The sequence below is a fragment of the Chryseobacterium sp. 2987 genome (assembly GCF_031456375.1).
Classification (GTDB): Bacteria; Bacteroidota; Bacteroidia; order Flavobacteriales; family Weeksellaceae; genus Chryseobacterium; species Chryseobacterium vaccae.
Window position 1 is genome coordinate 403699 of the sequence record NZ_JAVDUN010000005.1, and the last position, 57671, is coordinate 461369.

Genomic DNA, 57671 nt, shown 5'->3' on the forward strand with positions numbered 1-57671 from the left:
ATTTTCCCGATCAGCAACTGGACCGAACTTGACATCTGGAACTATATCCGCAGAGAAAAAATCGCATTGCCTTCTATATATTTTTCGCATGAACGGGAAGTCGTAGACTTTAACGGACAATGGCTGGCTAATTCGGAACATGTTTTTTTAGAATCCGATGATATTGTCACTACCAAAAAAATACGCTACAGAACAGTAGGAGACATGACCTGTACCGCGGCAGTAGAATCAAATGCAGAAACGATAGACGCTGTAATAGAAGAAATTGCGGCCACAAGAATCTCAGAACGCGGAGAAACCCGTATTGATGACAGAGTAACTGAAGCAGCAATGGAAGACCGCAAAAAAGGAGGCTACTTTTAATAAGCAGTCAGCAATGAATAATAAGTAATGGAATGGGCAGCTTTTACTTATTCTCACCGCAATATTACCCATTGCCCATTACTCATTACTTATAATTACAACCCATGGACATATTAAGATTTATAACAGCAGGAAGTGTAGATGACGGGAAAAGTACCCTTATCGGCAGACTGCTTTACGATAGCAAAAGTATTTTACAGGATCAGCTGGAAGTGCTTGAAAAACATTCTAAAAACAAAAATGAAGACGGGGTAGACCTTGCACTGTTAACAGACGGACTGCGGGCAGAAAGAGAGCAGGGCATCACGATAGATGTGGCGTACCGCTATTTTTCAACTCCAAAAAGAAAATTTATCATTGCAGACGCTCCGGGACATGTGCAATATACCCGAAATATGATTACCGGAGCATCCAATTCCGAGCTGATGGTGATCCTGATCGATGCCAGAAAAGGAGTTATCGAACAGACAAGAAGACACTCTATCATCGCCTCATTATTACAGTTGAAAAAAGTAGCCGTAGCTATTAATAAAATGGATATGGTAGATTATTCAGAAGAGGTTTTTGAAACCATAAAATCAGATTATTCTACTATTGCAGAAAACCTGGGATTGAATGACGTCACCTATTTTCCGATTTCAGCGTTGAAAGGAGATAATATTGTTTCAAAATCATCAAGAACAGACTGGTATGAAGGAAGTTCCCTTTTAGAATATCTGGAACAGGTAACATTGAATGAGAAAAATAATACCGGAAGTCGTTTTCAGGTTCAGTATGTGATCCGTCCCCAGACAGAAGAGCTGCATGATTACAGAGGATATGCCGGGCAGATACTCAGCGGGAAATTTAAAAAAGGAGATACGATGGTAGTTCTTCCGGCAGGTTTAACGACTGAAATTTCTAAAATTGAAATCAACGGAGTAGAAAAAGAGGAAGCATTTGAAGGCCAGCCTGCCGTTATTCATACGGTTCATGATCTGGATATCAGCAGAGGAGATCTGTTTGCTGTAGGAGAACATCTTCCGGAAGTTGAAAAGGATGTGGAAGTTCTCTTATGCTGGCTTGACCAAAAACCGCTGCAACCCGGCAATAAATACCTGTTACAACAGAATAGCAGACTCGTAAAAGCTATTGTGAAAAATGTGGATTATAAGATGGATGTGAATACGCTTAACCGGGAGCAGGCCGAAGATGAAATTAAACTTAATGAAATTGTAAAAGTGACCTTGCGAACGGCACAACCTTTGGTTTATGACAGCTTTATCCATAATAAAACAACAGGGTCTGCAATTTTGGTAGATGAAACTTCTAATTCAACTGTTGCAGCCTGTATAATTCAATAGAAACAATGGCAATTTCCAATCATTTAATGACAAGAATTCATCAGGCTAAACAAAATAACATGCATGGATTCTTTGATAAAATAAGAACGAAAAGATGGGTTAAAGATCTTTATGAAGCTCTTTTTCTTCCCCAAAAAGACAATTCTGAAGATCAGCTGAAAAGAAATTTTGAGGCATTGCAGGAAACACTTTTTGATTTAATTCATTCGGTAACAGAGAGTAAAGACGATACTGAAGTCCACATTCATCAATTTTTTGAAGCGTTGCCTGAATTGTATAATCAGTTGGTTCTGGATGCAAAATCTATTTTGGAATTTGATCCTGCGGCAGATTCTCTGGAAGAAGTATACCTGGCGTATCCCGGCTTTTTTGCCACTTATGTCTATCGTATTTCGCACCAGCTTTGGAGCCAGGATGTAAAAATAGTACCTCGTGTGATTTCAGAATATGCCCATAGCAAAACAGGAATTGATATTCACCCCGGAGCCATAATCGGAAAGTCGTTTTTCATTGATCACGGAACCGGAATTGTTATAGGAGAAACTACAGTGATTGGAAACAATGTCAAAATCTATCAGGGAGTAACCCTGGGAGCGTTGAATGTCTCCAAAGAAAAAGCCAACCAGAAAAGGCATCCCAATATTGAAGATGGTGTGATTATTTATTCAGGAGCAACCATTTTAGGAGGAAATACAACCATAGGCAGAGAGAGTATCATCGGAGGAAATGTTTGGGTTACCCAGGATGTACCGGCCAACTCTCTGGTCTATCATAAAAGTGAAATAAAAATAAAGGATAACAGTTCATTACCGGAATCATTAACCTTTGTGATCTAAAACAAAAAAGATAAAAATTATATTGATATGAAATTTCAGAATACCTTAGAAACGATTGGAGACACACCTGTCGTAAAAATCAATAAATTATTCAGTTCAGACCATGAAATCTGGATCAAATTAGAAAAAAACAACCCGGGCGGAAGCATTAAAGACAGAATTGCATTGGCAATGATTGAAGACGCAGAAGCCAGAGGGTTATTAAATAAAGACAGCACCATTATAGAGCCTACAAGCGGAAATACAGGAATAGGCCTGGCATTGGTTGCTGCTGTAAAAGGATACAAGCTTATTCTGGTAATGCCGGAAAGCATGAGCATAGAACGCCGTAAAATTATGGAAGCATATGGGGCTGAATTCGTGTTAACTCCAAGAGAAAAAGGAATGAAAGGGGCTATTGAAAAAGCAAATGAATTATCAGAAGAAACACCCAATTCATGGATTCCGAGACAGTTTGACAACCCTGCCAACGTAAAAGTACACACCGAAACTACTGCACAGGAAATCTTAAATGATTTTCCGGACGGCCTTGATTATATTATCACAGGCGTAGGAACCGGAGGGCATATCACCGGAATCGCAAAAGTGGTCAAAGAAAAATTTCCGAATGTTAAAGTATTGGCTGTAGAACCGGAATTATCTCCAGTATTAAGCGGAGGAAGCCCCGCACCCCATCCATTACAGGGCTTGGGAGCAGGATTTGTACCTTCCATTCTGGATATCACTCTTTTGGACGGAGTCATTACAGTAGGCAAGGACGAAGCTTATGAATATGCTATCAATGCAGCAAAAAAAGAAGGTCTGTTTGTAGGCGTTTCTACAGGAGCAGCTTTGGCAGCCATTGCAAAACATTTACCGGAAATACCATCTAACGCTAAAATTCTTACCATCAACTACGATACCGGAGAAAGATATCTGTCAGTAGAAGGGCTCTTCTAAATCCTTAATAAACATCGACTTCAATGAAAACAATCATAAAATCACCAAAGGTTTACCTTATCGGTGCAGGCCCCGGCAACCCTGAACTCATCACCGTAAAAGCAGTAAAAGCCATTACGAAAGCAGACGTTATTCTATGTGACCGCCTTGTAAGCCCTGAAATTATGGAAACGTATGTCAGCCAAAGCACAGAAGTAATCTATGTAGGCAAAGAGTGCAGTAAAAATGCCTCTACCCCTCAATCTCATATCAATACTTTAATGGTGGAGTATGCCCGGCAGAATAAAACCGTTGTCAGGCTTAAAGGGGGAGATGTTTCCATATTTTCCAATATTCTGGATGAATTGCAGGCCTTAAAACAAAACCATATTCCTTATGAGATTATCCCCGGAATTACAGCGGCTTTAGGTGCAGCAGCCTTTGCAGGAATGCCCTTAACCGCACGGGGATACTCAACATCAGTCCGTTTTCTGACGTATTATAAATCTGAGATTCTCAATGAAGAATATTGGAAAGAACTGGCGGCTACCAACGATACGCTTGTCTTTTATATGTCTAAAGGAAACCTTACCCGGCTTGTAGAAAAATTCAGACAGCTTGAAATTTCCGGTGAGAAAAAAATTGCGGTCATTGAGCAGGCTACAACCCCTTTTCAAAAGGTGTATACCTCCTCATTCGAGGATTTTAATACCCATTTTGGAAACAAAAACTTTGCATCTCCTTCTTTGGTGATCATCGGTAAAGTTGTGAACCTGCATGAAGAGTTTTCCTGGCTGGACAACGCAGAACAAGAAGGCCTGTATTTTAAATCCGTTGAAAACGGAAGTCTTATATCCAACCCTCAAAATTTCTTTGAATATGCTGTCTGAAACCAAATTAAATGTTCTCAAACAAATCTCCGGTGATTTTTCAAGAGATGAAGCCATCTGGGCAAGCGGATACCTGGCAGGCCTAGCCGGAGGAACATTAACTACCGCTGTACTGCCTCCTCAGCACACTGAAATTACAGCCCCGAATGCTGTGAAAAAAATTACCCTGGCTTACGGTACCGAAACCGGAAACAGTAAAAAACTGGCAACAGGTTTAGCTTCGGTTATTAAGAAAAAAGGAATTCAGGTTAAACTGGCCGATTTATCCCAATACAAGCCTAAAGATTTATCCAAAGAAGAATTCTTTTTTGTGGTGATCAGTACCCAGGGAGAAGGTGAACCACCTGCACTCGCCAGGAAATTCTATGATTATATTTATGAAAATGAAATAAACCTCAGTCATCTAAAATTCGGAGTTTTAGCTTTGGGAGACAGCAGCTATCCGCTGTTTTGTAAGACAGGAGAAGATGTAGATTTCCGTTTTGAAACTTTGGGAGCCCAGCGAATTATTCCTTTAAAAAAATGTGATACAGACTATGAACAAGAGGCTGCTCAATGGATAGAACATGTATTCGAAACAGTGAATAAAAATGCTGATAACAGGACGAAAAATAGCTCAGCTTCAAAAGCTTCAACAGGCAGAAAAAAATATCTGGGTAAAGTTTCATCCATTATCAATCTAAATGATATTACTTCTGAAAAAGAAACCTATCACATCGAAATAGAAACAGAAGAAGCTCTGGTCTATCAGCCTGGTGCTGCTTTGGGAATTGTCCCGTTGAATTCAAAATCAGTAGTGGATGAAATTATCAGCCTGACAGGAATTGATCCCAAAAAGCAAATTGAAACCTCAAAAGTTACAGACAGTGCAGCAGAGCTTTTGTATAAACATCTTAACATCAGCTATCTGCTTAAATCCGTTGTTGCCCAATATGCAAAGATCACGGGACATTCTATTCCGGAAGTCCGTTTAAGCCTTCTTGATCTTTTACGAATTTATCCAGTGAAAAATGCTGAAGAATTTGAAGAAGTCATTCAGGTATTAACAGGTCAGGCTCCCCGTCTGTACTCCATATCCTCATCTTTGGAAGCTCATGGTGAGAATGAAATTCATATTACAGTTGCCAAATCAGAATTCTTTATTGACCATGAGAAACACAATGGTCTTTGCAGTGGGTTTCTCAGCGGATTTAATGAAGGAGAAGATGTTGAGTTCTATATTCAGGAGGCAGGACATTTCAAGCTTCCAGAGGCAGGTAAAGATATCATTATGATTGGTCCGGGAACAGGAATTGCTCCCTTCAGATCTTTTCTTTGGGAACGTGATGCAATAGGCGCAGAAGGAAGAAACTGGCTTTTTTTTGGAGATAGAAATTTTGTATCAGATTTTCTTTATCAGGCTGAAATCCAGGATTTCCTTAAAACAGGAAGCTTAACCCGTTTAGATCTGGCTTTTTCCAGAGATACGGCAGAAAAAACATATGTTCAGCATAAACTGGAACAAAAAGCTCAGGAAGTTTTTTACTGGCTTGAAGGAGGCGCATCGGTTTATGTATGTGGGGCCAAAGAACCCATGAGCCGTGACGTAGAGCAAACCCTTCTGAATATCATTCAAAACGAAGGAAAACGCAGTAAAGAAGAAGCACATCAATACCTTAAAGACATGGAGCTTAACGGCAGATATGCTAAAGATGTTTATTAGACTCCAACAGAAAACCCATAAAATTAAAAGAAATAAGTATGAGCAACAATAAAGATAATCTTTCACCGGTAGAAAGAATAAAAACGAGCAGTAACGGGCTTAGAGGTACATTAAAGGACAGTCTCTCCGATGATTTTACAGGAGCTATCAGAGAAGATGATCAAACTCTGATCAAATTCCACGGAATGTATCAGCAGGATGACAGAGACCGAAGGGAAGAACGCGTTTCCAAAAAGCTGGAATGGTTGTATTCCTATATGATCCGGCTGCGGTTACCCGGCGGTTTTTTAACTCCGGAACAATGGCTAGGATTGAATGAAACCGCAGAAGATCATTCAACGGGAACCATAAAAATCACCACAAGACAGACCATTCAGCTGCATGGTATTTTGAAATCCCATTTAAAGCCAACCATTCAGAGTTTTAATCTTCAGCGTCTTGATTCTATTGCAGCTTGTGGAGATGTTAACAGAAACGTGACCTGTACCGCCAATCCTTCAGAATCACCTTTACATCAGCAATCTTACGAACTGGCAGGAAAAATCAGTGAAATGTGCCTTCCTAAAACCCAGTCTTATTATGATATATGGATTGATGACGAATTAATTGTTAACAGAAAAGCGGAAGAAGATCCTCTTTATCAGGACCGCTATCTTCCAAGAAAATTAAAGATAGGAATTGCAGTTCCTCCCAATAATGATGTGGATGTATTCATTAATGATATTGCCCTGATTGCCATTATTGAAAACAACAGAATCGTTGGTTACAATATTGCGGCAGGAGGCGGATTGGGAGCTACCCACGGAAATGAAGCAACGTATGCCCGCCTGGCCTCTGTGCTTGGATTTATAGATACGGAAGAAAAAGTATTGAAGGCGGTCTATGAAATTATTACCGTACAAAGAGACTTCGGAAACAGAAGTGACAGAAAGCTGTCAAGGTTAAAATATACGATTGACAAACTCGGAATTGATCAGTACAGATCCGAAGTGGAAAAGAGAGCAGGATTCCGCTTTGAACCGGCCAGGGAATTTAAATTTGAACAAAGAAAAGACCGTTACGGATGGATACAAAACCATGAAGGAAAATGGTTTTATACCCTGTTTGTTGAACACGGAAGAGTTCTCGATACCAAAGAATACCCATTGAAATCAGGGTTATTAAAGATTGCTCAGACCGGAAAAGCTAATTTCCGTTTTACCTGTAACCAGAATCTTATTCTCGCAGATATTAATGAAGCAGACAAAGCAGAAGTTGACCATATTCTGCAGGAGTACGGCATTTCAGAATACACAGAAAAAGCCAGTGCGCTTCGTAAGAATTCTGTTGCCTGTGTTGCTTTAAATACCTGCTCCCTTGCTTTAGCGGAAGCACAGCGGTATTTGCCATCTCTGGTAACCAAAATAGAACCGGTTCTTGAAAAATATGGTCTTTTAGAGGAAGACATCACAATCCGTATGACCGGCTGTCCCAATGGCTGCGGAAGATCTCCTAATGCTGAAATCGGATTTGTAGGTACGGCATACGGTAAATATAACCTTCATATCGGTGGCGACAGACTCGGAATGAGACTTAATACAAAATTTAAAGAAAATATAGGCGAAGAAGAAATTCTTACCACACTGGATGAACTTTTCGGAATTTATGTACAGAAAAGGCTCGCAGAAGAAACATTTGGTGATTTTTCATACCGTTATTTACAAACCTTAAATTAAAGATATGGCCAATTTTCAATATAATCTGAACAAAAACAAAAACCAATCTCTTTTTTCAGGCCAGCGAATGTGCATGTGTTGTTGATTCTCCAATAACAATACATCAAAGCTGTTTCAACTTTTCTATTTAACCTCAAACCAAAGTCCGACGAATTTTAAACACTTAAGTATTTTTTAAGTGACAGGCTTTGTGCATATGAAGTACACTTTAGTTTTATGAAAATCAAAGGTTTTCATCTTATGTGAACTTTTATGCGGTACTATTTTAAACTTTCTTAAGTGAACTAAAGTGTTTTAAATAGTAAACTTTAGTGTCTTATTGTAGTTAAAAAAGTTCAGACAGCTTCATTCTCAACCTAAAAAATGAAGAAAATGAAAAACAAAAAACAGGGAAAATTTCTACCAAAAGCCAGTATTATTGCCTTTACCTTTTTATCTTTTAACCTGGCAGAAGCACAGCAGCAGCTCATAGAATTAAGCGGAAGCATCAAAAATACAGGCACACACAAAGGCCTCGATTCTGTAAAAGTACAGATCGAAAACACAGAAGATACCGCATTAACAGACCCGCTCGGAAACTTTAAGATAAGAACCAGAGTCACCATTCCATTCCGTGTGGTTATTAATAAAGAGGGCTTTACCAGCCAAACCGTGGAAGTTCTTTCTCCATCCAATAAAATAACCGTAAGTCTTAATCCTCAGAATACCATTATTGATGCTGTGGTTATTTCAGCATCAAGAATTCCTGAGAAAATATTGAGATCACCGATAGCTATTGAAAAAATTGATATCAAAACCATCAGGGAAAGTCCGGCAGCCTCTTTTTATGAAACACTGGAAAATGTAAAAGGGCTGCAGCTCTTAACCTCCAGTCTGACGTTGAAAATTCCCAACTCCAGAGGATTCAATTCACCAAATAATTTCAGATTTATGCAGCTGGTGGATGGCGTAGATGTACAATCTGCAACATTGGGTGTGCCGCTTGGAAATGCTATCGGGCCTACAGAACTGGACATCCAGTCTATGGAAGTGACGCCCGGTGCCGCCTCCGCATTATACGGGATGAATGCCATCAACGGATTGGCGAGTCTACAAACGAAAGACCCTTTTACTTCCGAAGGATTAAGCGTTTATTTCCGTGGTGGAGTTAACCATGTGGACAATGTCAATCATAAAATAAGTACTTTGGGAGAAAGTGCACTGCGGTTTGCTAAAGTGATTCATAAAAATTTTGCCGTAAAAATCAATGCGTCTTATTTCACCGGAACAGATTGGATTTCCAACAACCTCACAGATCAGAATCCTAATTCATTCATTACAGCTAATCCTAATTTCCCTTTAGCTAATAATCCCGCTGAAGATCTCTGGAATAAATATGGTGATGAAAGAAACAACAGAGTCGCTGTAAAAGTAGATTATAACGGAAAACCAACCACATTCAATGTTTCCAGAACAGGATATCTGGAAAAGGACCTTGTGAGCCCGGAAGTAAAAAATATAAAATTTGATGCAGGGTTATATTATCGTTTCGGAGATCAATGGAAAGCATCGTATGTATATCGCTACGGATTGCTGGACGGGACTTTCCAAAGAGGGAATAAGATTCGTTTACAAAACGCTACCGTTCAGAACCATAAAGTAGAGCTAACAGGTAAAGAATTTACCTTTAGAACCTATGTATCTATTGAAAACACGGGGGATTCCTACAATTTAAAGCCATTGGCAGATAATCTGGATCTAACCAACCTTTCCAATAACAACTGGAAAAATATCTTTCAGACCACATTACAGAATAACCTCAATGCAGGCGTGAATCTTAATGATGCTTTTATTCTCGCACGCAAAGAAGCCGACAAAAACAGAGCAGTACCCGGCACTCCTGCTTTTGAGCAGTTAAAAAATACCATTATCGGAATTAATAATTGGGATTCTGCCAATGGAGGAATAGCAGGTGCTCCCGCAACGGGAGGAGCTAAACTCGAACAAAAATCCAGATTTTATCAGAGTGAGGCTACCTATGATTTCAGCAGACTGGTGAAAATATTTAACCTTCTGGCTGGTGTTGACTACCGTCTGTACAGCATCACTCCCGACGGAAATAACTTTGTTGATTTTAACAGGCCTGTTAATGAAAGAAATATTCCTTTAGCTGACGGAACATTCGGGAAAGACGTTATTTATCAGAAATATGGAGCTTTTGCGCAGATTACTAAAGTATTTTTTAATGACAAATTAAAGCTGAACGCCGCTTTACGCATTGACAGAAACCCGGAATTTGAAGCCAAGCTGAATCCCAGAATAAGCGTAGTTTACTCTCCGGTTAATCAGCATAATTTCAGAGCATCTTTTCAGAACGGATATCGTTTTCCGTCATTGTTTGAGGCCCTTTCATTCGTTAACAACGGAAATGTAAGAAGAGTAGGAGGTCTTTCAAAAGTGAATGAAGGATTAGGGTATCTGGAAAACTCATATACATTAGCCTCTATCGACAAATTAACTTCTGCCGTTAATGCTGATATAGACGGAGGAAAAAGCCAAAGCCAGGCAGCCCAGGATAACAAACAGCTTTTAACCGTTGCCAGCCTTCAAAAATTACAGCCAGAAAAAATCAACTCATTTGAAGTAGGGTATAAATCTGTTTTTTTTAATAGCAAACTGGTTCTGGACTGGGATTTCTATTATAATATCTACGAAGGATTTCTTGGGCAGGTGGAAGTTGCTGTTCCCAAAAACAGTCAGGTAGGAAGTAATACCGCTATTCTTGCCATGCTTGACCGAAGTAAGCAGGACCGTTACAGGGTATATACCAACAGTAACAGTACGTACAAAAGCTACGGTTCTTCATTAGGAATCCGCTATAATATAACGGGAAATTATAATATCAATACCAATGTTTCTTATAATGATCTTGCTTCCAACAATACATCGGATCTGTTTATCACCGCTTTCAATACTCCGAAATGGATGGTAAATGTAAGCGTAGGAAACAGAGAAATAGTAAAAAACATTGGATTTACGGTCGTAGCAAGATGGCAGAACAGTTTTATGTGGGAAAGCCCCTTAGCTTCGGGGAAAATTCCGGCTTATTATACGATTGATGCACAGGCTACCTGGAAAATTCCGGAAATCAATGCTCATGTGAAAATAGGAGCAACGAACTTACTGAACCACCGATATTTTCAGTATGCAGCAGGTCCTGAAATAGGAGGATTATATTATCTCGCTTTTACCTATGATCTAAAACTATAATCAAGATGAGTAATTCTTTATATCCCATATTCTTAAAACTTGAAACTTTGTCATTACTCATCATTGGTGGTGGCAAAGTTTCCCTTGAAAAGTTAGAGTCAGTACTCAGAAATTCCCCTGAGACCCCTATAAAACTGGTGGCAAAAGAAATTATTCCGGAGATCAGAACTTTACAACATGAGTTTCCGAATATCATATTGCATGAAAGGCCTTACCATATCAATGATTTTACAACTATTGACCTTGCTATTATTGCTGTAAATGATATTGATTTAGCAGCACAGATCCGGGATCATGCCCATCAGAAAAATGTACTGGTTAATATTGCCGATAAACCCAATCTGTGTGATTTTTACCTGGGCTCCATTGTTAAGAAAGGAAATCTTAAAATTGCCATCTCCACGAATGGAAAATCTCCTACTATCGCAAAAAGATTAAGAGAGACCTTTACAGATACCATCCCTGATGAAATGGATCATGTACTGGACAATATGCAGAACATACGCGATCAGTTAAAAGGAGACTTCGATTATAAGGTTGCAGAGCTTAACAAAATAACAACTCAATATCTTTCTGGTGATGAAGCTTCTCCTGCAAAATCCAATATGGAAATTGAGAAGCTCATCAATATCACCAAAATTGCTCAAAGAAAAGCCAATATCTATCTGGCCGTCATAGGCGTTTTACTTTTGTTCGGAATATTGGGATTGGTGGTCTATCAATTCAACCTTTCCGGAAATATTCAGTATTTTCTGAATAAAGACGGGCATATTTTTTACTGGATGTTATTGGCCGGTTTTCTGGCAGAAATTGTTGCCGGATCAATGGGCATGGGATATGGCGTCATATGTACTACCATACTTTTACTGCTTAATGTGCCGCCGCCTGTTGTCAGTGCAAGTATTCATTCCGCAGAATCTTTCACTACTGCAGCGGGAAGCTTCAGTCATTACAAATTAGGAAATGTGAATAAAAAAATGGTGTGGGTATTGTTTCCGTTAGCTATTGTTGGCTCTATTATCGGAGCATTAACGCTTTCTCACTATGGGGAACATTATGCTCATATTGTAAAACCCATCATTGCCTGCTATACCTTATATCTGGGATTAAACATCCTGAGAAATGCTTTTAAAAGCAAAAAATCCAAGCAACCTAAGGCAAAGCAGAAAAGAACCAATCTCAGAGTATTAGGATTGGCAGGAGGCTTTATAGATTCTTTTGCAGGAGGCGGATGGGGTCCGTTAGTAACCGGGACGCTGATTAAAGAAGGAAGAATTCCCCGCTATGTTGTGGGAAGTTCCACGGTAGCTAAATTCTTACTGACCGTTACCAGTGCTGTCACTTTTATCTTTACCATTGGCATTCACCACTGGAATATTGTACTGGGATTATTGTTGGGCGGTGTTTTTACAGCTCCGTTTTCTGCCATGCTTACCTCAAAGCTTCCTACCAAAAAAATGTTCGTGATTGTTGGAGTAGTAGTCATTCTGATGAGTCTTATAACGATAATGAAATCGCTATTATAACATATAAGCAGAACAGAAAATAGTTGATTTTCAAATAAATAATCTGAATTCGGATTAAGGAGTTTAAATATAAAAGGTGGGAAGATGGAAGAAGGAGGCTGGAAGTTACTTTTAGTTATAGATACTGAAATCCTCCGTAAAATCAAATTACTAAAAAAAGAGGGCAATCTATTATTGATGACCTTCAAAACTTCCCTCTTCCATCTCCCTGCTTCCAAGCTCATAAATCAAAAATTCTTATCCCGAACTCTGAGGTTAAATAAGAATGTATGCCCCCTTTATCGATTATGATAAAAAGGGCATTTTGTATTTATTGATCAGAAAAAATCGATTTACACCCTTATTCCGATGAGTTGTAAAGCACTTTTGGTAAGGTAAATATCATCAAAAACAGTCAATGACTCAACATCATTGAATCCTGAAGGGAATAAATCATTTTTATTAAAGGATAATTCTATAGAAGGATCATAAACTGCAATAATTCTAACCTTTGAATAGCCGTTATAATCAACTTTAAAGCCATCAAACAAACATTTTTTCTCCGCTGCCTGATATTGTATCTGTTCTTCAAATCCGGCGGTATCACTTCTTTTGCCATCATTGTGCTCAAGTGATTTCCATGCAGTATAGTTTTTAGGTTCTTTCAGAATGTTTCCCTGAGGATCTACAGGTACAAACATCCCAAGCGTCAGGCGCTGACGTAAAAAACCAGCATAATTTTTCATCATTTTTAATGTCTGAAGATCGGCATATCCTTCATTTGAGTAGTACTCAATGACAAAATCGGTCATCGGAATCAGCTTATGGGAAGCATCATTCAGCATAATGGGTCTTTTCTTGTGCCAAAAATAATATTTTTATTACTTGTATTCCAAATGATAATACAATGTTTCCCAAATAACATCTTTTATGGGAGCATAAAAACAATACATTTAGCAGTTTTTACAGTTTTAAAACTTAATATTGCAAAGGTATTCATCATAAATTCCTTAGAAATGAAAAATAAAGAGCATTGGGAAAAGGTATTTTCAACCAAATCACCACAGGAGGTAAGCTGGACACAGAAATATCCTGAAACAGCGATGAAGTATTTAGAACAGCTTCAACTTCCAAAAACAGCCAGAATTATTGATATTGGCGGTGGCGAAAGTAATTTTGCCGATTCATTGCTGGAAAAGGGATATGAAAACATCTGGGTATTGGATATTTCTGAGACCGCACTGGAAAAAGCAAAACAACGTTTAGGCAGTAAAGCCGAAAAAATACACTGGATTGTTTCAGATATTACAGAATTTAAGAATGAAATACCGTTTGATTTCTGGTATGACAGAGCTGTTTTTCATTTCCTTACCGATAAAGAAGACATTGAAAAATACGTTGCTTTAATAAACAGATCCATTCCCGAAAATGGTCATTTTTTATTAGGGACATTTTCAGAAAACGGTCCTCAGAAATGCAGCGGACTGGAGATCAGACAATATTCCGAAACAACAATGAAAGAAAGGTTTAGCCAGAACTTTGAAGCTGTAAAATGTTTTACGGAAGATCACCATACTCCTTTTGACACTGTACAGAATTTCCAGTTTTGCGGATTTAAAAAAATATAAATTCTTACCATGCCATTTGATCCTGTTATGATGTCGGAAAGGTTGAAAAATCGTAATCTCGACTTTCTCATTCCGAAAACAAATATCACTGAAGTCACTTTTAACCGGGATGAAATTATTTTCAAACTAATCCGCTCTTTGAAAAAAGATATTCCGGACCTTGTTTCCTTCCTTATTTCCGCCATGGGAGCATCGGGCCTGGACGAATATGATATGAGCTGTATACAACTCATTCCCACAGACCAAAAGACGGTACTGGAGAGTATTGATAATTTTCAAACCTTATGGAAGTTGAATCTGGAAATTAAAAAATATATGGATGGAGAAATTCAATATATCTATGAAGCCAGAGATACCGTCAGAACCAATTACTACAGTGAAATCAGCTTTATTATAGAAACTGAAAATTCGTATATCTACTTTTTTACCCATCATTTCTATTATTAAAGCTGATGCCAGTCAAAAAATGAAACAAAACCTTCATTTTACAGATAAATCACTGATATATAGCGTATTTTTCGTTTAAATCAATTTGAGTATAGTCAAAATTTTGTATATTGATTACTGTTTACAAAGCTTTTATTATAAATACTCAGCACAAAATGAAACGACTAAAGAATAGGTTTTCAACAAAGATTATTCCCTCAATTTTGGGTGTCTGTTTCATGTTCTCCTGCACCCAGAGTAAAAAAAATAAAGTGGTAGAAAAGGAAAAAGAAAAGAAGGAGACAGTCATTGAACCGTTCAAACCCTGGCAAGAGCAAAAGCAGATTCCTATTTGGACAAAAATTCCTTATGCAGAGTTGGTTCAGGGAACTGAAATATACAATGACGGGATGGTCTCAAATGTTTCCAACCCAACCATAACAATTTACAAACCTAAGAATAATAATACCGGAACGGCAGTTATAGTTTTTCCCGGAGGTGGTTATAATAAATTAGCTATAGAATTAGAAGGTTCCGAAGTGTGCGAGTGGCTGGCATCAATTGGCGTTACAGGGATTTTACTAAAATATCGAGTTCCGGCTTCCGGCCCGCATTACAATAAAGATTGCCGCTGTGAAAAAGACCCTGTTAAACCTTTAGCATTACAGGATGCACAAAGAACAATTGGCTTAGTACGCTCTCAGGCTAAAGAATGGAATATTGATCCCAATAAAATAGGCGTTATGGGATTTTCTGCCGGTGGACATCTGGTGGCAGAAGTAAGTACCAATTATGAGAAAAGGGTATACCCGATTTCTGATACTACAGATCAAATCAGCTGCAAACCCGATTTTGGTATTGTTTTTTATCCGGGGCATATGACTTTCCACACCTCTAAACCCTATGAGCTGAACCCAACAATTCCTGTCAATAAAAATACACCTCCAACTTTTATTTTACACGCAGGAAATGATAATATCGATAATATTAAAAATTCTTTGGTTTACTATATGGCATTACAGAAAGCAGGCGTAAAAACAGAATATCATATTTATGCAGAAGGAGGACATGCATTTGGTCTCAACGAATCAGCACAAAAAATACCCAATTGGAATAAACTGCCCATTGCAGATTGGGAAAAGCTTGTTGAAAGATGGCTGCAAACGATCAATGTTATTCCAGAATCAAAATAAATTAAATGCCGGCTTACTTCATAAAGCAGGCCGGCAAAATATCTTGTATCTATGATTGTTTTCTGCGGCGGACAGTAACCTTACGGTCTAATTCCCTGATATCCTGCCTCAGTTCACGGAACATTTCCTTAAAATTATAGCTTTCATAATCTCCGGGTTCAAAATCTTCCGGGAAAATTCCTGAAGCATACTGCCATATCTCCACAACTTCCTCAAAAGGAATATCATAAGGCTCATAAAAAGAATTATCAGCACTTACACAGATCGCATTTTCTTTCTTTTCTTTAAAACGTTTATAGGTAATTCCATCATTTAAGGTGACAAAAACATAGGTTTTTCCCGGTTTTAATTCATTGATGCCTTCCACATATTTTCCTACAATATAAGAACCGCTTCTGAAAGGAGGCATAGAATCTCCGTCTGCAGGGAAGGCTCTGTATTTTCCGTTAGTGAGGAAAGGAAGTGCTATACGCTGAAGACTTTCAATATAATCTACGTCGCTGTAACCCTCCAGATATCCCATAGAGGCCTTCTGGGGAATGATTTCAATGGTATCATTTCCATGAGTATCTACGGCAACCGGAAGAACAATCCTGTTATCCGGAAGCTTCAGCATTTCGTCTATCGGATATTTCTCAATATCTACCGAGAGCAGCAAATCAATACTTACATGAAAGTATTTGGATATTTTTATCAGCAGCTCGATAGGAGGTTCTGATATTCCGTTTTCATATTTGGAATACCGGACTCTGGAGATCGTTAATTCATCGGCTACATTTTGTTGGGAGAGCTTTCTTTTAGCTCTTAAAAAGCGTATATTATTTGAAAAAATTGACATTGATAAAAGTATGTAGGCAAAAATACGAAATTTGATTTCGTTTATCAATGATTAAGACTGGTTTTACCGCAGGAAATAAAGAAATTTACTTGCGCTTTTCCTATATATGATGTTCATGTAAAAATAGATGATAAAATATGTTAATATTTTGGCTGTTATATCAAATAATATAATATTTGCCTGATGATTTTTGAGAAACAGCATACACCCCAAAAGTTCAGAGCCATTTTAGCAGTGGTCTTTACTTTTTGTATCCTTATTTCTTCATGCGCTATCAAAAACAGCATCAGACAATTACTGAATTTTGGCTGTGCACCGGTTTCCCAATCTTCGCCTACCAAAGAAAAAAAATATCAGAATCCCGCTCCGTCGGTATGCAAAATCTGTAAGGATAAAGAAATTCTTACCAAGGAACAGAACAGTAAAGATTTTTCTTTTTCTGATCTTCCTGAGCTAACAGCGTTTGCATTTATTATTTTCTGCGAAGCTTTTCTATGGTCTAAATTTCAAAAACATCCTTTTTACAGTAGCTCTAAACTGGAAAACGATCTCCCTATTTTCCTGAGGTACCGTAAACTTATCATTTGATTTCCTGATTTATATATCCGCCCGGAATCAATTAATGATTAATTCCGGCTTTACTGACTTAATTTTCAGTCAGTAAGATAATGTCTTTGTATCTGGCTTAAAGAAATAGTTTTCTGAAAAACTATCCATTGGCTGTGCAGAGATATTTCACACTACAATAAAATCAGAAATCAAACAATAAAAAAATGAAAAACATTCATAATATAAAATCCATTGTTCTATTATTTATTTTCTTAACTTCCTATCAGATGGTTCCGGGAAAAAGTAAAATGCAATCACAAAGATTTTCACAGAAGGAAACAGCTGTGGATTCAGAGGATGATCTTATCTTCATCCAGGAAGACGGGAAGAAAATATCATTAAGTGATTTAAAAGGAAAAATTGTCTTTATTAATTTCTGGGCAACCTGGTGCAGACCATGTATTGAGGAAATGCCTTCTATCCAGAGCCTTAAAAACAAATTTAAGAATGACGAAATCGTTTTTATCATGCTGAACATAGAATCCAACCTGAGCAAAGCAAAAAAGTTTATGAAACAGCGTAATCTGGATCTGCCCGTTCATATTGCCGGAAGCAAGATTCCGTCATCCTTATTCAAGAATGTAGTTCCTACAACACTCATCTATAATAAACAGGGAAAACTGGAAGCCAATATTCAGGGGATGAGAGATTTTGGAGAAGATGAAATCTATCAGGCATTAAAAGAATTATCTGAAAAGTAAAACACATCATGAAGAATACAAAAATATGGATCAAGAAAAACTGGTCTACCTTAACTTTAGCAGCTATTTTTATAATCCTTTTAGTAAGCCCGGATGCCAAAGCATGGCTGATGCGGCAGATGATAGCAACCGGAATCTTTAATTCCAGTATTAAAGATTCCCCTACATCTGATGAAACGAAGTCTGCATCTGTCCATTTTAAAGTAACGGATGAAAAAGGAGAGGTTTTCAATACTTCACAGCTGAAGGGAAAGGTAGTCTTTATTAATTTCTGGGCATCCTGGTGTCCACCGTGCAGAGCAGAATTTCCTTCCATTCAGAAATTGTATGAGAAATACAAGGCTCATCCGGATATGGTATTTCTTACCATAAATCTCGATGATAATCCTGAACTGGGAAAAATTTATTTAACGGATAATCAGTTTACCCTTCCGTTTCTGACGCCTGTAGAGAATATTCCAAAAGAATATTACAGCGGATCACTGCCCACTACTGTTGTTTTGGATAAGCAGGGTAAAATAAGACTGCATCATACAGGAATGGCAGATTATAGTAAAACCTCGTTTTATGATCAAATGGATTTACTTTTAAAGGATAACTAATACTTTAAATAATTTTATAAAGGCCTCTCTGTATTCCGGAGAGGCTTTTGCTTTAACTGATTAATCTTTAAAAAGACCACAAAACGGTTCATTTTTTTTTCAATATAATCTCCGGATAGTGAAGTCAGCATCAAATTTTGGAGATCAAATCTGGTCTAAAAAAGGGCTTGCTGGTCTGAAATGGCTTCAGAAAAATTTAAACTTTACATAATCGTTATAAGCCTCTTAATATTAATTCAACATTTCGAAGTGCATAAGTTGGCATTTAACATAATTAAAATCAATCAGATAAATAATAAAATGAATAATTCAATAAATTTGAGTTATATTAACGAAATATTAAATAATAAAAAAATATAATTATTTTATTTAAAAATATTTTGACTTATTATTATTTTTCATATTTTAGTGATGTATTAATCATATAAAATTATATCATGAAAAATCTAAAAAAACTAGACAGAAACGAATTAAAAGCTATTTCAGGAAACGGACTACTTGATCCAATCGGAGGACTACTTGGCGGATTAGGCGGAGTAGTAGGTGGAGTAGTTGGCGGTGTAGGAACCATCGTTGGTGGAGTAGTAGGTGGAGTAGGTTCTACCGTTGGTGGAGTTGTTGGCGGTGTAACTACCGTTGTTGGAAACGCTCTATGCCAGACTCAGTGTGTAATTAATGGTGTTGTTCACATCAAATTACTTGAGTGCGGATCTACTTGCTAAGAAGCAAAAAAGCACTGACATTAAAAATTATACCGCTCTTTTCAGAGCGGTTTTTTTACGGTTTCCCGTTTTTGACTTAAACTGTTCTTTTCGTATTTTTAAAATAGTAACCATGACTGCATACGATGAGATCTTTATTATTACTTATTTTAGCTCTGATATTTAACTTTCAATTGATCTATGGGCGCGGAAAATGCACAGGCAGTGAATATTGCAGCGCCTGCGAAACCTGTAATTATTGTAAACATTGTGCTAAAAATGGTGGCAGCTGCGGAATTTGTGGCGGCGGTGACCGGGAAGATCATCATTCATCAATGAATTTATCTGAAAAGAAAAGTTTCTATGGTGATATTCAGAATTCTGAGAACAGCAAATCCTGGGAAAGGTATCTGGTAATTTTCTTATTGATTATTATAGGGTTATTGTTTTTGAAAATTGCTTTGCAGAAACCAAGGAAATAAAAACTTTGCTTAGATAAAGTTTGAATTTTTTTTCTCTCGTTGATTTGGCTAATCTGGCAGATTTATTAAAATTTCATGAAATTCTTATTGTGATCCAAAGGTTTATAAATTTAAGTTCTGAAATCTTTAAATCTCTAATCGCTGAGAATCGTATATAAATTTTCAAGCTTTACATGGGACTGTACAGGAGACTCTGAAAAGGATCTAATTTGAGGATCCAACAGAATGTTTTATATAGAAACAATTACAATTTAACATAATATAAATTATAGGAATTATTAAATTCTAATTTTAAAGCCTTTTATTCTATTTCATCTTTTCATTTAATTCTCGATTAACAGAACTCTGAAAGAATCCTGGGATGAAAATTAATCATTATATTTGCCAAATAATGTCAAGATAAAAAATGTCAAGTATATTTGGTTCCAAACTCAGAATGCTTAGGGAGCAACAGCAGATTCCCCAAAGACAGTTAGCTTCCATTTTGGAAATTGACACAGCAACCTATTGTAAAATCGAAAAAGGCGACAGACAGGCAAAACGTGAACAGGTTATCGTTCTCGGAAACTTATTACAAGCTGATACAAAAGAACTCCTTAGATTGTGGTCAGCAGACAAAGTTTATAATATTATTGCCGAAGAAGATGAAGCAGCACAAATTCTTAGTGTTGTGGCAGAAAACATCGCTATTCACCAACATTCTAAAACAGAACATGAAACCACTAGTAAAATATAGAGGCGGAAAATCAAAGGAAATTCCACACTTAAAAAAACATATCCCGGAATTTAACGGCCGCTACATTGAACCTTTTTTTGGCGGCGGAGCCATGTTCTTTCACCTTGAGCCTCAAAAAGCGATTATTAATGACATCAATTCAAAGCTGATGACATTTTATAAAGGTGTAAGAACTGATTTTGAAACTTTACAGCACGAGCTTTCAGAAATTGAGGAAATCTACCGTACCAACAGAAAGCAGTTTGAAGAATTAAAAGCTTTAACACCCAATGAAAGAGTTACGGATCATAACGAAGCTCTTTACTATCAGCTCAGAGATATGTTTAATGATCTGGCGGAGAAAAGATATTCAGATGCTTTGCTCTACTTCTTCATCAATAAAACAGCTTATTCAGGTATGATTCGTTACAATTCGAGGGGAGAATTTAATGTTCCTTATGGCAGGTATGTCAATTTTAATACCGCTTTGGTAACAGAAGCTCACAGCCAATTGCTTACGAATACTGACATTTATAACCTTGATTACCAGGCTATTTTTGAAATGGCAGAAGAAGATGATTTTATGTTTTTAGACCCTCCTTATGACTGTACTTTTTCTGATTACGGAAATGTAGAATATAAAGACGGAGGTTTTGATGAGAAAAATCACACTGAATTAGCCAATGCATACAAACGATTAAAATGCAAGGCATTGATGGTTATTGGGCGGACTCCGTTAACTGAAAAATTGTACGGAGATATGATTGTGGATGAATATGGAAAATCGTATTCTGTCAATATCCGAAACCGTTTTAAGACTTCTGCTTCTCATATTTTAATTTCCAATTATGGAAACATTGCTGAACAACAGGTTGAAGCATTAAAATTAAATAAAGAATTAACGCTCTAAACTTCCATGGCAAGTATCAACAGTAAAGTAATATTCGTTACCACCTCTCCGAGAACTCCTGCTAAAATGATTCCTGAAATTGAGTTATTAAACACTCATTTTGCAGGACAAAAATGGAATGTCGAAACGCAGAGAGAATTTATGGAGCTGTTGAAGGAGGAAAACTTTTTCAATGGAGAGGGAGCAAATGACCCTGCGTTCAGCGCAAGAGACCGGATAAACAGAGCCCCTAAAGCACTTGGTTTTGTAATTCTTTCCCCCGAAATACGTCTAACTCCTGCAGGAGAAGAACTGGTCAATTCAAAGCGGAAAGATGAAATATTTCTGAGGCAGCTCCTTAAGTTTCAGGTTCCTTCCCCATTTCATAAACCTAGTGAAAATTCTGCCGATTTTTGGGTAAAACCTTATCTCGAGCTTTTCAGATTGATCAGGCAGTTTGGCTCATTGAAATTTGATGAATTGATGATTTTCGGGCTGCAGTTAACGGATTATCGGAATTTTGATGAAATTACGGCTAAAATTGACCGTTTCAGAGCAGCTAAAGCACAAAACGAAGGCAATTATAAACAATTTCGTGCTGAATATTTTGACCGGGAATTAAGAGAAATTTATCATTCTGACATTAGCTCCGGCAACACAAAAACAAGAGAAACGGCTGATGCTTCAGTACCAAAATTTTTGAGTACAAAAGCCAGTAATATGCGGGATTATGCTGATGCCTGTATCCGCTATCTGAGAGCAACGGGTTTAGTCAATATTTCACATTTAGGAAAAACAGTTTCCATTGTTCCTGAAAAAATGGAAGAAGTTGATTATTTTTTAGAGCACACCGATAGAACCCCCTGCTTTATTGACAACGAAGAACAATACATAGATTATCTGGGTAATGCAACGATACCAACCCTACTAACTGACAACAGAGAATTACTTGAGGAAAAAATTCACAGTGAATTTCCGGAACTTACGATATCTGCCACTGCGACTTTACAGGATCTTAAAGACATATTTGCTGACGAGTTAGAAAGCAGAAAAGAACAAATACTAGCACACCAGATTTCAGCCATAAAAGATTATCGTCTTTATGAAGACATCAATACAACATTTGAACAGATAATCGCCAATTCATTGTATGATGCCCCTCTGATGTTAGAATGGAATACCTGGCGGGCAATGACGATGCTGGATGGAGGTAATATTAAAGCGAATTTAAAATTTGACGACTTCGGAAATCCTATGTCAACTGCGCAGGGAAATATGGCAGATATTGTCTGTGATTACGAAACTTTTGGATTGACTGTAGAAGTCACCATGCAAAACGGCCAGCGACAATACGAAACCGAAGGTGAACCAGTAACCCGGCATCTTGCGAAATTAAAACGCGAAATAGATAAACCCGCTTACTGCTTGTTTATTGCTCCCAAAATACATGAAGCCTGTATTGCGCATTTTTATGCTTTACACAAAATGAATATTAAATTTTATGGAGGAACTTCCACCATCATCCCTCTTCCATTGAATATATTTTTAAAGATGGTTGAGGATTCACATAAAGCGCATTATGTGCCGGAACCCAGACATGTCCAACGATTTTTTGAACGCTCAAACGAATTAGCCAACACTCTGGACAACGAGGCAGACTGGCACAACGCCATAACAAAGGAAGCACTGAACTGGCTGAATCAATAGAGATTTCTTAGGATTACCAATAATAGGTACCCTCCTGCCCTTTTTTTATTTATTTAGATTAGGGTATACTAAATTATACCTCCGTTCCAAAGTTGGTCTGTAATCTCTTCTTCGCTGTGTTCAAAATATTCCCCATTTTTATTTTTATGCCTCTGAAACAGCTTGATATCATACGTCTTACAGTTTATTTTCAAGAAATTGGGATAATAATCACTGCCAAAACATATATAATTGTAAAACAGAGACCTGAAGGATTTATCATCAGGGTCAGGAATTTCAAAGGTTTTCATCCGCCTTACAATTTCGGCCAATTCACTTTTGGTGAGGCATTCAACCTTTTCAGGATCCGCTAAACATATGTCAAAAGCAAGGTTTTCAGCTCCATTGCCTTCCCACCATTCCCAAAGATTAAATTGTGACATGTCTTTACCTGTCATTCTATGAAGCTTATTTTCCAGATTTTTATATTCGCTGGAATCTTCATCTCCATGCTCATCGCAGTATGCTGTATAATCTAAAATGAGGTTTAAAACATCCGGATAAAGCTTTTCTGCTGTTTCAAAATCAGGTTCTATTTCCTTTCTTAATTCCATTACTTTTTCCTATTTCTTCTTTGTTAATTTATATATTATGTTAAATTCATTTAAAGAAAATCTTTCCTAAAATTCTTTATTCTGCCCTAGCCAAAGCCCTTCCACATTAATTTTTATGATCTGTCCAATAAAATTACAAAAACTTACCACATGGCAAGTTTTATGCTGATGAAATAAAATACCTTTATTCTCAACAAAAAATAAAATAATATGAAACCTAAAATGATCTGGGCCAATCTGGCTGTAGCCGATCTGGACCGCACACAAAAATTTTATACCAGTCTTGGGTTTAAGCCCAATAATCCACACAGCTCCAACGAACTGGTAAGTTTTTTCTTCGGGGAACAGGATTTTGTCATCCACTTCTTTCTGAAAAAAGTTATAGAAAATAATCTGAAAATGATGAAATTTGGTGATTCCCAGATTGCCAACGAAATCATCTTCACTCTTTCAGCCGAGAGTATAGAGCAAGCCGACCAATGGGCTGAGGAAGTTGAAAAAGCCGGAGGAACAGTTATTTCGCCCCCGGAAAGCTTTGGACCAAATTATTATGGTTTTGTCTTTACAGACCCTGACGGTCATAAATTTAATGTATTTCATATGTAAAAACCGGGAAAACCAAACGGAAAATATTTTCTCAATTTAGCGTCTCTTTTTTCAGGTAAATAGCATAGTTACTGGATGAAAAAAGACGCCCTATACGGGCTTCTAAGCGTTTTTGCATATAAATGAGTTTATTTCATGATTTATTCTAAAATTCAAATTATTTCCATTTTTATTTATAGTTTTATAAGCTCAGAATATTGAGAAATATATGGATTATCATACATTCCAGCCCCATCCTGATCTGGCAGATCTTATTAAGTGTTATTGGACCCTGGACAGTGCCAAAGAAGACGTTCCTCAAACCCAGACCATCGTTCCGGATGGATGTATGGAAATGATCTTTCACCACGGTGACCTGTATAAACAATATATTGACGGAAAAGCCACTGTACAGCCAAGAAGCTGTGTTTTCGGTCAGCTTACCGAACCTTTAAAGATAGAGCCCACGGGAATTACAGGGATATTTTCTGTCCGGTTCCATCATGACGGTTTTATTCCGTTTGCAACGATTCCTATAAAAGAAATGGATGATAAAGCAGTTTCATTGGTGGAACTCTTCGGAAATTCCGGAACTGAACTTGAAAGTAAAGTTATCCTTGCCAAAAGAACTGAGGATAAAATAGATCTGGTAGAAGCATTTTTACTCGGAAGGCTTAATACAGAAACCATTGACAGAATTGTTCAATCTACAGTAGATCTTTTGCTGAATGTTAACGGACAAATATCTGTGAATGAGCTTTCCCGACAAACCAATATCAACCGAAGACAACTGGAACGTAAATTTTCCTCCGTAATCGGTTTAAGCCCCAAACAGCTTTCCAGAATTATCAGACTGCAAACGACCCTCAAACTTCTTCTCCATAAAGAATACTCTAATCTTACGGCTCTGGCCCATGAGTCTGAATACTACGACCAGGCTCATTTTATCAAAGATTTTAAAGAATTTACCGGGCTTACCCCCAAAGAGTTCTATGGTGAAAACCTGAAAATGTCTTCCCTTTTCTATGGAACAGAATGATGATTTAGATGGATTTCAGTTATTTCCAGCTCCAAAAAATTACCTTGTCGCATTTTTACAATTTTAAGTAGGTCTTATACCTGAAATTTGTCAGCATAAAACAGAACGACAATGAAATCAAAACTAATCCTCGCCATAATCGCGATATTAACAGCAGGAAGCTGGGCACAACAGCAAAGTGAACTCAAAAAAATGGAATGGCTCCTCGGAACCTGGGAAACCAAAACTCCCAAAGGCAGCTTATATGAGACATGGACAAGAAAAAGTAACTTTGAATTTCAGGGTAAAAGCTATTTTCTGAAGAATAAAGACACTCTGCTATTTGAGACTGTTCAGCTTGTAGAAAAAGATAAAAAACTGCATTATATAGTCTCTGTAAAAAAACAAAACGGTGGATTTCCTGTAAGCTTCGTTTCAAAAAATACCTCTGAAGAGAAAGCGACTGTGTTTGAAAACCCTCTTCATGATTTTCCACAAGCTATTTCTTATAAAAAAACAGGAAAAGACTCTCTATTGGCAGAAATTTCAGGAAGTAAACACGGTCGGGAAATGAAACAGCAGTTTCCAATGAGGAAGATAAAATAGAAATGATGGTTGTTTCTGCAATGAACAATCATTAATTTTTATGGTTTAGCTTTTCAGGTTTCGGCGGCCGGAGGCCGCCGAAACCTGACCCATACCGCTTCGTCCAAATTTACTTATCCACGTCTTTACTCTCCCATACAAAGCCTAAACTAAAAAACATACTTTTTTAATTTTTGACTTCAGTAATCTGTGGGAAATTTTCATAACTTTTAATCTGGTTTCGCACAAATTCCACAGATTCTACAAATCTTTTACCAGCATAGAATATAAAACATTCTTTGCAACATACATTTACTCATAAATCATCTCCTTTTCTAAAACAATTTTGTTTCTGCAAGCCGTCACCACTACTCTGTCTCCCGGCTCAAAACCATCTTCTGTAGGCTCTTTCAAGGATTTAGTATAAATTTGATTTTAAAATCTTCAGCTTTTCATTTAGATAAATATTTTTTCATACATTCACATGAATTTTACACAAAACATATTAAAAATTCAGATGAAATAATATTTCAACTGAAAATATATAAACTAGTAACAATACAATAAATAAAAGCTTAAAAATTTAATAGAAGGATTAAATTAATACCAATTAATTACAATCCCTTATTAAAAAACACCATCAGATCTATGTTGAAAAATTTAAGACCCGCCCGCTTTTTACTCCTGCTTCCCCTTACTTTTTTGATGTTCGGTTTCAACTCGCCCAGAGATGAAGACGAAAAAATGCAGGTGATTATGATCAATACGAAGAATATTTTGTCTTATTTGCATTACAGTCCAAAAACCATTAATGATGCTTACTCAAAAGATGTTTATAAACATTATTTTGAATTGATAGATCCTACACAAAAATATTTTCTCCAGTCTGATATGGATGAATTCCGTAAATATGAAACAAAACTGGACGATTATCTGAACAATGGAGATTTAACCTTTTATAAAATTACAGTCGATAAGCTTTATCAAAGGATGAATGAAATTGATAAGATTACTCAGGATATTTTCAGTAAACCTATCAATCTGGAAGAAGATGAAACATTGATTTTGGAACCCAAGCTGAAAAAAGCACCGGCTAATAAACAGGAGCTTTATAATGAGTGGAAGAAATTTATCAAATATAGTATTCTGCAAGAAATAGAATCCATGAACAGTAAAGATGAAGCGGAAGAAAAAAATAAAGATTCTGCTAATAAAGATAGCAATATTAATAAACCTGAAGTATTAAGCCAAAATCAAAAAATAAAAAAAGCCACAGAAAATGTTAAAGATTTTCTGGAAGAAAAATTTAAAAGGTTCAACAAAAGGAAAAAGATGGATTGGTTTAGTTTATACATGAATTCATATGCTCATGTTTTCGATCCACATACCACTTATTATTCACCGCAGGGAAAAGAAGATTATGATTCGGACTTCAAAGGAAAAATAATTGGGATAGGCGCGATGATCCAGGAAAAAAAAGGTGGCCTTTATATCAGTACATTAACAGTTGGAGCCCCAGCCTGGAAATCTAAACAGCTGACTGAATGTGATAAGATTTTAAAAATAAAATCTAATCCAAATGATGATGCTGTCAATATTATTGAGATGCTTTCCAGCGAAGCCGTAAGATTAATCAGAGGTGAAAAGGGAACGGCAGTAACTTTAACGGTACAGAAAAAAGACGGAACCATTAAAGATGTTACCATGATTCGCGAAGAAATAGCTATTGAAGATACTTTTGCTAAAAGTATTATTGTAAATACATCCGATAAAAAATACGGACTTATTAATTTGCCAAAGTTTAATGCTGACTTTGAAGATAAAGATGGAAGAAATGCATCTGATGATATTAAAAATGAAATTATCAAACTTAAGGAACAGAATATTCAAGGAATTGTTCTTGACCTCAGAGACAACTCAGGCGGTTCTTTAACAGAAGTAGGTGATATTCTGGGGCTTTTTGCAAATGCAGGTCCGTATGTGCAGGTGAAGGATGGAAATGGAAAGATAACAACTTTAAAAAATAAAAATGAAACTCCGGTCTGGAGTGGTCCGCTTGTGATTCTACAGAATGAGTTTTCAGCCTCTGCAGCAGAAATTTTATCCGGAGTTATGCAAGATTATGGAAGAGCCGTAATCATGGGATCTCCGGTATCTTATGGAAAAGGGACTGTACAGGTATTTGTAGATCTGAACAAGTTTCTCAATACTCAGGAAGACTTTGGTGCTATAAAATTAACCATTCAGAAATATTATAGAATCACAGGAGAATCTACCCAAAGAAAAGGAGTTACCTCAGATATTCCTATGAAAGATATCCTATCTTATGCTGAAATAGGTGAAAAATATGATGATTTTGCATTAGCCTGGGATAGAATACCGGGAACAAGTTTCAATAAACAAAACTTTTTCGATGTTCAGGCTTTACAGAAAGTAAGCACGGAAAGAATTGCTAAAAACAGTAACTACCAGTTATTACTTGAATATGCCCAATGGAGAGAAAATCTGGATAAAGAAAAAACAGTCCCTCTGAACATCCAGAAATTCAATGATCTTATGAAACAGAGAAAGATTCAGACTGAAAAATTCAAAGCTTTAAATACATTAGAAAGCGGTCTTAAATTCACTATGTATCCAAAGGATATTGAAAGAGAGAAAAGTGATGCTGCATTCAAAAATAAATCAGAAATATGGGTTAAAAACCTGCAAAGAGATTTATATCTACAGGAAGCAATAAACATAATTGGAGATCTCAAAAGCAGGTCTTAAGCACACTCTCTTACCCTGAAATTAAGAAGCCCATATAGAGCTCATGAATGTATTTAACCTACATTTTTGAGCTCTTTTTTATTAAAATTAAAAATTTTATTTAGAAAATTTGCGTAGCTAAATAACTACACATATATTTGTAGTCAAATAACTACACAATGAATTTAAGAAGAGATGTATTTCAGGCCATCGCAGACCCTACCAGAAGATCCATATTGATGCTGGTAGCTTCTCAATCCATGACTGCCGGAGCCATTGCATCCAATTTCGATACCGCAAGACCTACCGTTTCCAAACACCTTCAGATCCTTACAGAATGTGAACTGCTGAGATCAGAGCAAAACGGCCGTGAAATTATTTATCACCTCAATCCTAATAAAATGAAAGAAATTGCCGATTTCATAGAGCCATTCCGCAAAATGTGGGATGAGAAATTCAATAAACTGGAAAGTGTGATGAAGGCATACCAGAACATGAATAATAAGAGATAAAAGATGAAAGACTAATAGATAATAGACGTCAATTAGTATCAACCTTCATCCATGCTAAACCCTCAAATTCAAAATATAATATGGAACTCAAAACAAAAATCCACGCAGAAGACGGAAAACAGGAAATATTCATCATCAGAGAATTTGATCTTCCTGTAGAACTCCTTTTCAAAGCCTATACAGAAGCTGAGCTGTTCGAGCAATGGATGGGTACAAAAGTGACAAAATTTGAAAATAAACAGCATGGAAGCTATCGTTTCGAAACCTTAAATCCTCAGGGTCATGTAGTGTTCAGTGCCAATGGAACCATTCATGATATTGTTCAGAACGAGAAGATTATAAGAACTTTTCAGATGGAAAATACCCCTTTCCCTGTACAGTTCGAATTTTTAGAATTTGAAAAATTAACGGATATCACCAGTAAAATCACGATCCAGACTATTTATAAATCTGTAGACTTCAGAGATCAGCATCTGAAAATGCCATTCGCCCAGGGAATTAATATGGCGCATAATCGTTTACAGGACATGTTTAAATAAGAGAGAAAAGAAAATAGATGAATAGATGAGAGATTAAAAGCCTCAAATTACTATTGAAAGGATAGCAGCCTTGAACATTAAGTTTTAAACTTTAAACCCTGAATTCCAATGAATCCAAAAGTTGATTTTTTCTTCAAAAATGCCGGACAATGGCAAAAAGAATTTGAAAAATTAAGAACAATTGCCCTAAGCACCGAATTGACAGAAGATTTAAAATGGGGCTGTCCCTGTTATACCTACAAGGGAAAAAATATTTTCTTAATTCACGGATTTAAAGAATATTGTGCTCTACTCTTCTTTAAAGGTGCACTAATGAAAGATCCTGATCATATTTTAATCCAGCAAAGCAAAAATGTACAGGCTGCAAGGCAAATCCGCTTTACAGAAGTACAGCAAATCATTGATTTGGAAAAAGAACTTCAGGCTTATATGTTTGAAGCCGTTGAAATTGAAGAATCGGGAGCTAAAGTCGAAATGAAGAAAACTAAAGAATTTGAAATGCCTCAGGAATTTCAGGATAAACTGGATGAAGATCCTGTGCTGAAGGATGCTTTTGAATCCCTAACTCCGGGAAGGCAGAGAGCTTATCTACTCCACTTTTCTTCAGCCAAACAATCCAAAACCAGGGAAACAAGAATTGAAAAATGCATTCCTCAAATCCTGGACGGAAAAGGCCTTAATGACTAAAACTTAAAAACCACAACAATGGAAACATCAGTTCAATCACAAAAAACAAAAAAAATCATTTACTGGATCTTTACCATCTGGATGTCATTGGGAATGGTCTCAACGGCTATTGTCCAGCTTATGAAAAACAAAGATGAACTTGCCAATTTTACCAATCTGGGCTACCCTACTTATCTTATGAGCATTATCGGAATCTGTAAACTTCTCGGAGTTATTGCCGTTCTTATTCCTAAACGCTTAATTTTGAAAGAATGGGCTTATGCAGGGTTCATTTTTGTCATGGCAGGTGCTGTAGCCTCTCATCTTATTGTTGGAGATTCAGTTGGAAGAACTTTTCCTGCTGTCCTGTTACTTGCCTTAGTCATTATTTCCTGGTATTTTAGACCTGCCAACAGAAAGATTTCCGTAACTAATCATTCAATTGAAAACAAAATCTGATATGAAAAAGAAAACATTAACCCCCGAACAAACTGAATCTCTTTTAACCATCCTGAAGAATCGTTTTGAGAAAAACAAGTCCCGTCATAAAGACCTTATATGGGAAAAAATACAGACAAAACTAAGGGCCAATCCTGAAAAACTATGGTCTTTAAACGAAATGGAAGAAACAGAAGGTGAACCGGATGTGATAGGATATGACAAAAAAACTGATGAATACCTGTTCGCAGATTGTTCCCCCGAAAGTCCGAAACGAAGAAGTCTCTGCTACGATTATCCAGCCTGGGAATCCAGAAAAGCCAATAAGCCGGAAAGTAACGCCATAGACAAAGCCGCTGAAATGGGCATCGAAATCCTCACCGAAGAACAATACCGAAACCTTCAGGAACTCGGAAAATTTGATCTGAAAACATCCAGCTGGATAAAAACACCTTCTCATATCAGAGAACTAGGAGGAGCTATCTTCTGTGACCGCCGTTATAATACAGTTTTCATGTACCACAATGGTGCAGATTCCTACTATGCCGCACGGGGATTCAGAGGAGCGCTGACAGTATGAATAATAAGTAATAATTAATAGGTAATGAGTAATATATAATAATTCAAATTTTAGTATTAGAAGAGGCAAGATGTAAATATTTTCCCAATTATTCTGTTGATTTTAAGATGCAAAATCAAAAGTTCTCAAAAAATTTAACAATGATCATCTAAGTGGATTATTTTTTCAATCTCGCAAATTAAGCAGATCAGACAGATTTTATGAAGATATTCCAATAAATAGAGATAAATGATATAAATTCATTTGAAATTAAATTGTCACTTTATAACACCCTATTTTAATCATAAATCAAAGATTCAACGAAGTCAAAAGGTCAAAAATTTTTTAACAATTTAAATTTATGCATAGTGTTAAATTTTATCGGAGATAAATCTTGCGCCCTCGCACATTTTAATATAAATCCACGATAATAAAAAGCTTTATCGCTGGTTTAATAATATCTTTCCGCTTTTTGTAGCTGATTTTCTTTCATATTGAAATACTATTGCTAATTTAGTACACTTAAATTTGAATTTAACAATTAAGGTATGAAGAAATTAATCTTACTGGGATCATTATCCGTTTTTCTGATCAACTGTAATAAAAAAGCAGATGCTCCGGCTGTAAAAATTGAAAAAGATACGATTGCAGCAGCTGAACCCGTAGTAGACACACTGGGACCAAAATCATTCTGTTATATGGGAGTTACCGGAAAAGATACCGTTTTTGCATCCATTGACGACAATCTGGGAACCATCACCGGAAAAATGGCCTATAAAAACAGCGAAAAAGACAGCTCAAAAGGAGATGTAACGGGCTTTAAATCAGGAGACACATTAAAACTAACCTATGAATTCCAGTCTGAAGGAAAGAAAAGCAAAAGAGATATTTTCTTCCTGCAGCAGGATGATACTTTAATTGAAGGAATCGGTGGACATAAAGAAGAAGACGGACAGTCAAAATATGCGGATGAGAAAAAGATCAGCTATAAAGACGGACAAAACCTAAGCACAGCAGACTGTAAAACGGTTGCCAAAGCTTTGAAATAAAAAATAATTCCTATAAAGCAGGCTGTTTTCAATGATTTGGAAACAGCTTTTTATTTTTTCTGAAATTCCGAATTTTCTTTCTCCCAATAATTTTCAACCACATTTTTCAAAATTCCTACATACCATTTAAGATGTCCCGGTTGGCTGAAAACATAGAACTGATCATGCGTGGTATGAAAATTCATATAAAAAAGCCAGAATCCGAAAGCGAGATAAGGAATCATAGCCACTTCCTGCTCACTTACAGAACGGAATTCACGATAACCTTTTAAAAAAGTATCAAATGCCTCCTTCGCTGCTTCAGCAGTCATTTTTCCAGTGTATACATCTAAAGCGAGGTGCTGCCAGAAGGTCATTAAATCATTGACCAGCCAGCCATAGCCCATAAAATCAAAATCAAAAAAGGTAACTGAATTATTTTCAAAATGAAAGTTTTTAGGAAGGAAATCAAAATGACAGTATCCTTTTGAAAATCCGGATGCATCAATCTGAGTCAGTTTTTTGTGGATTTGATCTACCCTATTCTGTAACCAGAAATAATCTTCAGGGTTTTCTGTAAAAACAGATTGCAAATTTTTCAGGGGCATCAAAATGGTCGTTTCAAAATCAAAGTTCCATCGGGCATTTCCCAACTGAATATTGGAAGATACATTATGAAAACGAGCCATTTCATTTCCCAATGTATAAAGCTGCTCTTGACTAAACATTCTTACTACCTGTCCCGGAGCGTAAGAAAATAATACGGCACACCTTTCTCCCTCGGCTGCATTTATTTTCAGGATTACTTCTTCTGAAATATTTTTTATAGGATATGAAACAGATACACCAGCTTGTTTTAAGGCCAGTAATAATGTCACTTCCTCCTCTATCTGCTGCAAGCTCCGATGGGAAGCACGATAAACACGGAGTATAAAGCGATTTTCAGAGGTTTCAGCCAGGTAAGTATCACCTACTCCGCGAACCAATAATCTGCACATAACATCTTTCAACCCATATTTTTCGGAGATCAATGAAGAAAGTGCCACTGGACAAAGCGTTGAATAAACTGCAGGAAAAATAGTTTCCATAAATAAAAATCCTATGATAATTCTTTTGTAATAATCTCAATAAAATGGTCTACAGGCTCATCTCCCGTATTCCATGAGGTAATCAGTCGTATTGCCGATGTTTTTTCATCTATTTTTTTCCAGACATAAAATTCAAAACTTTCAGATAAAATCTCAACCAGTTCATTATTCAAAATGGGAAATATCTGATTAGTATAGGTATCCGAAAGAAACTGTACTCCCCTCTCCTTCATCGCATTTTTCATCTTCATTGCCTGGGTGTTGGCATGTTTTGCCAAATCCAAATACAGATCATTCTTCATCAGTTCCAGAAACTGAATTCCGAGAAGTCTTCCCTTCGCCAGCAAAGCTCCCTTTTGCTTAATATTGAATGCAAAATCTGTTTTCAGATCCGGATTATTAATGACAACAGCTTCTCCTATTAAAGCTCCGTTCTTAGTTCCTCCCAGATAAAAAACATCTGTAAGTTCGGCAATCTTTTCCAACGTCAGATTACTGATTTCAGAAGTAATACCGTGCCCCATTCTGGCACCATCTATAAAAAGGTATAGTCCGTTCTTCCTGCAGAAAGACGACAGATCTTCCAGTTCTTCAGCCAGATAAATCGTTCCCAACTCTGTAGAATTAGAAATATACACCAGCTTAGGCATTACCTGATGCGGAATATTTTTATGACTTTCAAGAACAGGAATAATATCTTCAGGGCGAAGTTTCCCGTCTTCTGTTTCAATACTTAATACTTTATGTCCTGTAGCTTCAATAGCTCCAGTTTCATTATTCAGAATATGCCCGGAAGCCGCAGATATAACACATTGATAAGGTCTTAGAATCGAAGAAATAACGATAAGATTAGCCTGTGTTCCACCAGAAATAAAGTAAATATCCGAGTCTGTTTTTTTAATTTTTTCTTTAATTAAGTCTTTCGCCTGCTGAGAATATTTATCCTCACCATAGCCAGCCTGCTGCTCAAGATTATATTGTAAAAGTGCCTGTAAAATATTCGGGTGACATCCCTCTGAATAGTCGTTTTTAAATGAAAATTTCATAAAGTAAAATTATAAAAAGTTAAAATAACAAGAGACAGTTTTTAATTTTATTTTGTTAGATTTGTAGTGAAAATCATCTAACATTTTGAAAACAACATTAACAGAAGAAAATTATCTGAAGGCTTTGTTTCATTTAGTTGACAATGAAGGGAAAGTGACGATTAACGAACTCAGCAAATTTTTAAACGTAAAAATGCCGAGTGTGAATAACATGATGAAGAAATTCGCAGAGAAAAAATGGGTCATCTACGAAACCTATAAACCTTTACTCATCACAGAAAACGGAAAACGCGAAGCCGCCTTGGTAGTCCGAAAACACAGACTTACCGAAATGTTCCTGGTTAAGAAAATGAATTTCGGCTGGGAAAACGTTCACGAAATTGCCGAGCAGCTGGAACATGTACATTCTCAGATCTTTTTTGATAAAATGGACGAAATTCTGGATTACCCGAAATTTGATCCACATGGAGAACCTATTCCGGATAAAGATGGAAACATTATCGCACAGGACCTGCAGAAATTAAGCAGCTGTGAGGTTGGAGAAACAGCAATTTTCGCTTCGGTTACTCTTTCTGATGATGCTTTTTTAAGTTATTTGAATGACAGAAAACTCCTCCTTAATACCAAAGTGAAGATTATTAAAATTGAAAACTTTGATAAATCGATGACCATAGAAATCGGTGGCAGAAAAGAAATTCTCAGCAAAAAGGCTACCGAAAAAATATTAATTAAAAAATAGTTTTTAGCCACTGATGCACTAATAAAAAAATCGCACATCAGTAGCTAAAAATCAAAAATCTGTCTAAAATTAATAATTTCTGGATGTTTATCCGAAGTCATTGAAACAGGTTTTAAAATTTCCTGAAAATCAACCTACAAAATTTTATCGTAGATAAAATCCTAGCGTCTTATACCCCGGCAGATAAAAAAATAATTGCGTCTTTTCGCAAAAAAAACAACAACTGTTAAAAAACGGTTAAACTCCTCTCAAAAAAACCTGAAAACCCTAAATTTCCCTAGGTTTGCAAAACTTTCTGTTCAGAATAATCTTCTGACTAATACTGAAATTTTAATGATCCCCTGAAATTATGAAAAAAAGCATTCAGTTTTTTATCGTCTCCATGCTGTTAAGCCCTTTTGCAGGTGCTCAGGTAAGAGATTTTGTTATTGAGCCCCCTATAAAACCCAATCTTTATATTTATAAAACTTTCGGTGTGTTTGGAGGGAAAGAATACTCTACCAATGCCATGTATCTTATTACAAAGAAAGGAGTTGTTCTGTTCGATGTTCCATGGCAGAAAACACAATATCAAAGCCTGATGGATACCATAAAAAAACGCCATAACCTGCCTGTTATTGCGGTATTTGCTACCCATTCACATGCAGACAGAGCCGGAGACCTGAGTTTTTATAACAACAAAGGAATCAAAACCTATGCTACTGAAAAAACCAATGAACTACTGAAGAAAGAAGGAAAAGCAACATCGAACACCATTATAAAAACCGGAAAAACATACCGTATAGGAGGAGAAGAATTTGTAGTGGATTTTCTTGGAGAAGGACATACTGCTGATAATGTAGTGGTATGGTTTCCTAAATACAACATACTGGATGGCGGATGTCTTGTTAAAAGTAAGGCAGCCACAGACCTAGGCTACACCGGAGAAGCCAACGTAGAGCAATGGCCTCATACGATGGAAAAACTGAAATCCAAATATTCCCAGGCTACTTTGATTGTTCCCGGGCATGATGAATGGAAAGGAGGCGGGCACGTAGAGCATACGCTGGAACTGTTGAATAAAAAATAAATTAGAAAGACCTGCAATCTCTGTGAGGTCTTTTTTTATATCCCAAAATTCATCAATATGAGTATATAAAAAAATCCCGGACTTTTTAATCCGGGATCTGTATTTTTCAAATGTTTTTATTAATCTAAAACACTCCAGCCTCTCTTTGGGTTGTTATTGGAGGATACTTCCTGCTCATTAACAATGATATTTTCTTTCTTCTGACCGATATAATCCAGTTCGCTCAGTTTAGAGAAAATGGTTTCAAGGCTTCTTAACATCTGCTGGATATAAAGAAGCGGCTCGCCGCAGTTGTGGTGGTCATAATTGGTTTCTGCTACAATAGAAAGCTGGTTCAGTAAAGTATGAGGGGCAATTTCACTCCATTCTAAGCTGTAGTTCAGCATTTCTTCCAGTTCGGCAGGTACCAGAATCTGGGTTGCATTGTACAGATGAAGAGCTAATTTAGCAAATACTTCAATCAGAAATACCGGCGGCTGCCAAGGAATAACATTTCTGAACTGGAAATAAACATCACCAAAAGTATTTACCATCGTTGTACACAGATATTTTACATTCTGTGCCAGTGCTGTATTCTGGTTCTTATGGGATGCCTTCTGGATGATTTTGAATGCATACTGCTGAAGGTTTCCGATAGACTTAGCAAAACTGCTGTAATAATCTACTAAAGCCGGATGACTTTGAATAGATGTACACGGCGGAATAAAATTAGAGTCTACCTGTGCAATATTGGCTCTCAGATCCACTTTTCCAATAATCAGGTAATTTCCTCCTGAATAACTGCTGTTCAGTGAAGTTACCGGAAGCAACTCTATAAAATGATTAGGTTGTGCATTCGGGTGGCGCGGCGGAATTTCTTCCGGGTCAATATCTCCGAAAGGTACCTTATCAAAAGGGTTTACAGAGATCAGAATGTAATATTCTCCATCTGCCTGCTCTTCATTCATTGATTTTGCAAGTGACTTCACACTCACTCTCCTATCATTCAGATCAATACGATACCCGGCCATTGTAATAGCGCTGCAGTGTTTAATCACCAGCTGTACATCATTTGTTGCCGTATTGTGAACATCAAAAATGGTTTTATCCGTATATTCTTTAGAGATAGGTAAAAGCCCGTAATTATAGGTGGAAATTCCCAATGAATTGGAATCTCTGATGGTGTCAATTAAAAAATTATCCTGATCATTAAGGTGTCTCTGGGATACTTTCATCCCGTCTACCCAGTTGATCGCAAAATGTTTGATAGGTTGTATCATAGTTAATACTTTTTAAATTTTCTGTGATTATGATCTTCTTATAACGCCTTCTTCCTCGTGCTGGATAACTCTTTTACAGATCACCACTTCATTTTCTGAAATGCCGTTCGTAGTGATATCCTGGTCGAAATCAATATATTTTCTAAAGCTGAAAAACGACTTTTTAGTGTAAAAAATCCAATAATATGGTTCTTTTTCAACATCGGAGAGGTGGATGATAGAACCTGGATTTTTATGGTTGTAATCATCTACAACCCTGTAGAACCAGTCTCCAAAAGTAATTCCCGTGGGAAGTGTTTTGGCTTTAATTCTGAAACGGTTGGCATCTTCTAAGTTTTTGCTTAATTCCACATTCAGAACCATTAAACGGTCAAAGTCAGCTCCTTCAAAATCCGGAAGTCTCTGATCCGGTGAATATTTCCATGTTTTATAAATATCGAAAGGAATACTGATAAACTGAATATAACAGTAATAAAATACCATAGGAACCACAAAAATTGCCATACTTGTAGCAGACATCACTGCATTTCCATTCCCTTTATTGATCAAGTTGAAAATCAGGGTAAACAAATATCCTCCGAAGGCAATACATGTTAATGAAAGAATCGACTCAAATAAAATACTCATTCCTACAGAATCAATATGCTTTCTGAAATATCTGTGCATTAAATTCACATGAATAATACCCAAAATAAGGAAAATCACCTGTGCAATAAGATACCAGTACGGATTAAAAAGATTTCCCGCAAATCCGAAAATTCCGGGAAGAGCCAGACATAAACTGCACAGAAGAACGTATACAATAATTACTTTAATTTTGATAGCAGGTTTGTTTCTTCTGATCACCCCGAGTATGGCCATCATAATAACTGCTATTAAAGGCATTAATATATACCTTAAAAAAATACCTTTTACTGAAGAAATTTCCATTTGTTTCTTTTCGAATTTATACTTTGTTGGTAGTTGTAAATATAATAAATTATTTTAGAGGAATGTAGAGTATCCGAGACGGCTGGCGTTTCTTTCATTATCTTCCAGACAGAATGAATATTCCTGTTTCTCTGTAATGAAATTTTCTTCCACATCTACGGTTACAGGAAGAAAATAATCATAAAGGGCTTGCAGTACTTTCCTGAACGGGTTGCCCGGAATATATTTTTCCATTTCATGATAAGGAATCGGGCCTATATTCACCACCCAGTTCCTTTGCCCGTCCATATGTTTTCCGCTCGGAATATACGTTACTCCTAACCTGGAATTCCCCAATAACATAGAATCATCATTTTTCTCAATCTTGTCTATGATGTTAGGCGTAAAAGTAACTTCTACCGGAACCTGAAGAAAAGCTGTCATACATCTTTCAAACCATCTCTTATCACCTCTTATCTGATGGAAAAACGGCAGGATATGAATGAAAATATAGGCATTCTGCTGGTCAAGCATTCTCACCAGAGGCCATAGTTCACTCACTGTTTCCAACAATGCATCAGTATTGCTGGTGATGTCAAACTCAGATTCTTTCAGCAATGCGCTGATCTCCGTAAAAAATATTTCCAGCTCAAAAGGCTTGAAAAACTTACGGGCATCATCTTCTACTCTTTTCTGTTTACGGATCTCACGGACTACCGTATCCACATTCTTTCGGGAAGCTCCCAATGAAGGTGGATGAAACAACCCTTCAGGAAGGTAATCATACACGCCTTCCCTATAGGTTTCTATCGTAAATACTTCCTCATCAAATCCTAAATAACTGCTTGAAATACTTTTAATGTCTTTCAGGTAAGCACGGTCGTTAATCCCAATCCGTTCAATAAATATATTGCTTACCGCGCGATGGTATTTCAAAAGGTTTACAGCCACTGCTTCTGCTTTAAAGTCCGTCTGCAGCTTATTGTAATTCATGTCTACAATATTATTCTCATACATAGTGTTTCCTGTGATTATGACTGGTAAAGATAATATATCTCGTAAGTTTGAAAAAATATTTTCCCAATAATTTTATTCTAAAAATACTAATTTATTGACATTAAACGGAATAATCTGTAACAAAATCCGTAAAAATACGGTAGACAGCTTCTGAACAAACCTTTAGCACAAACCATTTCAATGAATTTTCAAACTGATAGTGAACAGTTTAAGCAGTAAAAATTCACACTGATAAAACAGATCATAAGTGATATGCATTCCCTTTTTTATTTAGATTAAATTTTATTAACATTCTTCGGGGGAATAATCAGGAACTATTTAATGGTCAATTCGAAAGCGGGCCGTATCTTTGCAGCTTGTAAAATGTTATTTATAATGAAAAGTATTTATTCTAAAATTCTGATTTTAGCATTCATCTCCTCTTCACTTTATTCTTATGCATGGGGGCTTACAGGACACAGAGTTATCGCAGAGATTGCAGAAAACCACCTGTCGGGGAAAACAAGAAGGGAGATCAAAAAAATAATGGGCAAAGAAAGACTGGCGTACTGGGCCAACTGGCCAGATTTCATTAAGTCTGATACTACAGGTGTTTGGAAACAGGCTTCATCATGGCATTATGTAAATATCGATCCGCAGGTTGATTTTAAAGCATTTGACCAAAACTTAAAGCTTCAGGCAGGTCCAAGTCTTTACACCCAGATCAACACCTTATCCAGCCAGATTAAAGATGCTAAAACTTCTGAAAAAGACAGAAAAATTGCCTTGATTTTCCTGATCCACATCATGGGAGACCTTGCACAGCCTCTGCACGTAGGAAGAGCCGAAGATCTTGGTGGAAATAAAATTAATGTAACGTATTTTGGAGACAAAACCAATCTTCACTCTGTATGGGATGGAAAGCTTGTAGATTCTCAGAAATACAGCTATACAGAATATGCAAAACTTTTAGACATCAAATCTAAGGATGAAGTAAAACAAATCCAAACCGGAACTGTAGAAGACTGGCTGTATGATTCTCATAAAATCGCCAACAAAATCTATGCACAGACGCCGGATGGCTCAAAATTATCTTACGACTACCAGTATAAATTCAATGATACAATGGAAAGACAGCTTCTGTACGGTGGATTAAGACTGGCTAAACTATTGAATGAGTTGTTTTAATGGCTGCTGGCTCAAAATAAAATCATAAAAAGAATTTTTAATTATTTATTCTTCACTATAAAAGCGGAACTTCGGTTTCGCTTTTTTCGTTTATATATCTTTTCTGAAAAAAAAATTAAATTAAAAACAAAAGAACAATCAATTAAAGAAATATAAAAAAATGTGATTTTTATAAATAGAAATTCTCACTTTCAGGAAAATTATAGAATAAAATACATAACATATTGTAAATCAATATTTAAACAAACTCAAAAAGTCTTTTTGTATATGTTTTTTATATAAATTTGAATACTAAATATTTAAATCGATGATAAAAATTTTTACGTTCGCCATTGCTGTATTTATTAATATTCAAGTTTTTGCCCAAACAAACGACTATTCCGTAAGAGAAGTTAAAAGCGGGTTATATATTCCTTGGGAAATGGTGAGTGCGCCTGATGGCAGCATCTGGTTCACGCAAAGACACGGTGCCATTTCGAGACTCAATCCGGTTACCGGTGAAATGAAGCAGCTTATCTTTGAACAGGGCGTGTCTATCAATAATGGTGAAGGAGGAATGCTTGGTTTAGCCCTGCATCCCGATTTTCCTAATATCCCGGAAGTATTCTGCTCTTACAATTATCTGCTTAATGGAAATGATTATCGTGAAAAATTAGTGGTATATGAATATAATCCGGTTACAGATGTACTTACCTTTAAAAGATTGATAAAAGATAGTATTGAGGCTAATGTCATTCACAATGGCAGCCGTTTGCTCATTAGCAATAATAAACTGTATATGACTACAGGTGATGCAAATGATCTGAGCTTTCCTCAGAATACAGCATCACTCAACGGTAAAATTCTACGCTATAACCTTGACGGGAGTATCCCCAGCGATAATCCTATACCCGGATCAGCCGTATGGAGTTTTGGGCATCGCAATCCGCAAGGACTGGCTATGATGGGCACTAAACTCGTTAGCAGTGAGCACGGTCCTAGCAACGATGACGAGATCAACATCATAGAAGCCGGCAGGAACTATGGCTGGCCCAACGTTGAAGGCTATTGCAATTTACCTGCAGAGGCCACTTTTTGCAACGCCAACAATGTTTATGAACCGGCCAAATCCTGGACCCCAACGATTGCCGTATGCGGTATTGAGTTTTATACTCACCCGCTCTTCCCGCAGTGGCAAAATAAATTACTCCTGGCTTCACTGAAAAATCAGGCCTTATATGTACTGACTTTCAATGCTGATCAAAACGCTGTCATTTCACAAGTGGATATACCTGAGGTAAGTTTTGGAAGAATAAGAGATGTGATGGCTGCCCCTAATGGGAAAATATATGTCAGTACCAGTAACTCCAACAATGTGAACAACAAGATTGATAAAATTTATGAAATATATGACCCTACACCCACCAGCCTGGGTACAGGAGAAACAATTTCCTTTAAAAATAATTGGGTAGCAACCCCTGTTCCTGCCAATAATACGATCACGATACAAAACAAATTGAATCATGCCACTGCAGAGATTGATCTGGTTGATATAAGCGGAAAGCTCATTAAACAAGTACATTTTCAAGGAAAACAAATGCAGATAGATATTAGTAGTCTGGCAGCTGGATTCTATTATTTGAAGATTAAGGAAAAAGGTTCTGTATCACAAGTTTTAAAAATTCAGAAGTTATAAAATCATTGCAAGCCACATCCATTTCTAAAAGCCTGAAATCTGATGTATCCCATAATACCCCATAAATTTAAAAAATAATTAAAACTGGTGTAACCTTTTTACCACTTCATACGTATAATATATAGTAACTCTTTTTTGAGGATAAAAATAGATGAGACAATTAAAAATCACTAAGCAGGTTACCAACAGGGAAACTGCTTCATTAGACAAGTATTTGCAGGAAATTGGTAAAGTGGAACTGATCACTGCGGACGAAGAAGTAGAATTGGCACAAAGAATACGTGCAGGCGACAGAGCAGCACTGGAGAAATTAATCAAAGCCAACCTTCGTTTCGTAGTTTCCGTATCCAAACAATACCAAAATCAAGGTCTTTCTTTACCCGATTTGATCAATGAAGGTAATTTAGGATTGATGAAAGCAGCAAAAAGGTACGATGAAACTAGAGGTTTCAAATTTATCTCTTACGCGGTTTGGTGGATTCGTCAGTCAATTTTGCAGGCGTTAGCAGAACAATCCAGAATTGTAAGGCTTCCGTTGAACAAAATCGGCTCCATCAATAAAATCAACAAAGCATACGCTCACCTTGAGCAGGAAAATGAAAGACCACCTTCTCCGGAAGAATTGGCTGAAGTTCTTGACATGAGTGAAGAGGATATTAAAGAATCAATGAAAAACTCCGGAAGACACCTGTCTATGGATGCGCCTTTAGTAGAAGGTGAAGATTCTAATCTTTATGATGTTTTACGTTCAGGAGAATCTCCAAGCCCGGACAAAGACCTGATGCTTGAATCTCTTCAGATTGAAATTGAAAGAGCACTGAATACTCTTACTCCGAGAGAAGCTGATTTAGTAAGACTTTATTTCGGACTGAACGGAAAACATCCGATGACTTTAGAAGAAATCGGGGAAACTTTCGATCTTACAAGAGAGAGAGTTCGTCAGATCAAAGAAAAAGCGATCAAGAGACTAAAACATAATACCAGAAGCAAGATCTTAAAATCTTATTTAGGTAAATAATTTTAACGTAACAACGTATTCAACGGAGTCTGTTTTCAGGCTCCGTTTTTTTTTTGTAACAAATACCTGCTTACTATCAACTAATAGAAAAATTAAAGTTTCGATAAGATGAAATAAGATCTTCATCAGAGAACAGCTCTCATTCACCAAATACAAATTACTATGAGAAAAATACTTTTCGCCTCTGCACTGGCTTTATCTTTCATAGCCTGTAAAGAAAACCGGCCTGAAAATCCTCCGATTGTTGCCAACGCAGTAGACAATGCGGAATCATCAGTTTCCGGTTCACTGAAAGAAAGTTACCGTTCTGATGATATGATCGATCATATTTATGCTGAACTTCTCAAAATCGATACCAATCTCAAGACTCTGGATGAAAGGGTAACCAAAATTTACCAGGATAGCGAAAAAGTTCTTGCCTCTTATGAACCTATTATCCGTAAATCTGAATCTTATTACCAGGACGCTCATCAGAAAGCAGTCGCCATTAAAGATTCACTCTTAAAAAAAGAAGTTGAACAACAGATTAAGATAAGTAAGGATCAGTACAGTCTTAAAATCAACAATATAAAAGAACTGATTAAGAAAATTAATACCAATACTGAGGCGATCACAGACCAATATACTGCTTTTAAAATCAGGAAAACCCTTCCTGAAATTCAGAAATATCAAAATGCCCACCCACTGAAAACAGACAGTCTGGAACATTTTATTACCAGACAGCAGAATTTACTGAACGAATTAAAAAATATGAAGTAAGATAAAACAATGAGATATACCACACAATGGCTTACAGACAGTACACGAATTAAAGAACTGATCCGCTTCTTTATCACCCATAAAACAGATTCTTATATTTCTCACGGCGAGATCATTTCCGGAAGAGCTTTAAGCCCGGGACAATGGAATCCAGATCTTGAAACAATATTACAAGCCCAGTTTTCAGACGATTTTAAAGGTTCAGGGACTGAATTAAAAATTCTGATCGCGGAGAATGATCAAAATGAGATCATCGGGATATTGGTTTTTCATCTCATCAATGGCTTTAAAAAATATGCTGTTCTGGAAGATATGCTGCTAGACCAGTCTTACAGAGGACAGTCTATCGGAAGTATGCTGCTGGAAAAAGCGGTGGAAGAATCAAAAAACTGGAATATCAGTTTTATCATGCTTGAAAGCGGTGTAAACAATGCGGGAGCTCATCATTTTTTCGGAAAATATGGTTTTAAAAAAGTATCCGAAAATTATATATTAAATCTGTAATACAGGCCCCATGGATACTATTTCAATTATAGGAGCAGGAATCGGTGGACTGGCATTGGGAAATGTACTGAAGCAGAAGGGATATGATTTCACCATTTATGAATCTGCCCCGGAGATAAAACCCGTAGGAGCCGGAATCATGATGGCTGTCAACGCAATGCAGATCTTTGATCAGCTCGGTCTTAAAGGAAAAATTGAAAATGCTGGAAATAAAATCCACGGGATCTCTATTACAGATCCATTTTTTAAAACAATTTCAAAGACAGATATCACAGCATTTGAAAAAAAATATAATTCTTGTAATGTAGCCATACACAGAGCCGATCTGCAAAAGATTATGGCAGAAAATATAGGTTTTGAATCTATTCAGCTCAATCATTCTCTCCTGCAGATTGAAAAGCAAGAAAATTATGTGCTGCATTTCGAGGGACATTCAAAAGAAAGCAAAATTGTTTTTGGGGCAGATGGCATAAAATCAAAGGTCCGGGAACAGATCCTGAAAACGGGAACCATCAGAAATGCAGGGCAAAAATGCTGGCGTGGAGTAACCCATTTCGATCTTCCTTCAAAATTTCTCCATGAAGCTTTTGAAATGTGGGGCAAAGGAAAACGTTTTGGATTTGTGCAGATTTCAGAGGAAAAAGTCTACTGGTACGCATGCATCAATGAAAAAAACTTTGACGAAAAACTAGATGTAGCTATAATTTTCAATGATTTTGATCCTTTAATAATCAATCTTATTAAGGCTACACCAAAGAAAAATATTATCTGTAATGAAATTGCAGACCTCTCTCCCATTCCTAAATGGCATTCTGAAAATCTTTGCCTTACCGGAGATGCAGCTCATGCTACGACTCCCAATATGGGTCAGGGAGCCTGCCAGGCTATTGAAGATGCCTATATTATTGGTAAACTGCTGGAAAAAAATAAGGATTTCAACAGTGTTTTTGAAGAGTTTCAAAGAATCAGAAGAAAAAAAGTAGATTATATCGTCCGTACGAGCCGCACAATAGGGAAAATCTCGCAATGGGAACACGGAAACAAGCTCCGTAATTTGTTGATGCGCTTAACTCCTGACAGCATGAATCAGAAAACCGTTGAAAAAATCATTCAGCTGGAATTATAAAATTGCTACTGAAAATCATTATAAAAAAAGAAGCAGACTGCTTTCAATAAATAACTAAACTTATGAAATAATGAAAAAAATCATTTACCTCGCACTCCTCTTAACGATAGGGTTACAGATGACACGAGCGCAACAGGTTCCTTTGCTGGACAGACAGTTGTTTTTTGGAAACCCTGAAATTTCCGGTGGCCAGCTGAGTCCGGACGGAAAATGGATATCCTTTACCAAAGAATACGGAGGAATCATGAACATCTGGGTAAAAAAAATTGATGAACCTTTTGATAAGGCACGTCCATTAACGGACAGCAAACGTCCGCTAAGCGGATACTTCTGGTCTGAAGATGGAAAATACATCCTCTTTGCAAAAGACAATAACGGTGATGAAAACATCAATATTTTCGCTGTAGATCCAATGGCAAAAGTAACGAACGGAGTTCCTGAAGCAAGAAATTTAACCCCGCTTAAAGAGGTAGCCGCTCAGATCTATATGGCCAGCAGAAAAGATCCTGATTTGTTGATGGTCGGTCTGAATAACCGCGATAAGGCATGGCATGACCTGTATTCATTGAAAATATCTACCGGGGAACTGAAAAAGATCTTCGAAAATAAAGACCGTATTACAAGCTATAATTTCGATTGGGATGAAAAGCTAAGAATTTTATACAGAACGGATGAAAAAGGAACCACTCAATTTTTGTATAAAGACGGTGATCAACTAACTCCTATTTATGAAACCCTGGTAACGGAAGAAGCTTATATTGCAGACTGGAATGAGAATAACAGCAAGTTTTATCTGGTAACTGATAAAGGAAATCTGGATAAATCAGCATTATTCCTGATGGACCCGAAAACCAAACAGATCACCAAAGTAGAAGATGACCCTAAAGGAAAAGTTGATTTCGGAGGACTATTTATAGACAGAAATACCAGAAAAATCATTTCCACTTCTTATACAGGAGATAAAACAGAAATGTACTGGAAAGATAAAACATGGGAAATAAACTATAAATTTTTACAAAGTAAATTTCCGGGAAGAGAGGTTAATTTTGCCAGTCCTACTAAAGATTATTCAAAATTCCTGATCTCAGTCTGGGGCGACAAATATGCTCCTGAAGCCTATTTCTTCGATGCTAAAACCAAACAGCTGATCTTCCAGTACACACCAAGAACCGAATTAAAGAAAGTAGAACAGTACCTGGCTCCTATGACTCCTATTTCTTATAAGAGCAGTGACGGGCTTGAAATTCCAGCTTATCTGACCTTGCCGACAGGTTCTTCTGGAAAGAATGTTCCGGTAGTAATCTTAATACATGGAGGACCAAAAGGACCTAGAGATTATTGGGGATACAATTCAACGGTACAGTTTTTAGCCAACAGAGGCTATGCGGTACTTCAGCCTAACTTCAGAGCCAGTGGAGGTTATGGTAAAAAGTTTAAGAATGACGGGGATCTTCAATGGGGAAAACTAATGCAGGATGATATTACTTGGGGCGTAAAATATCTGATTGATAAAGGCATCGCTGATAAAAATAAAGTCGTGATCATGGGAGGAAGCTATGGCGGTTATGCTACTCTGGCAGGGCTTGCTTTTACGCCTGATCTGTATGCCGGAGGTGTGGATATCGTGGGACCAAGCAACTTGTTTACACTTTTAGACTCTGTTCCTGCTTATTGGGAATCAGCCCGCGCTTCTCTTTACGGAATGATTGGCGATCCGAATACAGAAGAAGGTAAAAAGGCCATCCGTGCAGCGAGTCCACTGTTCAGTGTTGATAAAATTGTAAAGCCTCTTCTGATTATCCAGGGAGCCAATGACCCGAGAGTAAAACAGGCAGAAGCTGATCAGATTGTGATTGCCCTTCGTGACAGAGGAAAAAAAGTAAATTACATCCTGGCTAATGATGAAGGACACGGATTCAGAAAACCGGTAAATAATATGGCCATGTATGCTGAGACAGAAAAATTCCTGTCAGAAGTGATTGGAGGAAGATATCAGAAAGAAATGCCTGAAGATGTAGCCAAACGTCTGAAAGAAATGACTGTTGATATTAAAAAGGTAACTTATACACCTGCAGCAAAAACTGACGAAGCAAAGAAATAAAAGCTGATTAAATTCAGAAAAAGCCGTCTCATTTTAAAATGGGGCGGCTTTTTGTTTTTATAAGGGAAGCTGAAAAATAAAATTACGGTGGATATTACACAAAACTTATAGGTTTAGAACATCTGCAATCGATAAAAAGTATTCACAAAGATCTGTGTAATCCGCGGAATCTGTGGGAAATTCAAGCTCCAATGACAGCACCTAAAATATACTAACCTCGATATATTTATTTTCCAAATGATAAAGGCTATCCATTGGACAGCCTTTATTTATAGTTAGTAAGTTAGAGTAACACCGGCACCCCAGCCCATTTCATTATCATAATTTCCGGAAACGGATAGCCATTTTTGCAGGATATACCGTACTCCTGTTGTAAATTCTCCATCAGAATTAACACTGAAATTTCCTCTTATCCTTCTGGAAATAGGAATATCTTCTCTGCTCAGCTCCAGTAAAACTTTTCCGTTCTGGTCTACACTTGCATCAGCAGTGATGAGCATCGGCAAAAGATACTGCATTCCGACAATGAAGGACGCTTTAGTCTTAGAAGCTTTCTGCTGTCCGAACCAGGATTTCTTTCCGTGAAAATCCATTCCCATATCTTCAGTCATCTGTCTTTCCATGATCTCATGATTCTTCTGGAACCTGAAACCGGCATATGGAAGCGCCCACTGGAATTTTCCTAAGAATCTTCCTACTTTTACATTTCCTTCAAAATGATCGAAATTCCAGTTGGAATGGAACTCATTCAGATTAGCCCATCTCGGTCCGAACATTGTCATTGTCTCAGCGTGCATTTTATTGCTGGCTACATCAAGCATTGCCATAGAGCTGATCATCCTGTTGTCCTGCAAAAAGTTTTTCCAGGCAAGTTTTCTGTTGGGCAGCTGTGGATTGGGCTTCGAGTTTTCATAGCTGAATATTCTTCCCATTCCCGCCATCATATGATATAGAATATGACAATGGAAGAACCAGTCTCCGTCCTGATTGGCCGCAAATTCTATCGTTACCGTTTCCATTGGCATAATGTCTACTACATTTTTCAACGGAGAATACTCTCCTTTTGAATTGATTAATCTGAAATCATGGCCATGAAGATGCATCGGGTGGCGCATCATAGAATTGTTATACAGCTTGATTCTAAGAATTTCTCCTTTTTTTACCAGAATTTTATCTGTTTCTGTTACCGTTTTATTATCCAGTGTCCACAGATAATGGTTCATATTTCCTTCCAGGGTAAACTTCATTTCACGAATGCTGTCTGTTGGAAGAATTGTTTTTTCAGGAGACTTTAACAGATTATAAGACAGTCTTTTGATTGTTTTTTCCTCCTTCATATTCATCCCTGAATGCTGTGAATGATCTTCTTCTTTCTGTTCCTTTTCTTTTGTCTTCACTCCCATCATTTCATTCATATGCTTTGCTGTTGTTTTACGCTGGCTTTCAGGAATTTCAGGATACATCACCTCGTTCATATCCATCATCTGGTTGCCCATCGTCATGTTCATCGGCTTCATGTTTCCGCTCATTTCCATCATTCCGTTCATCATTTTCATTCCTTCAAACAACATCAGTCTTGGCAGATTGGGAGCTTCAACCTTATCACCGGAACCCAGCCATAAAGAAGCATGGCCAATTCTGTCTTCGGAAGTAGCCCGGAATTCAAAGCTTTTATTCTCCGGAACTGTTACTTCAATATCATAAGTTTCAGAAACACCTATAATCAGACGGTCTACTTCCACAGGGACTACGTCATTTCCGTCATTTCCTACAACTTTTATTTTTCCGCCGCCGTAATTCAGCCAGAAATAGGTGGATGATCCTCCGTTGGCAACTCTCAATCTAATCTTGTCACCTGCTTTTAAATTGGAGTAATCAGAACTTGGAAGCCCGTTGATGAGGAACTTATCGTAATATACATCACTTACATCCATTGCTTCCATTCTTTTCCATTCATTCAGGGCTTTTGTTCCGAAATGCCCTGATTTTATAGCTTCCCAGTAACTCTGAACTGCATTTTTCTTCACAGCATACCAGTCTGTATTGGCCATATGAAGCCTTCTGGCAATCTGCATCGGATCATCATCACTCCAATCGCCTAAAAGAACCGGAATTTCCGCATTATATTGAGGAGCAGACTCCCCTTCTCTTTTTTTGAAAACAAGGATACCGTTCATTCCGATCTGCTCCTGAAGAGCTTCATGGGAGTGATACCAATAGGTTCCGTTCTGAGAGATTTTAAATTTGTATAAATGGGTTTCCCCTGGTTTTACAGGCTTTGTTGTGAGATACGGAACGCCGTCATGCTCATTGGGAAGAATTACTCCATGCCAGTGCAGCCCGGTATTCTCCTTCAGCATATTGTGAAGATAGATTTCTGCCGTATCCCCTTCTGTAAAATATAGGGTGGGAGCCTGCAATTTACCGTTAATGGCCAGCGCTCTCCTGTTTTTCCCTGTAAAATTTACGATTGTATCTTTCACATAAAGATCGTATCTGACTGTTTTTCCTCCAAAAGTTACTTTTCCGTTCTCAGAATTTTTTCTTAAAACAGATTTTTCTTCTTTTTTAGGTTCTTCAACAACCGCATGTTGATAATCTTCATTCTCCACCAGCTCCATTCCGCACTTCGGGCATTTTCCAGGTTTATCTGAGGTTACTTCCGGATGCATCGGGCAGGTATAAACAGAATGAGATTGCGTATGAACTTTAGGTTGAGAAACTATTGGTGCTCTGGCAGTCTGAACAGGTTTAGCAGGCTTTGCTTTTTCTGCTTCCTTGACACTTTTCACCTTTTTAATTTCAGGCTTTGCTTTATTTACTTTAGGTTCTACGGGTTTTGTTCTGATTTCAGCTTTCTGTACGGGCTTTTCCTGAGGTTTTGCAATTACTTTAGGCTTTATTACCACTGTTTTCTTTACCAGCGTCATTTTGCATTTCGGGCAGTCACCAGGTTTTGAGGAGACTACTTCAGGATGCATCGGACAGGTATAATATGTTTTCGTTGTTTGGGTGAAGGTAAAAACAGAGCATAAAAGCACCAGAAATATGATCATTTTTTTCATAATATTCTGAACTTTTTTAAAACTGTACGAATTAAAGCTAAATATAACCTAAATCGTACAACTTGTTATTTTAAAGATAGATACACTATTTATTTAATCTCCGACTTTACACTCCCGCATGAAAGCATAGAGCTTCCGTAGTATGGATTGGCGATCTTTTTTTCATCGCTCAGCCAGCTGCCGTCAGCCATTGGGCAGTATTGTACATAAACGGGCTTTTCAGAAAGTTTAAATTCTTTCGTCAAAGCAATCATATTTTCTGAAAGATTCAGGAATGTTTCTCTTTGTGCAGCAATATTTCTCGCATCAGAAATAACAGTAGCATCTTTTCTCAGGATATTAAGATTACCCTCAGACACTAATTTATAATCAACCGTAGAAGCTGTCTTAATAAATTCGGTTGCTGCTTTTGAGGTTTTATCGGCATCATCAGAAGCCAGAGCAGTTTTAATGGCAATATAATTCTGGTACAGTTTGGATACCTGCGCATCTTTTTTAGACTGTGCTGAAACTGAAAGGATTGAAAATAAAGATAAGGCTGCTGTAATGATATACTTTTTCATTGTTTTAAATTTTAGAATTAATTTTTAATAAAGAATTGTTGAAAAACGCACGTAATGCGCTGAACCGTGTTGTCGGCGAAAGTACGATCACCCGGATAATACCAGACAACAGACGGATTCTAAATTCTAAAATTACAATGATTGATATAGATGGGAACCGGCCTGTATTCAGGCGGTGCGTTGATTCTTATCTGGCTAAATTTTGATGCTGAAAAAGACTTGTCTGTAACGAAAAACTGGTGGTCCGGTGCTTTTTCCAGAATCTGATTTAAAAAATCAATCTTCAGAAAATCTGACTTTTGGGAATCATCCACTTTTACCACTTTGATCTCTGTCTTGCAGCAGCTTTTTTTATCTTTAACACCGCATTTACCACAGATATCATCCGTTTTTTGGCTTACAGAAACAAATTCCTGCATACAATAATGAACACTGAAAGCCGCTCCGGAAGAAAACCCGAAGTAGAAAACAGAAAACAATATGGCAAGAATCTTTTTCATTGATACAGCAAAGTTAAAAATATCTTCGAAAACGCTGTTATAAAATTCGGTATACTTGTTATAAAATTCTGCACAAAAAAAGCTCCTGAATTTCAGAAGCTTTTATTTTTTTAATATATAGCTGATTTTATATCAGATTTACAGTTTAAATTCAAGTTTTACATTGAAGAAACGTCCTGTAAGACGCACAGGAACCGGATACATCTGGTTCGAGTTATAATCCGTAATCCATTGATTGGCTACTGTATTATTGATATTGAAAGCATTGAAAACCTGCACTCCTAAAGTAAGTTCTTCAAAATTACCCCAGAAACCATATCTCTTTTTCTTATCCTTGGAATCAATAAATACTTTGGAAAGACCTAAATCAACCCTTTTATAGGCTGGCAAAGTTTTCTGATATTGATAAGGATCGGTAAATACAGGAGCTCCGTTAGGAAGTCCCATGGAATAGATCAAAGTAAGGTTTACCCTCATCGATGGGAATTTCGGCATATAATCCTGGTAGAACATCGCAAACCTGAATCTCTGGTCTGTAGGTCTTGGAATATTTCCTCTTCCGTCTATATTTTCATAGATTCTGGAATAACTTGCAGACAACCAGGAATCAACTCCCGGAACAAATTCCCCGAAAAGTCTCGTATCAATTCCGTACGCATATCCTGAAGCATTATTTTTACCGGAATAACGGATTCTCACGTTGTCCATATAATAAGGAATCAGGTTATCCATTTTCTTATAATAGGCTTCTGTAGTCAGCTTAAACGGTCTGTCATACATGTAGAATTCATAGTCATTGGAAAGGATGGCCTGAATGGAACGCTGCGATTTTATATTAGAATTGAAGTTTCCGTCAAGATCTTTGATCTCTTTGTAGAAAGGTGCCTGATAATAAATCCCTCCGGAAAGCTTGAAGGTCATATCAGATTCCCAATCCGGTTTTATGGCAAACTGGACTCTGGGTGAAAATATCGTTTCTTTATTGAAGCTCCAGTTGGAAACTCTTGCTCCGGCATTTAAAAATACTTTGCTCGCTCCCCAGTAGAACTTTTGGGAATATTGCGCATAAGCTGAGAGTCTTGAAGGTTCTATATTATTTTTTCCCGCGATCTGGTAAAACAGTCTTAGATCTCCTGTTCCTCCCGTTCTTGGGTCAACAATCGCCACCGGAAGACTGTATCCTGCAGAGTCTACCAGTTTCCATTCGTTGGTAAGGTCTTTCAGGTTTTCCTTTTCGTATTTAAAGCCTAATTCAATATTCGTATTCACATTCGGTGAAAAACGTGCTCTGAACTGGGTTCCATAGGTTTTTACATACAGGTCATTCCTTGCGTGCTCTATCTGTCCTCCGACATCGAAGCTGGATACAGGAGCCTGCGTTACAGGATCAAAAGTCTGCAATTCATAGCTGGAAGCAATGGAATAATACTCTTTTTCTCTGTTCTGATAAGCAAAGCTGTCTAAAGTAAATCTCCATTTATCTGATGGCTTATAGTTCAGTGAGAACGTTCCCATCATATTTTTATACATATCCTGCTCTTTACCGCCATATCCGATATTTACCGTAATGGGCTGCTGAAGGCTTCCGAAAGTAACACTTTTTGCCTTAGGAATCATTTCGTAGTCATTCTTGGAATAATACCCGATGAATGACATGGAAAATTTATCATTGACATGATAGTTGATATACGACTGGAAATCCCAATAAGTAGGATTGAAATCTGTGTCCTCGTTCAGCGTGTTCAGAACAAGATTGGTATTTCTGTACCTTCCTGAGAATAAAGCAGTCAGCTTTTTATTTTTTGAAGCCAGACCGGTTGTTAATCGTCCTCCGATCAAACTTGCTTCTCCTGAAAGTTCAAATTTTTCCGGCTCACGGTAATATACATTCAATGCCGAAGACATTTTGTCGCCATATTTGGCTTCAAAGCCTCCTGCTGAGAAGTTAACTACCGAAACCATGTCCGGATTGATGATACTCATCCCCTCTTGTTGAGAATTTCTGATCAGAAATGGACGGTAAATCTCAATATCATTAATGTAGATAAGGTTTTCATCATAGTTTCCGCCACGTACCATATATTGTGAAGACAGCTCGGTATTGGAACTTACTGAAGGAAGTGTTTTAAGCAGCCCTTCAATTCCTCCGCTTATTGTAGCTACACTTTGAGCCTCTTTTGCTGAGATCTTTACATTGGTAATATCAGAAGTTCTTCCGATCACTTTTTTCTGGAAAACAACTTCCTCAATATCGGTTACTCTTGTGGTTGTATCTTTTTTTCTGTTTTGAGAGAAAATCAATACGGGAACCATAAGGCTTAGTGGTAAAACTAGTTTTTTCAAAAGAAATATTTTAAGAATTTCTAAAATTAATTATTTTTTAACAATTACAAAATCGATTCTCTGATTCTTGTTAATTTTTGTAATAAATCTTCTAATAAATCCAGTCTTAGCATGTTGGCACCGTCTGATAAAGCTGTTTCAGGGGTTGGATGGGTTTCAATAAAAATTCCGTCCGCTCCTACTGCAATTCCGGCTTTGGCTACCGTTTCAATAAGATCAGGTCTTCCGCCTGTAACACCGGAACTCTGATTCGGCTGCTGTAATGAGTGGGTAACATCCAGAATAACAGGTGCATATTCCCTCATTGTAGGAATTCCTCTGTAATCCACGATCAGATCTGTATATCCGAAAGAATTTCCTCGTTCAATGATCGCTACTTTCTGATTATCAGAATCAGTTACCTTCTGAACGGCAAATTTCATGGATTCCGGAGAAAGAAACTGCCCTTTTTTCAGCGTTACGCACTTCCCTGTTTTCGCAGCAGCCACCAAAAGATCGGTCTGGCGTACTAAAAATGCAGGGATCTGTAATACATCCACATACTGAGCGGCCAATGCTGCGTGCTCATTTTCATGAATATCCGTAGTGGTAGGAATATTAAAGGTCTCGCCTACTTTTTTCAGAATTTCAAGAGATTTTTCTTCACCGATGGAGGTAAAAGAATCTACACGGCTTCTGTTGGCTTTCTTAAAGCTTCCCTTGAAAATATAAGGAATGTTATATTTATCTGTAATATTGATTACTTTTTCAGCTATTCTTAAAGCCATATCTTCTCCTTCAATAATACAAGGACCGGCAATAAGGAAAAAGTTTTTTGAATCTTTGTGACTGATATTATCTAAATACTGAATCATTTTTATTTGAATTAAAAAGTTCAGTAAAAATACTGAGAAAGTTTCAGAATAGGAAATTATTTGAGCCTAAGAATAATTAAAAATATCCTGCATCAATACTCCGAAAAAAGCGGTCACCAAAAGTGAAATAAGAAAGAAAACAAATAAATAGGGAAAATATCTGTTTACCTGAAACACTTGGATCAACAATAAATGAACCCCAAAAAGCAAGGTATAGTAGCCTGAAAATACAATAATGATCTCCGGCAAGTTGTAAGGATCCGTAATAACAGCAATCAGGGAAATAACGATGAAGAATATAATAAACAGTTTATAGGTCTTCAAAGGGATCCGAAATGCCCAATAATAAAAGTTTGCAATGGCAAACATTACTGCAAGAAAAAGGAAAACGGCCATTTTTCAGTTAAAATTTCTTTAAAATCTTCTCAAACGTGTTGATGTTCCTGCTGGTTATCTGATCTTTCAGGCTTTTCTTTCCCAGCACTTTCCCGAATGTGGAATCCAGGGTATTACCTTTCGGAACCTGCCAATAGAAAATACCTTTAACGATTTCAGCTTTTTCATTTTCGGTTTTGGACGATTTTTCAAATTCTTCCATCAGTATATTTTCAACTCCCGGATTTCCCACAAAAGCATACAGATGAAGGTCATCGTTTTTTTCAAAAGGTCTTCCGTTCCAGAAGGCTTCTGTTTCTTCCAGAGATTTTATGAATAGAAAAGCTTCGTAAGAAAAGTGGTCAGACATGGCTTTCTCCAATATCTGCTTCAGTTCAGCGGCATTTTTATCTGAAGAAAAAACAATATTTCCTGAAGCCAGCACTGAACTTACATCAGCTACTCCTGCATTTTTAAAAACCTGACATACATCAGCCATTTTCATATTGGTTCCTTTTACGTTGACTCCTCGGAGAAAAGCACAGTATTTCATAGTTTCAGGTTTTAGGGTATTAGTTTTGAAAGATTTTAGAGCTTATGAAACTCTACCTGTTTTTTCAATGTTTTAATCAATTCTAATATACAAATTATAGTCTGTTCCTGAAGGTTTAAGCCTGTAGATCTTTTCCAGGATTTTATATTGACTTTTCAGGTGGTCTTTTACCCTGAATTCCTTCATCAGTTTGTAATGTGTCTGATAATAGGCAGCGTCTTTTCCTTCAAACAGGTTTTTGTAGGAAAGAAGATATTTTGGTTTTCTTTTTTTAACGGTATTAACCCAGTAATTAGCCCTGTCTTTCTTAACTTCTTCCTGAATCTGCTTATCAACCAATCCTACTTCGTCAATTGTTTTTAACCCTGAAAAGTAAGGTATATAGCCTGCAGGTTCCAGCAATATCCATTGTTTTTTATCTTTTTCAAAAGTTCCTAAATACAGGCCGATCATTCTGCGGTAATACCATTCTCCGTTTCCTGTTGCTATAGAATGTACAGTCTGAAAAGCAAACATCGGAAGGATATAAAATATAATGAGCAGTGATAACCACAACTTTCTTCTCTCTTTCTGCTCCAAAACAAAAATAAGAACGGGAACGAAAAGCAGTAATTGAGGAACCCAGTAATACCAGTCGAATAAACTTTTTTGAGAAATAAAAATAATCTGTTTTACCCACCCAAAAATGAAAATCATCCACAAAAAGTAGTTTCTTTTTTCCCTTTGTCTGATCAGGTAAATAAAGCAAAGCAGCTCAAAAATAAGGATCATAATCGTTATCGGGTTAAAGCTTCCGGGAAGTTTGAGCATTCCCCAAAAGTTACCGAAACTCGCCCCAAAATATTCCAGGTGCTGTTGGAAAGTGAAATCACGCCCATACAGAAGTTTTTTGGCTGTAATGGTATTATTTACCAGTTCGCCAAAATAAAACCAGTTGAAAGACAGTACTGCCACAAGGCCTAAAATTCCTCCCAGTACATAGCGCCATCTGATCTTTCTGTTCCAGAAAATATCTACTAAAAATACAATTCCCAGGAAGATCACTGTATCTATTCTTGTAAACATGATGAGAATCGGCAGAAGAATCAGCGCCCATTTTTTATTTTTGCTGAAACCATAATACAGGAGTGCCATTTCAAGAAAGAAAAGGATTCCGTATTCCATTCCTAAGATTGAAATCTTAATGGCAGGAGGCAGAATTCCGATCAGAAATATAAAAATAGCTTTATGCCATGGATTTTTAAGAACCAAATGAGAAAGCAATACCGTTCCTATCGTAAAGAGTAAAGAGTTGAAGATTAAAAGAGGTTCAATAAAATTCTCTTTGCCAAAGATCAGGTTGAAGAAATAGGATACAAAAACATACAAATGTGTTGTAGAAGCTGAGATCCTTGTATTTCCGTTAAAACCTATAACTCCATAATCCAATAAGTTCTGTGCTACTCTCCAGGTGATAAAAGCATCTTCCTGAATATAGTGGGTCAATAAAAAAAAGATTTTAAAAACTACCGTAAAGGCTGCAGCATAGATGGGAAGGTTGTTGTTTTTAGTCTCGGTCATCGTGTATTTTTAGCGTCACAAATATAATCTTAAAAATCAGGAATCCCAATAATAAAAAAAACGGAACCGAAGTTCCGTTTTAAAGTATGAAGTTAAAG

The 57671-nt window shown here is 37.0% G+C and carries 55 protein-coding genes (1 of these 55 running past the window's edge); 39 read left to right on the top strand and 16 right to left on the bottom strand.

The window, feature by feature from the left end:
* From cysD to J2Y40_RS17330, 9 genes are all read left to right on the top strand, one after another.
* On the top strand, positions 1-363 hold the 3' end of the coding sequence (gene cysD / locus J2Y40_RS17290; protein WP_310000365.1) for a sulfate adenylyltransferase subunit CysD. 546 nt of this gene lie to the left of the window's left edge; 363 of the gene's 909 nt are visible here — the last part of the coding sequence; its start codon lies beyond the left edge, outside the window; it ends in the stop codon at positions 361-363.
* A gap of 104 nt (positions 364-467) precedes the next feature.
* Positions 468-1706, top strand: a complete 1239-nt coding sequence (locus J2Y40_RS17295; protein ID WP_310000368.1) for a GTP-binding protein — start codon at positions 468-470, stop codon at positions 1704-1706.
* Between the two features lie 5 nt (positions 1707-1711).
* The gene (gene epsC / locus J2Y40_RS17300) at positions 1712-2542 is read left to right on the top strand and encodes a serine O-acetyltransferase EpsC (protein WP_310000370.1); all 831 of its coding nucleotides are present in this window, start codon (positions 1712-1714) and stop codon (positions 2540-2542) included.
* A gap of 27 nt (positions 2543-2569) precedes the next feature.
* Positions 2570-3481 carry a cysteine synthase A gene (cysK, locus tag J2Y40_RS17305; protein ID WP_153392372.1) on the top strand — a complete coding sequence of 304 codons (912 nt, stop codon included), beginning with the start codon at positions 2570-2572 and terminating at the stop codon, positions 3479-3481.
* Positions 3482-3504: 23 nt separating this feature from the next.
* On the top strand, positions 3505-4350 hold the full coding sequence (gene cobA, locus J2Y40_RS17310; protein ID WP_310000373.1) for a uroporphyrinogen-III C-methyltransferase: 846 nt from the start codon (positions 3505-3507) through the stop codon (positions 4348-4350).
* Complete coding sequence (locus J2Y40_RS17315; RefSeq protein WP_310000375.1) at positions 4340-6052, top strand: flavodoxin domain-containing protein; 1713 nt, start codon at positions 4340-4342, stop codon at positions 6050-6052. Before cobA ends, J2Y40_RS17315 begins: the two co-directional genes overlap by 11 nt.
* Before the next feature lie 38 nt (positions 6053-6090).
* Positions 6091-7767: an assimilatory sulfite reductase (NADPH) hemoprotein subunit gene (cysI, locus tag J2Y40_RS17320; protein WP_310000377.1), complete on the top strand. Its 1677-nt coding sequence runs from the start codon at positions 6091-6093 to the stop codon at positions 7765-7767.
* Positions 7768-8139: 372 nt separating this feature from the next.
* Entirely contained in the window at positions 8140-11016 is a 2877-nt protein-coding gene (locus J2Y40_RS17325; protein ID WP_310000379.1) for a TonB-dependent receptor domain-containing protein, read from the top strand.
* Between the two features lie 5 nt (positions 11017-11021).
* A complete protein-coding gene (locus tag J2Y40_RS17330; protein WP_310000381.1) occupies positions 11022-12542 on the top strand; it encodes a TSUP family transporter in 1521 nt (506 codons plus the stop codon).
* 332 nt (positions 12543-12874) lie between these two features.
* Here J2Y40_RS17330 and J2Y40_RS17335 read toward each other — a convergent pair whose 3' ends face one another.
* Positions 12875-13366: a hypothetical protein gene (locus J2Y40_RS17335; RefSeq protein WP_153392383.1), complete on the bottom strand. Its 492-nt coding sequence runs from the start codon at positions 13364-13366 to the stop codon at positions 12875-12877.
* A 171-nt stretch (positions 13367-13537) separates the two neighbouring features.
* Between J2Y40_RS17335 and J2Y40_RS17340 the strand changes: the two genes are divergently transcribed.
* From J2Y40_RS17340 to J2Y40_RS17350, 3 genes are all read left to right on the top strand, one after another.
* Complete coding sequence (locus J2Y40_RS17340; protein ID WP_310000383.1) at positions 13538-14149, top strand: class I SAM-dependent methyltransferase; 612 nt, start codon at positions 13538-13540, stop codon at positions 14147-14149.
* A gap of 9 nt (positions 14150-14158) precedes the next feature.
* Positions 14159-14596, top strand: coding sequence for a hypothetical protein (locus J2Y40_RS17345; RefSeq protein ID WP_310000384.1), 438 nt, complete (start codon positions 14159-14161; stop codon positions 14594-14596).
* 155 nt (positions 14597-14751) lie between these two features.
* Positions 14752-15768 carry an alpha/beta hydrolase gene (locus tag J2Y40_RS17350; protein WP_310000385.1) on the top strand — a complete coding sequence of 339 codons (1017 nt, stop codon included), beginning with the start codon at positions 14752-14754 and terminating at the stop codon, positions 15766-15768.
* Positions 15769-15817: 49 nt separating this feature from the next.
* Here the strand turns inward: J2Y40_RS17350 and J2Y40_RS17355 are convergent, their stop codons facing one another.
* A complete protein-coding gene (locus tag J2Y40_RS17355) occupies positions 15818-16606 on the bottom strand; it encodes a LexA family transcriptional regulator (RefSeq protein WP_153392388.1) in 789 nt (262 codons plus the stop codon).
* Positions 16607-16789: 183 nt separating this feature from the next.
* On the opposite strand from J2Y40_RS17355, the gene J2Y40_RS17360 reads away from it, so the two are divergent.
* The 8 genes from J2Y40_RS17360 (at position 16790) to J2Y40_RS17395 (ending at position 23012) form a co-directional block, all read left to right on the top strand.
* On the top strand, positions 16790-17194 hold the full coding sequence (locus tag J2Y40_RS17360) for a hypothetical protein (protein WP_310000387.1): 405 nt from the start codon (positions 16790-16792) through the stop codon (positions 17192-17194).
* 185 nt (positions 17195-17379) lie between these two features.
* Complete coding sequence (locus J2Y40_RS17365) at positions 17380-17916, top strand: TlpA disulfide reductase family protein (protein ID WP_310000388.1); 537 nt, start codon at positions 17380-17382, stop codon at positions 17914-17916.
* An 8-nt stretch (positions 17917-17924) separates the two neighbouring features.
* Complete coding sequence (locus J2Y40_RS17370) at positions 17925-18518, top strand: TlpA disulfide reductase family protein (protein WP_153392392.1); 594 nt, start codon at positions 17925-17927, stop codon at positions 18516-18518.
* Positions 18519-18955: 437 nt separating this feature from the next.
* The gene (locus tag J2Y40_RS17375; RefSeq protein WP_153392394.1) at positions 18956-19240 is read left to right on the top strand and encodes a bacteriocin-like protein; all 285 of its coding nucleotides are present in this window, start codon (positions 18956-18958) and stop codon (positions 19238-19240) included.
* 180 nt (positions 19241-19420) lie between these two features.
* Positions 19421-19558, top strand: coding sequence for a hypothetical protein (locus J2Y40_RS17380; RefSeq protein WP_310000389.1), 138 nt, complete (start codon positions 19421-19423; stop codon positions 19556-19558).
* Between the two features lie 549 nt (positions 19559-20107).
* Positions 20108-20437: a helix-turn-helix domain-containing protein gene (locus J2Y40_RS17385; RefSeq protein ID WP_153392396.1), complete on the top strand. Its 330-nt coding sequence runs from the start codon at positions 20108-20110 to the stop codon at positions 20435-20437.
* Entirely contained in the window at positions 20415-21326 is a 912-nt protein-coding gene (locus J2Y40_RS17390; RefSeq protein WP_310000391.1) for a Dam family site-specific DNA-(adenine-N6)-methyltransferase, read from the top strand. Before J2Y40_RS17385 ends, J2Y40_RS17390 begins: the two co-directional genes overlap by 23 nt.
* Positions 21327-21332: 6 nt before the next feature.
* Positions 21333-23012 (top strand): AlwI family type II restriction endonuclease, encoded by a 1680-nt coding sequence (locus J2Y40_RS17395; protein WP_153392400.1) that lies wholly within the window; start codon positions 21333-21335, stop codon positions 23010-23012.
* Positions 23013-23080: 68 nt separating this feature from the next.
* Here the strand turns inward: J2Y40_RS17395 and J2Y40_RS17400 are convergent, their stop codons facing one another.
* Entirely contained in the window at positions 23081-23605 is a 525-nt protein-coding gene (locus J2Y40_RS17400) for a hypothetical protein (RefSeq protein ID WP_153392402.1), read from the bottom strand.
* 210 nt (positions 23606-23815) lie between these two features.
* On the opposite strand from J2Y40_RS17400, the gene J2Y40_RS17405 reads away from it, so the two are divergent.
* From J2Y40_RS17405 to J2Y40_RS17450, 10 genes are all read left to right on the top strand, one after another.
* On the top strand, positions 23816-24211 hold the full coding sequence (locus J2Y40_RS17405) for a VOC family protein (protein WP_153392404.1): 396 nt from the start codon (positions 23816-23818) through the stop codon (positions 24209-24211).
* A gap of 208 nt (positions 24212-24419) precedes the next feature.
* Complete coding sequence (locus J2Y40_RS17410; RefSeq protein ID WP_153392406.1) at positions 24420-25229, top strand: helix-turn-helix domain-containing protein; 810 nt, start codon at positions 24420-24422, stop codon at positions 25227-25229.
* A gap of 111 nt (positions 25230-25340) precedes the next feature.
* On the top strand, positions 25341-25814 hold the full coding sequence (locus J2Y40_RS17415; RefSeq protein ID WP_153392407.1) for a DUF6265 family protein: 474 nt from the start codon (positions 25341-25343) through the stop codon (positions 25812-25814).
* A gap of 627 nt (positions 25815-26441) precedes the next feature.
* Positions 26442-28562 (top strand): carboxy terminal-processing peptidase, encoded by a 2121-nt coding sequence (locus J2Y40_RS17420; protein WP_310000395.1) that lies wholly within the window; start codon positions 26442-26444, stop codon positions 28560-28562.
* Positions 28563-28720: 158 nt separating this feature from the next.
* Positions 28721-29053: a helix-turn-helix transcriptional regulator gene (locus J2Y40_RS17425; RefSeq protein ID WP_153392411.1), complete on the top strand. Its 333-nt coding sequence runs from the start codon at positions 28721-28723 to the stop codon at positions 29051-29053.
* 80 nt (positions 29054-29133) lie between these two features.
* Positions 29134-29592: an SRPBCC domain-containing protein gene (locus tag J2Y40_RS17430; RefSeq protein ID WP_153392413.1), complete on the top strand. Its 459-nt coding sequence runs from the start codon at positions 29134-29136 to the stop codon at positions 29590-29592.
* Between the two features lie 108 nt (positions 29593-29700).
* Complete coding sequence (locus tag J2Y40_RS17435; RefSeq protein ID WP_153392415.1) at positions 29701-30279, top strand: YdeI family protein; 579 nt, start codon at positions 29701-29703, stop codon at positions 30277-30279.
* An 18-nt stretch (positions 30280-30297) separates the two neighbouring features.
* Positions 30298-30717, top strand: coding sequence for a DoxX family protein (locus J2Y40_RS17440; RefSeq protein ID WP_310000396.1), 420 nt, complete (start codon positions 30298-30300; stop codon positions 30715-30717).
* A gap of 1 nt (position 30718) precedes the next feature.
* Positions 30719-31276: a DUF4256 domain-containing protein gene (locus J2Y40_RS17445; protein WP_310000397.1), complete on the top strand. Its 558-nt coding sequence runs from the start codon at positions 30719-30721 to the stop codon at positions 31274-31276.
* A gap of 527 nt (positions 31277-31803) precedes the next feature.
* Positions 31804-32304 carry a hypothetical protein gene (locus J2Y40_RS17450; RefSeq protein ID WP_153392421.1) on the top strand — a complete coding sequence of 167 codons (501 nt, stop codon included), beginning with the start codon at positions 31804-31806 and terminating at the stop codon, positions 32302-32304.
* Positions 32305-32354: 50 nt separating this feature from the next.
* Here J2Y40_RS17450 and J2Y40_RS17455 read toward each other — a convergent pair whose 3' ends face one another.
* Together J2Y40_RS17455 and J2Y40_RS17460 are read right to left on the bottom strand one after the other, a co-directional pair.
* Positions 32355-33371, bottom strand: coding sequence for a phosphotransferase enzyme family protein (locus tag J2Y40_RS17455; protein ID WP_153392423.1), 1017 nt, complete (start codon positions 33369-33371; stop codon positions 32355-32357).
* 11 nt (positions 33372-33382) lie between these two features.
* Positions 33383-34417, bottom strand: coding sequence for an aminotransferase class V-fold PLP-dependent enzyme (locus J2Y40_RS17460; protein ID WP_310000398.1), 1035 nt, complete (start codon positions 34415-34417; stop codon positions 33383-33385).
* Positions 34418-34502: 85 nt separating this feature from the next.
* Here J2Y40_RS17460 and J2Y40_RS17465 point away from each other — a divergent pair, with 85 nt between their 5' ends.
* Both J2Y40_RS17465 and blaIND read left to right on the top strand, forming a co-directional pair.
* Positions 34503-35156, top strand: coding sequence for a metal-dependent transcriptional regulator (locus J2Y40_RS17465; RefSeq protein WP_153392427.1), 654 nt, complete (start codon positions 34503-34505; stop codon positions 35154-35156).
* 349 nt (positions 35157-35505) lie between these two features.
* The gene (gene blaIND / locus J2Y40_RS17470) at positions 35506-36225 is read left to right on the top strand and encodes an IND family subclass B1 metallo-beta-lactamase (RefSeq protein ID WP_310000399.1); all 720 of its coding nucleotides are present in this window, start codon (positions 35506-35508) and stop codon (positions 36223-36225) included.
* A 119-nt stretch (positions 36226-36344) separates the two neighbouring features.
* Here the strand turns inward: blaIND and J2Y40_RS17475 are convergent, their stop codons facing one another.
* The 3 genes from J2Y40_RS17475 to J2Y40_RS17485 are packed head-to-tail and all read right to left on the bottom strand — an operon-like array spanning position 36345 to position 39386.
* Complete coding sequence (locus J2Y40_RS17475) at positions 36345-37484, bottom strand: hypothetical protein (protein ID WP_153392431.1); 1140 nt, start codon at positions 37482-37484, stop codon at positions 36345-36347.
* A gap of 27 nt (positions 37485-37511) precedes the next feature.
* Complete coding sequence (locus J2Y40_RS17480; protein WP_310000402.1) at positions 37512-38414, bottom strand: TssN family type VI secretion system protein; 903 nt, start codon at positions 38412-38414, stop codon at positions 37512-37514.
* Between the two features lie 54 nt (positions 38415-38468).
* The gene (locus J2Y40_RS17485; protein ID WP_231128626.1) at positions 38469-39386 is read right to left on the bottom strand and encodes a type VI secretion system baseplate subunit TssG; all 918 of its coding nucleotides are present in this window, start codon (positions 39384-39386) and stop codon (positions 38469-38471) included.
* 399 nt (positions 39387-39785) lie between these two features.
* Between J2Y40_RS17485 and J2Y40_RS17490 the strand changes: the two genes are divergently transcribed.
* From J2Y40_RS17490 to J2Y40_RS17520, 7 genes are all read left to right on the top strand, one after another.
* A complete protein-coding gene (locus tag J2Y40_RS17490) occupies positions 39786-40577 on the top strand; it encodes a S1/P1 nuclease (RefSeq protein WP_153392436.1) in 792 nt (263 codons plus the stop codon).
* A gap of 307 nt (positions 40578-40884) precedes the next feature.
* Positions 40885-42252, top strand: a complete 1368-nt coding sequence (locus J2Y40_RS17495) for a PQQ-dependent sugar dehydrogenase (protein WP_153392438.1) — start codon at positions 40885-40887, stop codon at positions 42250-42252.
* 151 nt (positions 42253-42403) lie between these two features.
* Positions 42404-43270, top strand: a complete 867-nt coding sequence (locus J2Y40_RS17500) for an RNA polymerase sigma factor RpoD/SigA (RefSeq protein WP_002979276.1) — start codon at positions 42404-42406, stop codon at positions 43268-43270.
* A gap of 162 nt (positions 43271-43432) precedes the next feature.
* A complete protein-coding gene (locus J2Y40_RS17505; protein ID WP_310000405.1) occupies positions 43433-44029 on the top strand; it encodes a hypothetical protein in 597 nt (198 codons plus the stop codon).
* 9 nt (positions 44030-44038) lie between these two features.
* On the top strand, positions 44039-44533 hold the full coding sequence (locus tag J2Y40_RS17510) for a GNAT family N-acetyltransferase (RefSeq protein ID WP_310000407.1): 495 nt from the start codon (positions 44039-44041) through the stop codon (positions 44531-44533).
* Positions 44534-44543: 10 nt separating this feature from the next.
* The gene (locus J2Y40_RS17515) at positions 44544-45659 is read left to right on the top strand and encodes an FAD-dependent monooxygenase (RefSeq protein ID WP_310000411.1); all 1116 of its coding nucleotides are present in this window, start codon (positions 44544-44546) and stop codon (positions 45657-45659) included.
* 70 nt (positions 45660-45729) lie between these two features.
* Positions 45730-47760: a S9 family peptidase gene (locus J2Y40_RS17520; protein WP_153392446.1), complete on the top strand. Its 2031-nt coding sequence runs from the start codon at positions 45730-45732 to the stop codon at positions 47758-47760.
* A 275-nt stretch (positions 47761-48035) separates the two neighbouring features.
* On the opposite strand, the gene J2Y40_RS17525 is transcribed toward J2Y40_RS17520, so the two are convergent.
* The 8 genes from J2Y40_RS17525 to J2Y40_RS17560 form a co-directional block, all read right to left on the bottom strand.
* Positions 48036-50825, bottom strand: coding sequence for a multicopper oxidase domain-containing protein (locus J2Y40_RS17525; RefSeq protein ID WP_310000414.1), 2790 nt, complete (start codon positions 50823-50825; stop codon positions 48036-48038).
* Positions 50826-50914: 89 nt separating this feature from the next.
* Entirely contained in the window at positions 50915-51388 is a 474-nt protein-coding gene (locus tag J2Y40_RS17530; RefSeq protein WP_153392448.1) for a DUF3347 domain-containing protein, read from the bottom strand.
* A gap of 119 nt (positions 51389-51507) precedes the next feature.
* Positions 51508-51888 (bottom strand): HYC_CC_PP family protein, encoded by a 381-nt coding sequence (locus J2Y40_RS17535; protein ID WP_231128627.1) that lies wholly within the window; start codon positions 51886-51888, stop codon positions 51508-51510.
* Positions 51889-52026: 138 nt separating this feature from the next.
* Positions 52027-54231 (bottom strand): TonB-dependent siderophore receptor, encoded by a 2205-nt coding sequence (locus tag J2Y40_RS17540; protein ID WP_153392450.1) that lies wholly within the window; start codon positions 54229-54231, stop codon positions 52027-52029.
* A gap of 44 nt (positions 54232-54275) precedes the next feature.
* Positions 54276-55085, bottom strand: coding sequence for a 3-deoxy-8-phosphooctulonate synthase (gene kdsA / locus J2Y40_RS17545; protein ID WP_153392452.1), 810 nt, complete (start codon positions 55083-55085; stop codon positions 54276-54278).
* Positions 55086-55151: 66 nt separating this feature from the next.
* The gene (locus tag J2Y40_RS17550; protein WP_310000418.1) at positions 55152-55481 is read right to left on the bottom strand and encodes a hypothetical protein; all 330 of its coding nucleotides are present in this window, start codon (positions 55479-55481) and stop codon (positions 55152-55154) included.
* 7 nt (positions 55482-55488) lie between these two features.
* Positions 55489-56013 (bottom strand): DUF1697 domain-containing protein, encoded by a 525-nt coding sequence (locus tag J2Y40_RS17555; RefSeq protein WP_310000420.1) that lies wholly within the window; start codon positions 56011-56013, stop codon positions 55489-55491.
* Between the two features lie 72 nt (positions 56014-56085).
* On the bottom strand, positions 56086-57573 hold the full coding sequence (locus J2Y40_RS17560; RefSeq protein ID WP_310000424.1) for a hypothetical protein: 1488 nt from the start codon (positions 57571-57573) through the stop codon (positions 56086-56088).
* Between the last annotated feature and the right edge of the window lie 98 nt (positions 57574-57671).

Coding starts and splice junctions, on each gene's coding strand:
- cysK (WP_153392372.1), top strand. CDS start 2,570: ATGAAATTTCAGAATACCTTAGAAACGATTGGAGACACACCTGTCGTA.
- J2Y40_RS17395 (WP_153392400.1), top strand. CDS start 21,333: ATGGCAAGTATCAACAGTAAAGTAATATTCGTTACCACCTCTCCGAGA.
- J2Y40_RS17385 (WP_153392396.1), top strand. CDS start 20,108: ATGTCAAGTATATTTGGTTCCAAACTCAGAATGCTTAGGGAGCAACAG.
- J2Y40_RS17340 (WP_310000383.1), top strand. CDS start 13,538: ATGAAAAATAAAGAGCATTGGGAAAAGGTATTTTCAACCAAATCACCA.
- cobA (WP_310000373.1), top strand. CDS start 3,505: ATGAAAACAATCATAAAATCACCAAAGGTTTACCTTATCGGTGCAGGC.
- cysI (WP_310000377.1), top strand. CDS start 6,091: ATGAGCAACAATAAAGATAATCTTTCACCGGTAGAAAGAATAAAAACG.
- J2Y40_RS17370 (WP_153392392.1), top strand. CDS start 17,925: ATGAAGAATACAAAAATATGGATCAAGAAAAACTGGTCTACCTTAACT.
- J2Y40_RS17475 (WP_153392431.1), bottom strand. CDS start 37,484: ATGATACAACCTATCAAACATTTTGCGATCAACTGGGTAGACGGGATG.
- J2Y40_RS17365 (WP_310000388.1), top strand. CDS start 17,380: ATGAAAAACATTCATAATATAAAATCCATTGTTCTATTATTTATTTTC.
- J2Y40_RS17315 (WP_310000375.1), top strand. CDS start 4,340: ATGCTGTCTGAAACCAAATTAAATGTTCTCAAACAAATCTCCGGTGAT.
- J2Y40_RS17425 (WP_153392411.1), top strand. CDS start 28,721: ATGAATTTAAGAAGAGATGTATTTCAGGCCATCGCAGACCCTACCAGA.
- J2Y40_RS17400 (WP_153392402.1), bottom strand. CDS start 23,605: ATGGAATTAAGAAAGGAAATAGAACCTGATTTTGAAACAGCAGAAAAG.
- J2Y40_RS17325 (WP_310000379.1), top strand. CDS start 8,140: ATGAAAAACAAAAAACAGGGAAAATTTCTACCAAAAGCCAGTATTATT.
- J2Y40_RS17430 (WP_153392413.1), top strand. CDS start 29,134: ATGGAACTCAAAACAAAAATCCACGCAGAAGACGGAAAACAGGAAATA.
- blaIND (WP_310000399.1), top strand. CDS start 35,506: ATGAAAAAAAGCATTCAGTTTTTTATCGTCTCCATGCTGTTAAGCCCT.
- J2Y40_RS17535 (WP_231128627.1), bottom strand. CDS start 51,888: ATGAAAAAGATTCTTGCCATATTGTTTTCTGTTTTCTACTTCGGGTTT.
- J2Y40_RS17375 (WP_153392394.1), top strand. CDS start 18,956: ATGAAAAATCTAAAAAAACTAGACAGAAACGAATTAAAAGCTATTTCA.
- J2Y40_RS17495 (WP_153392438.1), top strand. CDS start 40,885: ATGATAAAAATTTTTACGTTCGCCATTGCTGTATTTATTAATATTCAA.
- J2Y40_RS17435 (WP_153392415.1), top strand. CDS start 29,701: ATGAATCCAAAAGTTGATTTTTTCTTCAAAAATGCCGGACAATGGCAA.
- J2Y40_RS17525 (WP_310000414.1), bottom strand. CDS start 50,825: ATGAAAAAAATGATCATATTTCTGGTGCTTTTATGCTCTGTTTTTACC.
- J2Y40_RS17550 (WP_310000418.1), bottom strand. CDS start 55,481: ATGGCCGTTTTCCTTTTTCTTGCAGTAATGTTTGCCATTGCAAACTTT.
- J2Y40_RS17490 (WP_153392436.1), top strand. CDS start 39,786: ATGAAAAGTATTTATTCTAAAATTCTGATTTTAGCATTCATCTCCTCT.
- J2Y40_RS17420 (WP_310000395.1), top strand. CDS start 26,442: ATGTTGAAAAATTTAAGACCCGCCCGCTTTTTACTCCTGCTTCCCCTT.
- J2Y40_RS17330 (WP_310000381.1), top strand. CDS start 11,022: ATGAGTAATTCTTTATATCCCATATTCTTAAAACTTGAAACTTTGTCA.
- J2Y40_RS17360 (WP_310000387.1), top strand. CDS start 16,790: ATGATTTTTGAGAAACAGCATACACCCCAAAAGTTCAGAGCCATTTTA.
- J2Y40_RS17450 (WP_153392421.1), top strand. CDS start 31,804: ATGAAGAAATTAATCTTACTGGGATCATTATCCGTTTTTCTGATCAAC.
- J2Y40_RS17445 (WP_310000397.1), top strand. CDS start 30,719: ATGAAAAAGAAAACATTAACCCCCGAACAAACTGAATCTCTTTTAACC.
- J2Y40_RS17410 (WP_153392406.1), top strand. CDS start 24,420: ATGGATTATCATACATTCCAGCCCCATCCTGATCTGGCAGATCTTATT.
- J2Y40_RS17505 (WP_310000405.1), top strand. CDS start 43,433: ATGAGAAAAATACTTTTCGCCTCTGCACTGGCTTTATCTTTCATAGCC.
- epsC (WP_310000370.1), top strand. CDS start 1,712: ATGGCAATTTCCAATCATTTAATGACAAGAATTCATCAGGCTAAACAA.
- J2Y40_RS17355 (WP_153392388.1), bottom strand. CDS start 16,606: ATGTCAATTTTTTCAAATAATATACGCTTTTTAAGAGCTAAAAGAAAG.
- J2Y40_RS17460 (WP_310000398.1), bottom strand. CDS start 34,417: ATGAAATTTTCATTTAAAAACGACTATTCAGAGGGATGTCACCCGAAT.
- J2Y40_RS17335 (WP_153392383.1), bottom strand. CDS start 13,366: ATGCTGAATGATGCTTCCCATAAGCTGATTCCGATGACCGATTTTGTC.
- J2Y40_RS17345 (WP_310000384.1), top strand. CDS start 14,159: ATGCCATTTGATCCTGTTATGATGTCGGAAAGGTTGAAAAATCGTAAT.
- J2Y40_RS17560 (WP_310000424.1), bottom strand. CDS start 57,573: ATGACCGAGACTAAAAACAACAACCTTCCCATCTATGCTGCAGCCTTT.
- J2Y40_RS17555 (WP_310000420.1), bottom strand. CDS start 56,013: ATGAAATACTGTGCTTTTCTCCGAGGAGTCAACGTAAAAGGAACCAAT.
- J2Y40_RS17530 (WP_153392448.1), bottom strand. CDS start 51,388: ATGAAAAAGTATATCATTACAGCAGCCTTATCTTTATTTTCAATCCTT.
- J2Y40_RS17390 (WP_310000391.1), top strand. CDS start 20,415: ATGAAACCACTAGTAAAATATAGAGGCGGAAAATCAAAGGAAATTCCA.
- J2Y40_RS17510 (WP_310000407.1), top strand. CDS start 44,039: ATGAGATATACCACACAATGGCTTACAGACAGTACACGAATTAAAGAA.
- J2Y40_RS17440 (WP_310000396.1), top strand. CDS start 30,298: ATGGAAACATCAGTTCAATCACAAAAAACAAAAAAAATCATTTACTGG.
- J2Y40_RS17350 (WP_310000385.1), top strand. CDS start 14,752: ATGAAACGACTAAAGAATAGGTTTTCAACAAAGATTATTCCCTCAATT.
- J2Y40_RS17485 (WP_231128626.1), bottom strand. CDS start 39,386: ATGAATTACAATAAGCTGCAGACGGACTTTAAAGCAGAAGCAGTGGCT.
- J2Y40_RS17455 (WP_153392423.1), bottom strand. CDS start 33,371: ATGGAAACTATTTTTCCTGCAGTTTATTCAACGCTTTGTCCAGTGGCA.
- J2Y40_RS17415 (WP_153392407.1), top strand. CDS start 25,341: ATGAAATCAAAACTAATCCTCGCCATAATCGCGATATTAACAGCAGGA.
- J2Y40_RS17295 (WP_310000368.1), top strand. CDS start 468: ATGGACATATTAAGATTTATAACAGCAGGAAGTGTAGATGACGGGAAA.
- J2Y40_RS17480 (WP_310000402.1), bottom strand. CDS start 38,414: ATGGAAATTTCTTCAGTAAAAGGTATTTTTTTAAGGTATATATTAATG.
- kdsA (WP_153392452.1), bottom strand. CDS start 55,085: ATGATTCAGTATTTAGATAATATCAGTCACAAAGATTCAAAAAACTTT.
- J2Y40_RS17520 (WP_153392446.1), top strand. CDS start 45,730: ATGAAAAAAATCATTTACCTCGCACTCCTCTTAACGATAGGGTTACAG.
- J2Y40_RS17380 (WP_310000389.1), top strand. CDS start 19,421: ATGGGCGCGGAAAATGCACAGGCAGTGAATATTGCAGCGCCTGCGAAA.
- J2Y40_RS17515 (WP_310000411.1), top strand. CDS start 44,544: ATGGATACTATTTCAATTATAGGAGCAGGAATCGGTGGACTGGCATTG.
- J2Y40_RS17405 (WP_153392404.1), top strand. CDS start 23,816: ATGAAACCTAAAATGATCTGGGCCAATCTGGCTGTAGCCGATCTGGAC.
- J2Y40_RS17500 (WP_002979276.1), top strand. CDS start 42,404: ATGAGACAATTAAAAATCACTAAGCAGGTTACCAACAGGGAAACTGCT.